The sequence below is a fragment of the Microvirga sp. genome (assembly GCF_014699075.1).
Classification (GTDB): Bacteria; Pseudomonadota; Alphaproteobacteria; order Rhizobiales; family Beijerinckiaceae; genus Microvirga.
Genome location: NZ_JACXAB010000032.1, coordinates 1 through 46735 on the forward strand (window position 1 = coordinate 1; position 46735 = coordinate 46735).

General features: G+C 65.2%; 43 protein-coding genes and 1 tRNA gene. 27 read left to right on the forward strand and 17 right to left on the reverse strand.

Features of this window, described 5'->3' with window-relative positions; translation table 11 throughout:
• Positions 1-13 precede the first annotated feature (13 nt).
• Entirely contained in the window at positions 14-1849 is a 1836-nt protein-coding gene (locus IC232_RS24160; RefSeq protein ID WP_190847513.1) for a calcium-binding protein, read from the forward strand.
• An 87-nt stretch (positions 1850-1936) separates the two neighbouring features.
• On the opposite strand, the gene IC232_RS24165 is transcribed toward IC232_RS24160, so the two are convergent.
• Positions 1937-4147, reverse strand: a complete 2211-nt coding sequence (locus IC232_RS24165; RefSeq protein ID WP_246812374.1) for a PAS domain-containing sensor histidine kinase — start codon at positions 4145-4147, stop codon at positions 1937-1939.
• Positions 4148-4455: 308 nt separating this feature from the next.
• Positions 4456-7107: an aminopeptidase N gene (gene pepN / locus IC232_RS24170; protein ID WP_190847515.1), complete on the reverse strand. Its 2652-nt coding sequence runs from the start codon at positions 7105-7107 to the stop codon at positions 4456-4458.
• Between the two features lie 193 nt (positions 7108-7300).
• Between pepN and IC232_RS24175 the strand changes: the two genes are divergently transcribed.
• The 8 genes from IC232_RS24175 to dusA all read left to right on the forward strand — a co-directional run bounded on the left by IC232_RS24175 (position 7301) and on the right by dusA (position 15671).
• Positions 7301-7741, forward strand: coding sequence for a VOC family protein (locus IC232_RS24175; protein ID WP_190847516.1), 441 nt, complete (start codon positions 7301-7303; stop codon positions 7739-7741).
• Between the two features lie 108 nt (positions 7742-7849).
• Entirely contained in the window at positions 7850-9331 is a 1482-nt protein-coding gene (gene xdhA / locus IC232_RS24180) for a xanthine dehydrogenase small subunit (RefSeq protein ID WP_190847517.1), read from the forward strand.
• 4 nt (positions 9332-9335) lie between these two features.
• Positions 9336-11861, forward strand: coding sequence for a xanthine dehydrogenase molybdopterin binding subunit (gene xdhB, locus IC232_RS24185; protein WP_246812375.1), 2526 nt, complete (start codon positions 9336-9338; stop codon positions 11859-11861).
• A complete protein-coding gene (gene xdhC, locus IC232_RS24190; protein WP_190847518.1) occupies positions 11858-12823 on the forward strand; it encodes a xanthine dehydrogenase accessory protein XdhC in 966 nt (321 codons plus the stop codon). Before xdhB ends, xdhC begins: the two co-directional genes overlap by 4 nt.
• Positions 12824-12828: 5 nt before the next feature.
• The gene (locus IC232_RS24195) at positions 12829-13314 is read left to right on the forward strand and encodes a nucleoside deaminase (protein WP_190847519.1); all 486 of its coding nucleotides are present in this window, start codon (positions 12829-12831) and stop codon (positions 13312-13314) included.
• Between the two features lie 55 nt (positions 13315-13369).
• The gene (locus IC232_RS24200; protein ID WP_190847520.1) at positions 13370-13969 is read left to right on the forward strand and encodes an urease accessory protein UreE; all 600 of its coding nucleotides are present in this window, start codon (positions 13370-13372) and stop codon (positions 13967-13969) included.
• Between the two features lie 29 nt (positions 13970-13998).
• The gene (gene ybaK / locus IC232_RS24205) at positions 13999-14469 is read left to right on the forward strand and encodes a Cys-tRNA(Pro) deacylase (RefSeq protein WP_190847521.1); all 471 of its coding nucleotides are present in this window, start codon (positions 13999-14001) and stop codon (positions 14467-14469) included.
• Between the two features lie 197 nt (positions 14470-14666).
• Positions 14667-15671, forward strand: a complete 1005-nt coding sequence (gene dusA / locus IC232_RS24210) for a tRNA dihydrouridine(20/20a) synthase DusA (protein ID WP_190847522.1) — start codon at positions 14667-14669, stop codon at positions 15669-15671.
• Between the two features lie 231 nt (positions 15672-15902).
• Here dusA and IC232_RS24215 read toward each other — a convergent pair whose 3' ends face one another.
• The 3 genes from IC232_RS24215 to cobS are packed head-to-tail and all read right to left on the reverse strand — an operon-like array spanning position 15903 to position 17729.
• A complete protein-coding gene (locus IC232_RS24215) occupies positions 15903-16607 on the reverse strand; it encodes a TIGR02281 family clan AA aspartic protease (protein WP_190847523.1) in 705 nt (234 codons plus the stop codon).
• The gene (locus IC232_RS24220; protein WP_312895229.1) at positions 16607-16900 is read right to left on the reverse strand and encodes a DUF1289 domain-containing protein; all 294 of its coding nucleotides are present in this window, start codon (positions 16898-16900) and stop codon (positions 16607-16609) included. The genes IC232_RS24215 and IC232_RS24220 overlap by 1 nt, the downstream gene beginning before the upstream one ends.
• Positions 16901-16928: 28 nt before the next feature.
• The gene (gene cobS / locus IC232_RS24225; protein WP_190847524.1) at positions 16929-17729 is read right to left on the reverse strand and encodes an adenosylcobinamide-GDP ribazoletransferase; all 801 of its coding nucleotides are present in this window, start codon (positions 17727-17729) and stop codon (positions 16929-16931) included.
• A 114-nt stretch (positions 17730-17843) separates the two neighbouring features.
• Between cobS and cobT the strand changes: the two genes are divergently transcribed.
• Positions 17844-18869 (forward strand): nicotinate-nucleotide--dimethylbenzimidazole phosphoribosyltransferase, encoded by a 1026-nt coding sequence (cobT, locus tag IC232_RS24230; protein WP_190847525.1) that lies wholly within the window; start codon positions 17844-17846, stop codon positions 18867-18869.
• Positions 18866-19378, forward strand: coding sequence for a thermonuclease family protein (locus IC232_RS32560; protein WP_190847526.1), 513 nt, complete (start codon positions 18866-18868; stop codon positions 19376-19378). Before cobT ends, IC232_RS32560 begins: the two co-directional genes overlap by 4 nt.
• A 2-nt stretch (positions 19379-19380) precedes the next feature.
• On the opposite strand, the gene IC232_RS24240 is transcribed toward IC232_RS32560, so the two are convergent.
• Complete coding sequence (locus tag IC232_RS24240; RefSeq protein ID WP_190847527.1) at positions 19381-19962, reverse strand: LysE family translocator; 582 nt, start codon at positions 19960-19962, stop codon at positions 19381-19383.
• Between the two features lie 92 nt (positions 19963-20054).
• Between IC232_RS24240 and IC232_RS24245 the strand changes: the two genes are divergently transcribed.
• The 5 genes from IC232_RS24245 (at position 20055) to IC232_RS24265 (ending at position 25147) form a co-directional block, all read left to right on the forward strand.
• Positions 20055-20678, forward strand: a complete 624-nt coding sequence (locus IC232_RS24245) for a uracil-DNA glycosylase family protein (RefSeq protein WP_190847528.1) — start codon at positions 20055-20057, stop codon at positions 20676-20678.
• 441 nt (positions 20679-21119) lie between these two features.
• The gene (locus IC232_RS24250) at positions 21120-21341 is read left to right on the forward strand and encodes a hypothetical protein (protein WP_190847529.1); all 222 of its coding nucleotides are present in this window, start codon (positions 21120-21122) and stop codon (positions 21339-21341) included.
• A gap of 99 nt (positions 21342-21440) precedes the next feature.
• Positions 21441-22232 carry an enoyl-CoA hydratase-related protein gene (locus IC232_RS24255; protein ID WP_190847530.1) on the forward strand — a complete coding sequence of 264 codons (792 nt, stop codon included), beginning with the start codon at positions 21441-21443 and terminating at the stop codon, positions 22230-22232.
• 10 nt (positions 22233-22242) lie between these two features.
• On the forward strand, positions 22243-22449 hold the full coding sequence (locus IC232_RS24260) for a hypothetical protein (protein ID WP_190847531.1): 207 nt from the start codon (positions 22243-22245) through the stop codon (positions 22447-22449).
• Between the two features lie 256 nt (positions 22450-22705).
• Positions 22706-25147 (forward strand): caspase domain-containing protein, encoded by a 2442-nt coding sequence (locus IC232_RS24265; protein WP_190847532.1) that lies wholly within the window; start codon positions 22706-22708, stop codon positions 25145-25147.
• A gap of 69 nt (positions 25148-25216) precedes the next feature.
• Here the strand turns inward: IC232_RS24265 and IC232_RS24270 are convergent, their stop codons facing one another.
• From IC232_RS24270 to moaA, 3 genes are all read right to left on the reverse strand, one after another.
• Positions 25217-26137: an NAD(P)-dependent oxidoreductase gene (locus IC232_RS24270; protein WP_281413425.1), complete on the reverse strand. Its 921-nt coding sequence runs from the start codon at positions 26135-26137 to the stop codon at positions 25217-25219.
• Positions 26138-26143: 6 nt separating this feature from the next.
• Positions 26144-26944 carry a transporter substrate-binding domain-containing protein gene (locus IC232_RS24275; protein ID WP_190847534.1) on the reverse strand — a complete coding sequence of 267 codons (801 nt, stop codon included), beginning with the start codon at positions 26942-26944 and terminating at the stop codon, positions 26144-26146.
• Positions 26945-27045: 101 nt separating this feature from the next.
• Positions 27046-28083, reverse strand: a complete 1038-nt coding sequence (gene moaA / locus IC232_RS24280; RefSeq protein WP_190847554.1) for a GTP 3',8-cyclase MoaA — start codon at positions 28081-28083, stop codon at positions 27046-27048.
• Positions 28084-28172: 89 nt separating this feature from the next.
• Here moaA and IC232_RS24285 point away from each other — a divergent pair, with 89 nt between their 5' ends.
• A complete protein-coding gene (locus IC232_RS24285) occupies positions 28173-28541 on the forward strand; it encodes a gamma-butyrobetaine hydroxylase-like domain-containing protein (RefSeq protein ID WP_190847535.1) in 369 nt (122 codons plus the stop codon).
• A 245-nt stretch (positions 28542-28786) separates the two neighbouring features.
• On the opposite strand, the gene IC232_RS24290 is transcribed toward IC232_RS24285, so the two are convergent.
• Positions 28787-29371, reverse strand: coding sequence for a L,D-transpeptidase (locus IC232_RS24290; RefSeq protein WP_190847536.1), 585 nt, complete (start codon positions 29369-29371; stop codon positions 28787-28789).
• 245 nt (positions 29372-29616) lie between these two features.
• Between IC232_RS24290 and IC232_RS24295 the strand changes: the two genes are divergently transcribed.
• Positions 29617-29691: transfer RNA gene (locus IC232_RS24295), tRNA-Val, on the forward strand.
• 135 nt (positions 29692-29826) lie between these two features.
• Here IC232_RS24295 and IC232_RS24300 read toward each other — a convergent pair.
• On the reverse strand, positions 29827-30528 hold the full coding sequence (locus IC232_RS24300) for an HAD family hydrolase (RefSeq protein ID WP_190847537.1): 702 nt from the start codon (positions 30526-30528) through the stop codon (positions 29827-29829).
• Between the two features lie 90 nt (positions 30529-30618).
• On the opposite strand from IC232_RS24300, the gene IC232_RS24305 reads away from it, so the two are divergent.
• From IC232_RS24305 to IC232_RS24315, 3 genes are all read left to right on the forward strand, one after another.
• Positions 30619-31074, forward strand: a complete 456-nt coding sequence (locus IC232_RS24305; RefSeq protein WP_190847538.1) for a hypothetical protein — start codon at positions 30619-30621, stop codon at positions 31072-31074.
• Positions 31075-31200: 126 nt separating this feature from the next.
• The gene (rpiA, locus tag IC232_RS24310) at positions 31201-31896 is read left to right on the forward strand and encodes a ribose-5-phosphate isomerase RpiA (RefSeq protein WP_190847539.1); all 696 of its coding nucleotides are present in this window, start codon (positions 31201-31203) and stop codon (positions 31894-31896) included.
• Positions 31897-31925: 29 nt separating this feature from the next.
• Complete coding sequence (locus tag IC232_RS24315) at positions 31926-32426, forward strand: DUF2059 domain-containing protein (RefSeq protein ID WP_190847540.1); 501 nt, start codon at positions 31926-31928, stop codon at positions 32424-32426.
• Between the two features lie 61 nt (positions 32427-32487).
• On the opposite strand, the gene IC232_RS24320 is transcribed toward IC232_RS24315, so the two are convergent.
• The 3 genes from IC232_RS24320 to IC232_RS24330 form a co-directional block, all read right to left on the reverse strand.
• Complete coding sequence (locus IC232_RS24320; RefSeq protein ID WP_190847541.1) at positions 32488-33987, reverse strand: tripartite tricarboxylate transporter permease; 1500 nt, start codon at positions 33985-33987, stop codon at positions 32488-32490.
• 7 nt (positions 33988-33994) lie between these two features.
• The gene (locus IC232_RS24325) at positions 33995-34468 is read right to left on the reverse strand and encodes a tripartite tricarboxylate transporter TctB family protein (protein WP_190847542.1); all 474 of its coding nucleotides are present in this window, start codon (positions 34466-34468) and stop codon (positions 33995-33997) included.
• Between the two features lie 70 nt (positions 34469-34538).
• Positions 34539-35510 carry a tripartite tricarboxylate transporter substrate-binding protein gene (locus tag IC232_RS24330; RefSeq protein ID WP_190847543.1) on the reverse strand — a complete coding sequence of 324 codons (972 nt, stop codon included), beginning with the start codon at positions 35508-35510 and terminating at the stop codon, positions 34539-34541.
• A gap of 227 nt (positions 35511-35737) precedes the next feature.
• Here IC232_RS24330 and gor point away from each other — a divergent pair, with 227 nt between their 5' ends.
• The 4 genes from gor to gltX all read left to right on the forward strand — a co-directional run bounded on the left by gor (position 35738) and on the right by gltX (position 42321).
• Positions 35738-37123 (forward strand): glutathione-disulfide reductase, encoded by a 1386-nt coding sequence (gor, locus tag IC232_RS24335; protein ID WP_190847544.1) that lies wholly within the window; start codon positions 35738-35740, stop codon positions 37121-37123.
• 129 nt (positions 37124-37252) lie between these two features.
• The gene (locus IC232_RS24340) at positions 37253-38638 is read left to right on the forward strand and encodes a class II 3-deoxy-7-phosphoheptulonate synthase (protein ID WP_190847545.1); all 1386 of its coding nucleotides are present in this window, start codon (positions 37253-37255) and stop codon (positions 38636-38638) included.
• A gap of 389 nt (positions 38639-39027) precedes the next feature.
• On the forward strand, positions 39028-40761 hold the full coding sequence (locus IC232_RS24345; RefSeq protein ID WP_190847546.1) for an NAD+ synthase: 1734 nt from the start codon (positions 39028-39030) through the stop codon (positions 40759-40761).
• Between the two features lie 219 nt (positions 40762-40980).
• Positions 40981-42321, forward strand: coding sequence for a glutamate--tRNA ligase (gene gltX / locus IC232_RS24350; protein ID WP_190847547.1), 1341 nt, complete (start codon positions 40981-40983; stop codon positions 42319-42321).
• 119 nt (positions 42322-42440) lie between these two features.
• On the opposite strand, the gene IC232_RS24355 is transcribed toward gltX, so the two are convergent.
• The 3 genes from IC232_RS24355 to IC232_RS24365 all read right to left on the reverse strand — a co-directional run bounded on the left by IC232_RS24355 (position 42441) and on the right by IC232_RS24365 (position 45467).
• Complete coding sequence (locus IC232_RS24355) at positions 42441-43202, reverse strand: ABC transporter permease (RefSeq protein ID WP_190847548.1); 762 nt, start codon at positions 43200-43202, stop codon at positions 42441-42443.
• Complete coding sequence (locus IC232_RS24360; RefSeq protein WP_210335488.1) at positions 43199-44170, reverse strand: ABC transporter ATP-binding protein; 972 nt, start codon at positions 44168-44170, stop codon at positions 43199-43201. The genes IC232_RS24355 and IC232_RS24360 overlap by 4 nt, the downstream gene beginning before the upstream one ends.
• 175 nt (positions 44171-44345) lie before the next feature.
• Positions 44346-45467: a DUF2865 domain-containing protein gene (locus IC232_RS24365; RefSeq protein WP_190847549.1), complete on the reverse strand. Its 1122-nt coding sequence runs from the start codon at positions 45465-45467 to the stop codon at positions 44346-44348.
• A 154-nt stretch (positions 45468-45621) separates the two neighbouring features.
• Here IC232_RS24365 and IC232_RS24370 point away from each other — a divergent pair, with 154 nt between their 5' ends.
• Positions 45622-46005, forward strand: a complete 384-nt coding sequence (locus tag IC232_RS24370; protein WP_190847550.1) for a VOC family protein — start codon at positions 45622-45624, stop codon at positions 46003-46005.
• Positions 46006-46067: 62 nt separating this feature from the next.
• Positions 46068-46574: a CreA family protein gene (locus tag IC232_RS24375; RefSeq protein ID WP_190847551.1), complete on the forward strand. Its 507-nt coding sequence runs from the start codon at positions 46068-46070 to the stop codon at positions 46572-46574.
• The last annotated feature ends 161 nt before the right edge of the window (positions 46575-46735 follow it).

The following is a 46735-nucleotide window of genomic DNA, read 5'->3' on the forward strand; positions in this document are numbered from 1 at the left end:
AGGGTCAAGATGAGTGAATCACGAAGCCACCACGCCGCATAGCCCCAACGACTCCGTCAGAACTGCCGTTGCTCTAGTCGGAAATGGAGGTCTGTCGGGTTTCGAGGGCGATGATACCCTCACTGGTGGCGACAGGGCCGACATCCTCATGGGCGGTCTCGGCGCTGATATCCTTGATGGCGGCGATGGTTTCGACCTCGCCAGCTATGCGCAATCTTCTGCCGGTGTCGTCGCGAACCTATCGAACGCAGCCGAGAACACTGGCGAGGCGGCGGGCGACAATTATACATTGATCGAGGGCTTTCAAGGCTCGGCCTATGCCGACGAACTCACCGGCAGCAATCTGAACAATGAGCTTAACGGCAACGGCGGCAACGACACCCTGAAGGGCCGCGGTGGTGCCGACTGGCTCTACGGCGGTGCCGGCTATGACTTTGCCAGCTATACGGATGCGACATACAGCGTGGTGGCGAACCTGTCCAATGCGCGAGAGAACGCCGGTGATGCAGCCGGCGACGTGTACATCAGCATCGAGGCGCTCTCCGGGTCCGCTCACAACGACACGCTCACGGGCAACTGGGACGGCAACAACCTCTATGGCCACAATGGCGACGACCGCCTCGTAGGCCTTGCCGGCCGCGACTACCTGGTGGGCGGCGCCGGCAACGACATGCTCATCGGCGGCACGGAGGCCGACTGGCTCGTGGGCGGAGCGGGCACGGACCTGGCCGGCTACACCACAGGGGTGACCGCCAGCCTGCTTGACGCGTCGCAGAACACCGGCGACGCCGCCGGTGACACCTACGAGAGCATCGAGGGCTTGGCCGGCTCGAACTTTGCCGACCATCTCACGGGCGATCACGGCAACAACACCATCTATGGCCACCTTGGCCACGACACGATCTTCGGCCACTTCGGCAACGACCGCCTCTATGCCGGCGACGACAACGACCGGCTCGACGGCGGCTCAGGAGCCGACACGCTCAATGGCGGCGAAGGCTTCGATTATGCCGAGTACCGCACGGCGGAGTCGGGTGTGGTGGCGGATCTGCTCTACGCGGGCCGGAATACGGGCGATGCCGCAGGTGATGTGTATGTGGCGATCGAAGGTCTTGCCGGCTCGTCCTTCAGCGACGATCGGAGCGGCAACGATCTCGGCAACGAGATCTACGGCTTGGGCGGCAACGACGCTCTGGAAGGCCGCGGTGGGGCCGACTGGCTGTATGGCGGCGAAGGCCATGACTTTGCCACCTACTACGGAGCCACGGCGGGTGTTGAGGCCAACCTGTCGGAGAGCTGGCGCAACCAGGGCGAGGCGGCAGGCGATATGTACTTCTCCATCGAGGGGCTGGCGGGCTCCGCCTATGCCGACGCGCTGGGTGGCAACGAGCACTACAACGAGCTGTTCGGCCATGGCGGCAACGATCAGCTCTGGGGCTTTGGCGGCGGCGACTGGCTGGTGGGCGGGGAGGGCCACGACCTGCTGATCGGCGGGGCCGGCTCCGACTGGCTGACTGGCGGCAACGGCACCGACATCTTCCGCTTTGACGGGGTGCTGGGCGCAGGCAACGTGGATGTGGTCAACGACTTCGGCGTGGGCGGGCCTGACCTGCTGCAGCTGACGCGCAACACATTTTCGGCCTTTGCCAACCAGGGGGAGGTGTTTGGCTTCCAGCTGGCGATCGGGGCTGCGGCGACGACGACGGCGCACCGTCTGGTGTACAACAGCGGCACCGGCGACCTGTTCTACGATGCGGACGGAGCCGGCGGTGCAGCCCAGGTGCAGTTTGCCACGCTCGGCAAGGGCCTGGCCCTCTCCGCCTCAAGCTTCGCCCTGCTCTGGCTCTGAACACAACATACAGCTCAAGTCATAGAAAAAGGCCGGTGTCTCACGACACCGGCCTTTTGCATTGAGAGCGTCGAAGGTGAAAGCGCCTCAGGCGGCTGCATCCGCCAGGGCGATATCCGCATGCGTGGCTTCCGTGAGCGGCAGGTGGACCAGCACGATGGTGCCGATGCCTTCCTGGCTCTTGATGCGCAAGGAGCCGCCGTGCAGCTCGGTGAGCGAGCGAGCGATGGCGAGGCCGAGGCCGGAGCCCTTGTAGCTCTTCGAGAACTCGGTCTCGACCTGCTCGAAGGGCTGGCCGAGCTTGTGCAGGGCATGCGCCGGGATGCCGATGCCGTTGTCTTCCACATAGATGTTGACCGCGTTGCCGGCCTGGCGCGTGCGCACCGTGATGCAGCCGCCTTCGCTCGTGAACTTCGTGGCGTTCTGGAGCAGGTTGACCAGGATCTGGTGCAGGGCGCGCTCGTCGGCGGGCACCACGATGTCGTCGGGGTTCACGTCGACGGTGACGGAGAGGTTCTTGGCCTTGGTCTGCTCGCCCACCAGCTTGAGGGCGCGCTGGATCGAGGCGTGAACCTCCATCGGCTGCTTGGTGAGAGACGTGCGGCCGGCCTCGATGCGCGACATGTCGAGGATGTCGTTGATCACCGACAGAAGATACTGGCCGCTTGAACGGATATCGGTGCAGTATTCCTCGTACTTGTCCGAGCCGAGCGAGCCGAAGATGCCGCTCTGCATCACCTCCGCAAAGCCGATGATGGCGTTGAGCGGCGTGCGCAGCTCGTGGCTCATGTTGGCCAGGAACTCGGACTTGGCGCGGTTGGCGCTCTCGGCCTGCGCCTTCTGGTCGAGGTAGCGTTCGGCGAGGTCCGCGAGCTGGTGCGTCTGCGCCTCGAGCTTCTGGCGCGACTGCTTGAGATCGAGAACGGTGGCGATAAGTTCCTTCTCGGACTCGACGAGGCGGTGCTCATGGCGCTTCAACGCAGTAATGTCCGTGCCCACCGACACATAGCCGCCGTCCTTGGTGCGACGCTCGTTGATCTGCAGCCAGCGGCCATCCTGAAGACGAGCCTCGAAGGTGCGTGCGCCCACATCCTGCTGCTCGCGGCGCAGGAACTGGTGCTGCACCTCCGGCGGACGGCCGAGCGCCATCACTTCCGCATAAGACTTGCCCTGCAGCTGCGCATCGGCCGGCAGCTCGTGCAGCTTCTGGAACTTGGAATTGCAGAGCACGAGGTTGTTGTTGGCGTCCCACAGCACGAAGGCCTCGGAGATCGCCTCGATGGCGTCGTGCAGGCGGGCATCGGCCTTGGCGGTCTTCTCTTCGAGGCCACGCTGCTCGGTCACGTCCACGGCGATACCGACGAGATGGCTCGCTGCATCGTCCGGATCGTTCATCAGCTCGGCGCGGGCGCGCAGCCACACCCAGTCGCCCGTGATGCTGCGGATGCGGAACTCGTAATCGAGGAGCGAGGTGCTGGCCGAAGCGAGCTGTTCGGCAAGCGTGAAGAGATCCTGATCCTCGGGGTGGATCATGGCGTTCACTTCGCCGAAGGAGAGGAACTCGTCCTGGCGCTCGTAGCCGAGCAACTCGTACATGGAGTCGGACCAGTAGATGCGGCCGCGGCCGATGTCCCAATCCCACAGGCCGCAGCGGCCGCGGTTGAGAGCGGAGTCGATCCGGTCGCGCACCTTCTCGCAGACCTCGTCGGCGGCGCGGGCGCGGTTCGCCTGCATTACATAAGCCACGCCGATGCCGAGCAGCACCAGGATCGTGGCGCCGAGCAGCGAGACGTGACCGATAGTGCGCGTCCACCAGCCCGACAGGATGTGGGGCATGGGCTGCACGAGCGCGATCTGTCCCGATGAGGCGGCGAGCGAGCGAACGGTCGCCATGCCCTCAACGCCGCTGGGGAGCCGGACCGTCATCACGCCGGCGCGGTCGGCAAACAGCATCAGCGGCTGCGCTTCGCCTAGTATATCGGTGAGCTTTGCGGGGGCATTCGTCATCGGCGGATAAACGGCCTGAATGGCGCCTGCCTGATCGACCAGCATGAGCGTGCGGTTCTGCGTCAGGGCGCTGGGTGGCATGTCCTTGGCCAGGTCCTCCAGCTGCGCTGCAGCCTGCGCACCATTGGCGGGCGCACGAACAGCGCCGAGCTTCGCCGCCGAGAGAGATGCGATGATGTCGATGTCGCTGATGGCGTCGAAGAGCGTGTCCTTGCGGCCATCGCGGATCTGCACCCACGCGCTGCCGGCAAGCGTGATCAGAAACAGGATCAGGACCGCCGGAACCGCCAAGCGGAGCAGGGGCTCATATCGCTCGAGCCGTCGATAGGTGGGGTTCGCGTCTGATCGCGTAACCCCTAGAATCGTACCCGCACGCGCGGGTACGCATGCGGTCACCGCCCCCGCCATGCGATGCTTCCTCCGGAACCATTTGCGTCCTGTTTCGGAGGACGTGCCGCATCTCTCCGAATCACTAACAATAGAATCTTGAGCGGGTGATTTGTCTAGTTAGTAGAACCCGAAGGTTAATAAAAAATTTCCTATGTCGCGTTCCCTTGGGGAAATCTGGGACAACCTCATAACCTCTTCATCCATATAGGTTATTTCGATTGGCTTTCCTCAAGGGACCGGCTCACGATATCCCCTACATCGCGGGAAAGATTGGGCTTTTGCGCGATGGAGCGCAGGGCCTCTTCCGCATGTTTCCGCCGGCCGTTTTCCATCATCCGCCAGGTGCTGAAAGCGGTGAGAAGCCGGGCGGCCAGTTGCGGGTTCAGCTCGTCCGCGCGCAGGACGATCGAGGCGAGGAGCCGGTAGCCAGCGCCGTCTGCTCTGTTGAACTGAACCTGGTTCAGCATGGCAAAGCTGCCGATCAGCGAGCGCACCCGATTGGGGTTGCTGATGGAAAAGGCGGGATGCTGCATTAGGTTCTTCACCCGCTCAAGGGTTTCATCCTCGGGGATCGCAGCCTGCAGCGTGAACCATTTATCGATGACGAGAGGCTCGTTGCGGTAGCGCTCCCCGAACCAGGCGATGGCGTCCTCGCGCACAGTTCCGGGAATGGTCGTGAGCACGCTGAGCGAGGCGAGACGGTCCGTCATGTTGGTTGCGGACTGAAGTTGTTCCGAGGCCAGCGCTTCACCGGCACCGGGATCGGCTGCGGCAAGAAGATCGAGGCAGGCATTACGCAGGCTCCTGCGTCCGGCGCTGGCCGCATCCGGGCTGTAGGGGCCTGAATCGGTGAAGGTCGCATAGATGCGCTGCAGGCGCTCGGCACCGGCCACTCCGATGCGCCGGCGCAGCTCAGCACGGGCGCGGTGGATCGCATCCGGGTTCACATCCTGGCCGATCTCCTGCGCGATGTCGGCCTCGCTCGGAAGGGTCATGACGAGAGCCGCAAAGGCCGGATCGTTTTCCGCATCCCTGTCGATGAAGGCGCAGAGGGCGGTCGAGAATGCGTCGGTCTCCTCGACTGCAACCTGACCGTCGACGGAGAGGGAGGCCAGCAGCCGCATGGCAACGGTCTGTGCCGCCTGCCAGCGGTTGAACGCGTCCGTGTCGTGCTTCAGGAGAACGAGCAGTTCCTCGTTGGGCAGATCGAGCGAGACCTTCACCGGAGCCGAGAAGCCCCGGAAAAGGGACGGAACCGGCAGGGACGTCACGCCCGTGAAGGTAATGCTGTCGGCTGCCTTGTCGAGCAGGAACACGCCCCGGTCGTCCACCCGGTCGCAGGTGGCAGCCAGGGGCGATCCGTCATGCGAGACGAGACCGAGCGTGACCGGAATGGCCATGGGTTGCTTTGTCGCCTGCCCCGGTGTCGGGGGCGTGCTCTGGGTGAAATCGACACGATAGGTCTGCGCCGCCTCGTCGTAGTGGCTCTTGACCGTCACGCGAGGCGTTCCGGACTGCTTGTACCAGCGGGCGAAATGCGACAGGTCGCGGCCTGTGACCTCCGCGAAGCTGTTGAGAAAATCCTCGACCGTCGCGGCCGTGCCGTCGCAGCGCTCGAAATAGAGATCCATGCCGCGCCGGAAATCCTCCTCGCCGATGATCGTCTTGAGCATGCGGACGATCTCCGCGCCCTTCTCGTAGACCGTGGCGGTGTAGAAGTTGTTGATCTCGCGATACTGGTTCGGGCGCACCGGATGGGAGAGGGGGCTCGAATCCTCCAGGAACTGCCGGGCTCGCAGGGTCTTCACCTCGGCGATGCGATGCACCGGGCGGGAGCGCTCATCGGAAGAGAACTCCTGATCGCGGAAGACCGTCAGGCCCTCCTTGAGGCAGAGCTGGAACCAGTCGCGGCAGGTGACGCGGTTGCCGGACCAGTTGTGGAAATACTCGTGCGCGATGATCGCCTCGATATGAGCATAATCCATGTCAGTGGCGGTCTCATGGGATGCCAGCACGAATTTATCGTTGAAGATGTTGAGGCCCTTGTTCTCCATGGCTCCCATATTGAAATCCGACACGGCCACGATGTTGAACACGTCGAGGTCGTATTCCCGGCCGAAGGCCTGCTCGTCCCAGCGCATGGAGCGCTCAAGCGCATCCAGGGCATAATCGGCACGGTTCTCCTTGCCGGGCTCCACATAGATCGCAAGCTCCACCTCGCGCCCACTCATGGTGGTGAAGCTCTTGGCGACCCGGCCAAGCCGGCCTCCGACCAGAGCGAAGAGATAGGACGGCTTGGGATGCGGATCGTGCCAGACGGCGTAGAGCCGGCCGGTGTCGTCGATCGATCCGCTCTCGACGGGGTTGCCGTTGCCGAGGAGAACGGGAGCTTCCTCGCGGTCGGCCTCGATGCGCGTGGTATAAACGGAGAGAACGTCGGGCCGGTCGAGGAAATAGGTGATGCGCCGGAAGCCTTCCGCCTCGCATTGCGTGCAGTAGTTGCCGCTGGAGCGGTAGAGGCCCATGAGCTTGGTGTTCGCCGTCGGGTTGATCTCGGTCTCGATGGTCAGGGTGAACGCCTGCCGCGGCGCCTGCGCGATGGTGAGCGAATGCGGCGAGGCCTCGAACTCGTCGTCCGATAGGACGCGTCCGTCCAGTGCCACGGATCTCAGGTTCAACTCGTCGCCGTCGAGGACCAGGGGCGCATCGGAGCGCCCGGCCGGATTGGGCCTCATGACGAGCGTCGCGGTCACCCTGGTCTCCGTCGGGTGCAGCTTCACGTCGAGATCAACATGGTCGATCAGGAAGTCGCTGGGCCTGTAATCCTCAAGGCGAATGACGGAGGCTGTCTCGGTGCGCATCGGGTACCCGTATGAAACGAAGTTGCGTTGGTTCTAGGGCCTTGGGGAGGGACCGCCAGTCTGCTTGGCGCAGCAACGCTTAAAAGTCACGGGATCTTGGCCAAATCCAAGGCTTTTTCCGCGCAACAAAATGGTACCCCTTGATCTCCGGACGAAATACGCCATCACGTGAACTCCGCTCACGGAGACGATCATGGAATACCTGCACACGATGGTTCGCGTCTCGAACCTCGAACAATCCCTCGATTTCTTCTGCAACAAGTTCGGCCTGGTCGAAGTCCGCCGGATCGAAAACGAGAAGGGCCGCTTCACCCTCGTATTCCTGGCGGCGCCCGGCGACGTGGATAAGGCCCAGGACACCAGGGCGCCGCTGCTCGAGCTGACCTACAACTGGGACGAGCACGACTATGCCGGCGGTCGGAACTTCGGCCATCTCGCCTACCGGGTCGACGATATCTATGAAACCTGCCAGAGGCTGATGGATGCGGGCGTGACCATCAACCGTCCGCCCCGCGACGGCTACATGGCCTTCGTGAAGACCCCCGACAACATCTCCATCGAGCTGCTCCAGCGCGGCGAACCCAAGCCCTCGCAGGAGCCCTGGGCCTCCATGGCCAATACGGGCACCTGGTAACCTTAGCGCTCGGCTGCCCCCTCAACGGCCCCTTGGCGAAAAGGTCTTGCTCCGCCATTCTACCCGGCCCACCATAATAAAGCCGGGTCGAACCGGCGGAGGAACATCGTGGTACGAGACACAATCCGCTTCTGGCGACAGGGACGAGCAGTCGAGGTTTCGGGCTTCCATCCGCGCACCACGCTTCTGGACTATTTAAGGCTTCAGGAGCGTCGCGTGGGCACCAAGGAGGGTTGCGCGGAGGGCGATTGCGGCGCCTGCACCGTGGCTCTGGGCCGGCTGCGCGGCGGGCGGGTGCATTACGAGCCGGTCAATGCCTGCATCCTGCTCCTCGGCCAGATCGACGGAGCCGAGCTCATCACGGTCGAAGATCTCGCGGCTGGCGGCGAACTGCATCCTGTGCAGACTGCCATGGTGGACGCACACGGCTCCCAATGCGGCTTCTGCACCCCTGGCATCGTGATGAGCCTCTTTACGCTCTATCACGCGGGCGAGCGGCCCCTGAGCCGCGAGGCCGTCAACGATGCGCTTGCCGGCAATCTCTGCCGCTGCACGGGCTACCGGCCCATCGTCGATGCAGCCCTGCAGGCCTGCGGCGAAGCGCCCAACGATTCATTCGCCGCGAACATCGAGCAGAACGTGCAGGGTCCGACGGCGCTCTCTGATGGGCAGGATGTCTTCATCGGTGACGAGACACGCTTCTTTGCGGCGCCTGCCAGTGAAGATTCCCTTGCGGCACTTTACGCGCGGCACCCCGACGCCACCCTGGTGGCCGGCTGCACGGATGTGGGGCTGTGGATCACGAAGGGCATGGCCGAGATCGAGAAGGTGATCTGGCTCGGGCGCGTGACAGGCCTCGATAACATCGAGGAGACCTCAGATGTGCTTGGCATCGGCGCGACTGTCACCCATGCCGAGGCTCACCCGTCGCTTGCCCGCATCGATCCCGATCTTGGCGAGCTCATGCGCCGCTTCGGATCCTGGCAGGTGCGCGCTTCCGGCACCGTGGGCGGCAACATCGCCAACGGCTCGCCCATCGGCGATCTCGCGCCCGCGCTGATCGCATTGGGCTCCGTGCTCGAGCTGCGCCACGGCGATGCCACGCGCACCATGCCGCTTGAAAATTTCTTCATCGCCTATCGCAAGCAGGACCGCGTGCCCGGCGAGTTCGTGCGCCGCATCACGGTGCCGAAGTTGCGAGCCGATGAAGCCTTCCGCGCCTACAAGGTCTCCAAGCGTTTCGATGAGGACATCTCGTCCGCGATGGGCGCCTTCAAGTTCACGCTCGATGGGCGACGCATTTCTGAGGCTCGCGTGGCCTTCGGTGGTATGGCGGCGACTCCGAAGCGGGCGTTCGAGACGGAGCAGGCACTTGTTGGTCTCTCGCTTGATGAGCCCTCGACTTGGGGCGAGGCCATGGCGGCGATTGCGCGTGATTACCAGCCTCTCGACGATCATAGATCCTCAGCTGCGTATCGCGCCACGGTGGCGCGCAACCTCGTGTTCAAGGCCTTGAGCGAGACCGCATCGGGCGAGACCCGCGCCACGCGCATCATCGGCCAGCGCGACGCGCTCCAGGCGGCGGAGTAGGGCGATGAACGAGCAGCCAAAACTCGGCGCCCATTCCACCTCCCCCTTGAGGGGGGAGGTTGCGCCGGAGGCGCAGGAGGGGGTGGGAAACTCCACATCTGCGAATGTCACGCTGTCACCCCACCCCGGATCGCTGACGCGCTCCGACCCTCCCCCACCCAAGTCAGAAGCATCTGACTTGGGCAGGCAAGAACGGATCTCGGGAACACCCGAGATCCGGGGGGAGGATATCGAAGTCCTGCGCCACGTTCGCAAACCCCTGCCGCACGATTCCGGTCCGAAGCACGTTCAGGGCGTCGCGCAGTACATCGACGACATCCGCGAGCCCGAAGGCACGCTGCATGTGGCCATCGGCCAGTCGCCGAAAGCGCGCGGGCGGCTGATCTCCCTTGATGTCTCCGCCGTACGCGCTGTGCCCGGAGTCGTGGCGGTGCTCACAGCTGCCGACATACCCGGCAAGAATGACGTGTCGCCCGCCTTCGGCGACGATCCGCTCTTCGTCAACACCGAGATCGGTTTCTTAGGCCAGGCACTCTTTGCCGTCGTGGCCACGAGCCGTGACACCGCGCGCCGCGCGGTCAAAAAAGCCGTGATGGAGATCGAAGCCGAGACGCCGAGCGTCACGGTCGAGGATGCACTGGAGCGCCAGGAGACAGTACTGCCGGACTACGCATACGGCCGCGGCGATCCGGCTGCCGTCATCGCTCAGGCGCCGAAGAGGCTGGAAGGTCAGTTCCGCGTCGGCGGGCAGGAGCATTTCTATCTCGAAGGCCAGGTCGCCATGGCGATCCCGGGCGAGGACGGCGACATTCACGTCTATTCCTCGACCCAGCATCCTACGGAAGTGCAGCACGTGGTTGCCCGCGTGCTCGACATTCCCGATGCCTACGTCATCTGCGAGACGCGCCGCATGGGCGGCGGCTTCGGCGGCAAGGAAAGCCAGGCGACGCAATGGGCCGTCACCGCAGCACTCGCAGCGCGTGTGACCGGGCGCCCGTGCAAGCTGCGCCTCGACCGGGACGATGACTTCATCCTCACGGGCAAGCGCCACGACTTCCGCTGCGACTGGAAGGTCGGCGTCGACGAGAAGGGGCGCATCCAGGGCTATGCGGTCGATCTCTTGGCCCGCTGCGGTTATTCGGCGGATCTCTCCGCCGGCGTGGTGGATCGCGCCATGTTCCACGCGGACAATGCCTATTGGATGCCGGCCGTCCATATCGCCTCGAAGCGGCTCAAGACCAACACCGTGTCCAACACGGCCTTCCGTGGCTTCGGCGGTCCACAGGGCATGCTCGCCATCGAGCACGTGATGGACCAGATCGCCTGGGCGACGGGTCGCGATCCGCTCGACGTACGCTATGCCAACTTCTACCGGCCGGGCGAGAACGTCACGCCCTACGGCATGGAGGTGGAGGAGACCGACACACTGGTCAATCTCGTGCGCACGTTGGAAGAGACCTCGAACTACCGCGCGCGCCGCGAGGAAATCGCGGCCTTCAATGCCGCCTCGCCGATCATGAAGCGCGGGCTGGCGCTCACGCCGGTGAAGTTCGGCATCAGCTTCACGCTCACGCACATGAATCAGGCCGGCGCGCTGGTGCATGTGTATCAGGACGGCTCCGTGCATCTGAACCACGGCGGCACCGAGATGGGGCAGGGGCTCTACATCAAGGTGGCGCAGGTGGTGGCGGAGGAATTCGGCATCGCCATGGAGCGTGTGCGCATCACCGCGACCACGACCGCGAAGGTGCCCAACACCTCGCCGACGGCCGCCTCATCCGGTTCCGATCTCAACGGCATGGCCGCAAAGGTCGCAGCGGGCGCGATCAAGAAGCGCATGATCGCTTATGCGTCCGAGGCCTACGGGGTGCCGGAGGAGCAGATCGAATTCCGCGACGACCGGGTGTTCATCGGCAATGAGAGCGTGCCATTCGACGAGATGGCGAAGAAATGCATCGCAGCCCGCGTGCAGCTTTCCGAGGCGGGGCATTACAAGACGCCGAAGATCACCTGGGACCGCGCCAAGGGAACGGGCCGGCCGTTCTTCTACTTCGCCTATGGGGCTGCCTGCTCCGAGGTGATCATCGACACGCTCACGGGCGAGAACCGCCTCCTGCGCACGGACATTCTCCATGATGTCGGCCGTTCCTTAAATCCGGCTATCGACATCGGCCAGATCGAGGGCGGCTTCGTACAGGGCATGGGCTGGCTCACCACCGAGGAACTGGTGTTTGCCAAGGATGGGCGACTGCTCACGCACGCACCCTCCACCTACAAGATCCCGGTGGCGTCCGACGTGCCTGCCGCCTTCAACGTGGCGCTCTATCCCAACACCAACCGGGAGGAGACGATCTATCGGTCGAAGGCCGTGGGCGAGCCGCCTGTGATGCTGGCCAACAGCGTCTTCTGCGCGCTTGCCGATGCCATCCACGCGCTTGATGCATCGAAGCCCGTGCCGCTCCATGCGCCTGCCACGCCGGAGGCGATCCTGCGTGCCTGCGAGGCGCTGCGGGGGAGGCCCATGGGGTGAGGGTCTGGCGTCAGCTCAGCGATTTCGTGGCGCGGCACGGCAGCGCCGCCCTTATCTCCGTCCATGACGTGAAAGGCTCCGCACCCCGCGAAGTCGGCGCGCGCATGGTGGTGCGGCCCGATGGCGCCTTCCACGGCACCATCGGCGGCGGGCAGCTCGAATTCCGCATGCTCGACATCGCCCGCGAGATGCTCGGGGCTGGCCGCCGTCCGGCGCGGATCGTCGATCAGGCGCTCGGTCCCGATCTCGGCCAGTGCTGCGGCGGGCGGGTGAAGATCCTGATCGAGACATTCGACAGCCGGGACATGGAAGACCTCGCGCCCCTCGTCGAAGCGGAGGCGGGCGGCGGATTATTCGAGCTTGAATGCCGCCTAGAGGATGACCGCGTGCGACGCGAGTTCTCCTCCGCCGTCGGCGACGACCGCTGGAGCGGCTGGCGTGAAACCCATGGGGAGGTACGCACGCCCGTTCTCCTGTTCGGCGCCGGGCATGTGGGCCGAGCGCTCGTGCTGTCGCTGGCGCCCCTGCCGTTTGCCGTGCGCTGGCTCGACGACCGGGACGATGCTTTTCCGCCCCATCTCCCGCCGAACGCGAAGGCCATCCGCATGTGGGACCCGGAGGCGGAGATCACTGAAGCCAGTCCTCATTCGCTCATCCTGGTCATGACCCACGACCACCCCCTCGACATGGCGATCACGGCGGCAGCCCTGCGGCGGGATTTTCCCTATGTGGGTCTCATCGGCAGCGCCACGAAGCGGGCGCGCTTCGAGAAGCGGTTCCGGGAGATCGGGCTGCCTGAGGAGACGATCCGCTCCCTCGTATGCCCCATCGGGCTGCCCGGGATCGAGGATAAGGACCCAGCCATCATCGCGGCTTCCGTGACCGCGCAGCTGCTGCAGGTTCGGGAGCACGGGGGTGTCGCCCAAAAATTCTCGCCTCCCGCAGCCTCCAACGATACATAAGCATCATGAGCACCAACCGACTCGACGATCAGCGCCATCTGGCGCGCGCCATCGAACTGTCCCGCGAGCACATGGAGGAGGGGGCCGGCGGCCCCTTCGGCGCCGTGATCGTGCGCGACGGCCGGGTTTTGGCCGAGGGCTGGAACCAGGTCACCTCCGCCAAGGACCCCACGGCCCACGCGGAGGTCACGGCGATCCGGCTTGCCTGCCAGGCTGTCGGCGACCATTCCCTGGAGGGCGCCACCCTCTATACCAGCTGCGAGCCGTGCCCCATGTGCCTCGCCTCCGCCTATTGGGCCAGGGTGGGCCGGATCGTCTATGCCAATACCCGGCAGGATGCGGCCGAGATCGGCTTTGACGACAGCCTGATCTATGACGAGATCCCCAAGCCCGTGTCGGAGCGCCTGATCCCCATGGACCACCAGCCGAGCCTGGAGGCCAAGGCGGTGTTCGATGCCTGGGCGGACAAGCCGGACAAGATCGCCTATTAATATCTGGCCGCGCTTCCTATTTGAGCTTCACCCGATCACAGACCGAGACGAACCCATGCCCCGCGTCACCACCATCGTCCGCAAGCCCGCCGTGAAGGCCGACCGTGTCGTCGCCACGATTTCCCTCGATCATGAGGCCCGCAGTCGCCGGCAGGGAACGCTGAGGGCCGAGGGCGGAACCGACATCGTGCTCGATCTCGACATGGAAACCACCATCAATGACGGCGATGCCCTGCGCCTCGAAGACGGGCAACTCGTGCAGGTGAAGGCGGCGGCTGAGTCGCTGCTGGAGGTGAGGGCCGAGAACCCGTTGCGCCTCATGCGCCTTGCCTGGCATCTGGGCAGCAACCACGGCCTCGTCGAGGTGACGGGGGACGCCATCTACATCGAGAACAACCCGGCACTGGCGGAACTGGCCCGCGGCCAGGGTTGCACCGTGACCCCGGTGGAGCGCCCGTTCAAGCCGGAGCGCAGCACCCACGTGTGCGATCACAACCATGGGCATCACCATCATCATGGCCACGCGCACGGCCATGATCACGGGCACTCTCACGGTCACGACCATGATCATGCACACGAGCACAAGCATGATCACGAGCACGGCCCCGGCTGCGGATGCGGCCACGATCATCACGGCCACAAGCACGATCACTGATCGAGTCTGAGCCCCAATCTCTCACGACCATGTCCAAGACCACCCGCGCGACGCTGGCCCTGCAGCAGGCCGGCGTGTCCTTCACGGTACATTCCTACGATTACGATCCGAACGCGGAGCGCATCGGCCTGCAGGCTGCGGAGGCGCTGAGCGCCGATCCGTCGAGCGTGCTGAAAACCCTGATGGTGCTGGTGGACAACAAACCGGCCTGCGTGATCCTGCCCTCCGACCAGGAGGTGAACCTGAAGAAGCTGGCTTCGGCGCTCGGCGGCAAGGCAGCCCAGATGATGAAGCCGGCGGACGCGGAGCGCATGACCGGCTACCACGTGGGCGGCATCAGCCCCTTCGGCCAGAAGAAGCGCGTCGCGACCGTGCTGGAGCAATCGGCCTTCGAGCACCGCCAAGTGTTCATCAACGGTGGCCAACGTGGCCTACAGGTGAAGCTCGATCCGCGTGCTGCGGCTGAGGTGTTGGGCGCGAAGGTCGCGGGGGTGGTCTGAAGTCTTCCACCGCGTCATGGCCGGGCTTGTCCCGGCCATCCACGTCTTGGGAGCCGCAATGGAGCAAAGACGTGGATCCCCGGAACAAGTCCGGGGATGACGTTGGAAGGATACCGCCACACTCCTATTTGCCTTGAGCCGGTCATCCCCATATGAGAGGGCCGATCCCAGATTGCTGCCCGACAGTTTTGCTGAACATGACCCAGAAGTTTTTCACCGTGGCCCCCATGATGGACTGGACCGACCGGCATTGCCGGGCGTTTCATCGTATCCTGTCGCGCCGGGCGCGGCTTTATACGGAGATGGTCACCACGGGGGCGGTCATTCACGGGCCGCGGGAGCGGCTTCTCGGGTTCAGCGACGTGGAGCATCCGGTGGCCGTGCAGCTTGGCGGGTCCGATCCGAAGGATCTGGCGGAGGCCGCTCGGATCTGCGCCGAGTTCGGCTATGACGAGATCAACCTGAATGTGGGCTGCCCCTCCGACCGGGTGCAGAACGGCCGCTTCGGCGCCTGCCTGATGCAGGAGCCGAAGCTCGTGGGCGAATGCGTGGCGGCCATGAAGGCAGCCGTGCGCCTGCCGGTGACGGTGAAGTGCCGGATCGGCGTCGACGATCAGGACACGGAAGAAGCCCTGAACCGCCTCACCGACTGCGTGGTGGCGGCCGGCTGCGACGAGCTGACGGTCCATGCCCGCAAGGCCTGGCTGCAGGGGCTTTCCCCGAAGGAAAACCGGGACATCCCACCTCTCGACTACCCCAGGGTCTATCGCCTGAAGCAGGCGCGTCCCGATCTGCCGATCGCCATCAATGGCGGCATCAAGACTTTTGCCGAGGTGCATGAGCACCTGAAGCATGTGGACGGCGTGATGCTCGGCCGCGTGGCCTATCACGAGCCCGAAATCCTGCTCGCTGTGGACCCCGAGCTTTACGGCGGGGCGGCCCCGGTGGCCGATGGCTTCGAAGCAGTCGAAGCCTATGAGCCCTATGTGGCCGAGCAACTCGCGAAGGGCGAGCGCCTGCACACCATCACCCGGCACATGCTCGGCCTCTTCACCGGCCGCCCCGGCGCGCGCGCCTATCGCCGTCACTTGGCGACGGAGGCGGTGAAGCCGGGCGCGAACCTGCAGACGCTACGGGATGCGGTGGCGCATGTGTCGCGGGAGACGGCGGCCCTGGAGGCTCGGCTCAGCGCGGCGGAGTAGAAAGGCGTCATCCCGGACGGCGTTAGCCGATCCGGGATCGCGTGAGGAGTGTGGCTCCGCTTTACCTCTCACGGTGGGAGAGGTCGGACCGCAGGACCGGGTGAGGGGGCGCCGCCTTCTCCGGATAGGCCTGTAACCCCTCACCCCAACCCTCTCCCTCAGGGAGAGGGAGACCAGCGCCTCATTCTGCGCACGATCCCGGATCGGCTCTGCCGTCCGGGACGACGAGTTTTAGCCGGCGCTTTCCTTGGCCCGCAAAATCAGCCTGTTTCCCCGCACCTCGTACGACCCAAGCCGCTCGAGGAAGCTCATGCCCAGCAGATTGGCGTGGAGCACGCCCGTACGGGCGATGAGCGCGCGGACATTGCGCTCCGTAATCGACCCGACGGTCAGGCTCTCGATGACCACAGGCGCGGCCAGGGCTGCGCCGTTGGCGGTCGAGACGGGCACGGAGTAGTTCAGCGTCTCCGGCTTGAAGCCCAGGGCTGCGGCGTTCTCGGCCCGCAGGACCACGGTGCTGGCGCCCGTGTCGAAGATGAAGCGGGTCTCGCGGCCGTTCACCTCGCCCTGCACCAGGAAGCTTCCATCCATCCGCCGCGCGGCCACCACTTCGCCTTCAGCTGTGGTGACGGTGCGCCCGACAGCGATGTCGCCGATAGCCCGGTCGAGCACGGTCTGCAATTCCTCACGGGACGCGTAAGTCACGAGCAGGGCGATGAGGATGCCGCCGCTCACGGCAATGGACTGCACCCCATAGGTCCAGTGCCGCGCAAAGCCTTCCACGATGGAGGCCGCCATGAGGAGAGAGAGGCCGGCAAGGCTCAGAAGGCCCGCTGCCTCCATGGCCGAGAACTCGCCGATGGGATCCTCGGCGAAGAGCCCCACCACAAGGGCGCCGATCAGGAGAAGAAGTCCCGCTCCGCGAATGCCGGGCATCACTCCGCCTTGTCCGATTCCGGCGCGAAGGATGATTCAAGGGCGAAGGCCTGCCGCATGCGCTCCGGCAGCCCCGCCATGATCTGCTGACGCTCCTCTTCCGGCATGCGGTACCAGCGGGTGATCTCCTCGCGCGTGCGGCCGCAGCCTTCGCAGAGGCCCGTCTCTGAATCGAGGGTGCAGACGCGGATGCAGGGGCTGGAAACACGGGTCATCTGAGAGCGCTTTTCGGCGAAGTGGGTCCGGTCCGCCGCCAGAAAGCGCGGCCATGCAAAAACGAGAAGCGATTCCACGTCAGTGGAAGCACTTCTCTTCATGTTGTTACGAGGGAAGAACGGTCAAGAGGCCGATCAGCGCGGCGATCTCCGCCACCTGCTGCGCGGCGCCAGCGATGTCGCCCGTCTGACCACCGAGATGGCGCTCCGCGAAGCGGGTGAGGGCGAGGCCAGCGAGGCCGGAGAGCATCAGCATCAGGAGAATGCCGGCAGCCGGCAGGCCACCGAGCGCGCCCAGCACAACAGTCAGCGCAGCGCCAATCCCGGCCACCCGCCAGAAGGTGCTCCGCGCCGGCTGGCCGACCGACTGGGACATCCCATCCCGACGAGCCGGGGCCAGGAACACGAGAGGCATCAGGCCCGCCGTGCGGGACAGGGAGGCCGTGATGAGGATCGCCGCCACGACGGCTCCGCCGTCGACGCGCGAGGCCAGGGCCGCCAGGGCGCCGATCCGGAGCGAGAGCGAGAGGAACAGGGCCGAGGCGCCGAAGGCGCCGATCCGGCTGTCGCGCATGATCTCCAGACGCTTTTCGCGGGTGGTGCCCCCGATGCTGTCGGCGGTGTCGGCAAGGCCGTCCTCGTGCAGGGCGCCGGTGGTCAGCACCATGGCGGCGACCGACAGGGTCGCGGCAAGCCAGGGGCCGAGATCGATGAGCAGGGCAAGCCCCAGCACGGCGGCCGGCAGGAGGCCGAGCACGAGGCCCGCCACGGGAATCATGCGCAGTAGGCGCGGAAAGCTCGGCGGCGCATGGGCGTCCTGCTCCCAGGGCAGAGCTGGCACCGGAAGGCGGGAATAGAAGCGAACGCAATGGGCTAGGTCGATGGCAGCCGTCTGCCACGCGCTCATGGGTGCCGCCTCACCCGGTCCAATTTGCTCCGACATGCTTCACCCCGCGTGTATGGGCCGTTATAGGTCACGCCTCTTCGCGTTCTGCAATGCCCTTGCGGGCTGGAGCCCTCCATGTCTGATGCCGTGTCCTCACCTTTCGACGATATCCGCCGCCTGATCACGACCATGCCGGGTCCGGACGAGGCCGCCGTCGAGGCCGTGCGGATGCGCGACGGGCAGCTCACCAAGCCCGCCGGCAGCCTCGGCCGCCTGGAATGGATCGCCGAGTGGCTCGCCGCCTGGCAGGCCAAGCCCACGCCGAGCGTCGACCGTCCCCTCGTCTGCGTGTTCGCGGCAAGCCACGGGGTAACCGCCAAGGGGGTGTCGGCATTCCCCTCCGACGTGAACCGCCAGATGCTGGAGAACTTCGCGGCAGGCGGCGCGGCCATCAACCAGATCTGCGCCGCCTATGGCTTGGGCTTCAAGGTGTTCGATCTCGCCATCGACATGCCCACCGGCGACATCACCGAGGCCGATGCCATGGACGAGAAATCCTGCGTCGCCACCATGGCGTTCGGCATGGAGGCGATTGCCGGCGGCACGGACCTTCTCGCCATCGGCGAGATGGGCATCGGCAACACCACCGTCGCGGCAACGATCTACACGGCGCTGTACGGCGGGCCGGCCGAGCACTGGGTCGGGCGCGGCACGGGCGTGGATGACGAGGGCCTGAAGCGCAAGGTCGCGGCCGTCGAGGCGGCGATTGCCTATCATGGCGACAACCTGAAGGATCCGCTTGAGGTGCTGCGCCGCGTCGGCGGACGCGAAATCGCCGCGATGGCGGGGGCCATTCTCGCCGCGCGGCTGCAGCGGATCCCGGTGGTGCTCGACGGCTACGTGGCCACCGCTGCCGCGGCCATCCTCCACGCCATCCATCCCTCGACCATCGATCACTGCATCGCCGGCCACCTCAGCGCCGAAGGCGCGCATCAGGACGTGCTCGCCCGCCTCGGCAAGATCCCGCTTCTGGCGCTGGGCATGCGCCTCGGCGAAGGATCCGGTGCGGCTTTGGCGGCCGGCCTCGTGAAGGCCGCCGCTGCGGTCCATCGCGACATGGCCACCTTCGGGCAGGCGGGAGTCTCCGAGCGCCTGTCGTGAAGTTTCCACGCCGCCGCTCCGGGCGGAGCGGCATCACCTCGCTTGTCGTGGCGCTGGCCCTCGCCGGCGGGGCTGCGGTCGTGCTGGAACCGAGCGGGCGCTCGTTGGAGGGCCGGGCTCAGGTGACTGACGGCGACACGATCCGCATCGGCGAGGCGCGCATTCGCCTGAAGGGAATCGACGCGCCCGAGATGGAGCAGCGCTGCTCCAAGGCCGGCCGCTCCTATGCCTGCGGCGAGACGGCCAGAAGGGCTCTGATCGATCTTGTGTCCGGTGAGAATGTCCGCTGCCGCGCCGCCGGCCGCGACCGCTATCAGCGCATCCTTGCCCGCTGCACCGTCGACGGCGATGACATCGGCACGCAGATGGTGGCGAGCGGCTGGGCGGTCTCCTATGGGCGCGACTACGACGCCGAGGAAGCCCGCGCTCAGGATCGCGGCGTGGGGCTCTGGGAGGGCGAGTTCGAGCGGCCGCAGGACTGGCGCAGAGACAAGGCCTCGCGCGGCTGATCTCAGCCGAGGGCTGCCGCTCCGAGCGAGGCTGAGAAGGTGAGAAGGACCAGGGCCGCGCCCCTCTGGACCGTCTGCGGCCGGATGAAGAACCCCGGCTGCGACAGGGCCGATCCGAAGCCGATCCAGGCGAGCGCGATGGGCACGATCACGGCCGCGAAGACGCCGATGGCCTGGAGGAAAGCAGCCGACGTCGCGAAGGCCGTCTCGGGAAAGATCACGGCCGCGAACAGAAGCGCCTTCGGGTTGAGCAGCGTCGCCGTGAAGACCCGGCGCGTGCCGAAGCCCGATCCGCTCATCGCCCCTCCCGCCTTCGACCAAAGGCCCCAGGCGACGGCGATCAGATAAGCCGCGCAGGCGAGCCGAAGGGCCGGCTTCAGCCAGGGCAGGGCGGCGGAGGCCGGCTCCAGGAACAGGCCCCAACCAGCGATGGCGAGCGCATAGCCGCACAGTTCTGCCGGAACCAGCGGCAACGAGCGCCGGAAACCCGCCTGCGCGCCCGAACTGGCCAGAAGCGTGTTGGTCGGGCCCGGCGTCGCCAGGATGGCGGCCACGGCCGGCACGAAGGTGAGAAGGTCGATCATGCAATGCTTTTAGGCGGCGCCAATCAGGCCTGCCTTGATCCGCCTCAAAAGGTCGCTTCGATATAGAGCCTCAGAATTCCCATCTGTGAGAGATGAGTTCTTCTGCCAATTTCGACCATCTCGCCGCGCAGTTGCGGGCCTGCCGCATCTGCCGCGATGCGCCGCGCTACGGCACGGCCTTGCCGCACGAGCCGCGCCCGATCATCCAGGGCAGCGCCACCGCGCGCCTGTGCATCGCCAGTCAGGCCCCCGGCACCCGGGCGCATGCCAGCGGCATCCCATTCGCCGACCGTTCAGGAACCCGGCTGCGCGATTGGCTCGGCATGGACGAGGAGACGTTCTATGACGCCTCCAGGGTCGCCATCGTGCCGATGGGATCCTGCTTTCCGGGGCAGGATGCGAAGGGCGGCGATCTCGGGCCGCGCCGGGAATGCGCCGAGGCCTGGCGCCAGCCCCTGTTTCAGGCTCTGCCCAACCTCGATCTCGTTCTGCTGATCGGCCAATATGCCCAGGCCTGGCACCTCGGCGAGAACTTCAAAGACGGCCTCACCGAAACGGTGAGGCGCTGGCGCGGCATCCTCAGCCATCCGCAAAAGCCCCGGATCCTGCCCCTGCCGCATCCCTCTTGGCGCAACAACGGCTGGCTCAAGAAGAATCTCTGGTTCGAGGCCGAATTGCTGCCGACGCTGCAGAGAGAAGTTCGTGAACTTCTTTGAATGAGCAGATAATAAATTTAAAGATAAAGCCTGTGATATACATCGGCATGGTAGGGAAGATTACTAGTATTCAGGACAATATTTGGAACGATCAGTCTTGCGAGGTGTTCACTTGATATAGATCAGGTAATTCCATGACATTCATTCCATATCACCAGAACGGCCATGTTTTTGCTGGGTCCCCAAGCGGCTCTACGGTTCGCGCCTATGAGTGCGTGCCCAGTGAGGATGAACTCAGCCAGATTGCATCGTCCATCGGGGCCTTTCGAGATGCGGAGATGTCCGGCCCGCTCGACTTTCCCTATGGGAATGACCCTGCAGACCTCAACCTTGTTCCCTGGATGAACCTGCCACGAAGGGCGAAGCACCGGAACGAACAGCCTCGCCTCTTCAGCCACTGAAAGCCTCGTCGCCTGCCGCCATGTCCCGAAGGAGTTTACCTTGTCCGATTATCTTTATGCCTGTGGCCAGCACGTGACGTTCACGGGCAAGCGCCTCATGAGTCCCTCATGGACCGGAGACTTCGTCGTCACCAAGTTGCTGCCGTCCGGCGGCGAAGAGCCCCGCTACGAGATCAGGAGAGCCGGCGAAACCCACAGCCGCGCAGCCCTGGAGAGCGACCTGACGGCCCGGTCCGAGACGCTTCAGTCATCCGTTTTCTAGATCACTCCACAACCTGAACCGGGTTAAGCCCTGAAAGTGGTGTCCACTTTCGGGTGCGATGCTCTATGTTCGAGCCCGACGATAAGGAGCCCGGACAGCATGAGCCCGACGACCCTGCGCTGCACCGTCGACGGAACCGTCGCGACGATCACCCTCGCGCGACCCGACAAGATGAACGCGTTCAACGCTACCATGCACGCCGAGCTGCGCGACGCGCTCGATCAATGCGAGCGGGACGAGACCGTGCGCGTGGTGGTACTGACCGGGGAGGGGCGAGCCTTCTCGTCGGGTCAAGACCTGACGGTCGATCTCACGCGCGACGCCGAGGGACGCCTCGACCTCGGACCGGCCCTGGAGCGGGACTACAACCCGCTGATCCTCAGGCTTTCAAACTATCCGAAGCCCGTCATCGCGGCTCTCAACGGCCCGGCCGTCGGGGCTTCCATGAACATCGCGCTCGCCTGCGACATCGTCGTGGCGGCCCGCTCCGCGTACCTGCAGGAGGCCTTCGCCAAGATCGGCCTGATCCCCGATGCCGGCGGCACCTGGATCCTGCCGCGGCTGATCGGTCCCAAGCTCGCGCTCGCCCTCATGCTCAGCGCCGAATCCGTTCCCGCCGAGGAGGCGCAGCGCATGGGCCTCGTCTACAAGGTATTCGAGGATTCCTCCTTCGCGGTCGATGTGGCGGCTTTCGCATCCAAGCTCGCAGCCGGTCCGGGGCTCTCCTACCAACTGACCAAGCAGGCGGTGGCGCAGAGCCTCTCGAACGATCTGGAGGCCCAACTCAAGCTCGAGGCGAAGCTGCAGGCCGAGGCGGGGTCGAGCGACGACTTCATGGAGGGTGTCGCGGCCTTCCGTGAGAAGCGCGCCCCGCGTTTCCAGGGACGCTGAGGGAACAGCCATGCGCCCCACCTACTGGATTCTCGGCCTCGCCACGTTGAGCATCGTGATCGGCCTGTTCATATCGCGGGATCCCGAGCGCGCCGAGCGGCTCTCGCAGATGTACCGCGACGCGGCCCTCACCGGCGAGGCCCGGCAGATGGCGATCATGGGCCTTGCGGTCGCGATCGGCGCCTTCGTGGTTTATCTCACCATGACGCGACGGTGAGTTTGCACTTCCTTCCCCTTTAAATTTTTCCTCTGGCCTCATCCTGAGGAGGATTGCGTGAGCAATCCGTCTCGAAGGAGCTTCCAGAGTGCACTGGAGCCTCCTTCGAGACGCAGCCTGGTGGCTGCTCCTCAGGATGAGGATAGGAGGTTAGACGTAAACTGATCGTCCCGGTTTGTTCACGGTGCATTCAACTGGCTTGGCCTTATTCTCCTCCCATGATCCCGCAGAAGTGGGTCGAAGAGGGGCTTGAACCGTGTTTTCCCTGAAACGTGCCGTCGTTTTTGCCGCTGTTGCCTTGGCGGCCGCCATCGGTCAGGCCTCCGGCGCCTATGCCCAGGATCGTCTCGCCCTCGTGGTTGGGCAGGGCGCTTATGAGGGACGTAACCTTGCCACCGCCGCGAACGATGCAGGCCTGATCGCCCAGACCCTCACCAGCGCCGGATTCGAGGTCGTCCAGGGTCGCGATCTCAACACCAACGACCTGCGCAGCCTCGTGCGGGACTTCCTCGACAAGGTCGAGGGGCTGGAGCCTGGCTCCACGGTCATGGTCTATCTTGCCGGGCACGCAGTCCAGCTCGAAGGCGACAATTATCTGCTGCCGGTCGACGCCCGCATCCAGCGTGACGCGGACATCGCCATCGACGGCTTCCGCCTCTCCGACCTCGTCCGCTCCCTGGAGCAGAGCCCGGCCCGGACGAGGGTGGTGGTGGCCGACATGGCGCGGGACTACGCGCTCGGCTCCACGGGCGAGCCCATCGCCAAGGGGCTGGCCCTGATCGAGCCTCCCTCAGGCTTCCTGATGGCCTTCTCCTCGGCGCCCAACATCGTCGCCACGGATGGAGCCGGTCCTTATGGCCCCTATGCCACGGCCCTGGCCGAGATGATCCGCCAGCCGGGCCTACCCCTGGACGGGGTATTCGCCCGCACACGCCTGCGGGTGCACGAGACCACGAACGGCCTGCAGATCCCCTGGCATTCCGCCAACCTCGGCGATTCCTCCTTCGTGTTCTTCGAGCAGGCTGAGGCCACTGCCGCGCCGCTGGTGCGCGAGGTGCGCCGCATCGAGGAGGTGCCCGCCGAGGAGGCCTATGCCATCGCGGTCGAGCGCGACACGATCCAGGATTATCAGGCCTTCCTGCGCCGCTACCCCGATCATCGCCTCTCCCGCCGCGTAACGGCGCTGCTCTCCGCCCGCCGCGAGGCTGCCATCTGGCGCCGGACCGTCACGCGCAACACGCGCGAGGCCTATTGGACCTATCTTCGTGCTTACCCCAACGGCCCGCACGCGCCGGATTGCCGGCGCAGGCTTGCCCGCCTGTCCGCGCCCTATGCTCCGCCGGCCGTCTTCGAGGAGGTGATCTACGAGGATCTGCCTCCGCCCCTTCCGGGACTGGAGCGGATCGAGGTCGTCGAGGTGGTGACCATCATCCGCGAGGTGCCCGCGCCGCGCCTGCCGGCCTATCTCCTGCCGAGATGGGACGAGGACGACGAGGACTTCATCACCATCATCCGCGAGCCGCCGCCGCCGCCGATCATGGCCGGCATCCTGCCGATCCCGTCTGCGTTCCCCGTGCCTTACCGGGCGCGTCCGCCCCGCTACTTCTACCAGCCGATCGCTCCGAGAACCCCAAGGGGGCCGGTCGCCATTCCCGTGCGGGCTCCGTACATTTTCGATCGCCTCGATGAGCCTCTCCCAGGGCCGCGCCGCAACCTGCGCGATGAACGGCCCCGCGTGCCGCGGCAGCCCGGTCTTGCTGCGCCCCTCGAGCCGATCCCGGTTTCGGTCAGTCCGAGAGCCCCGCGCGAGGGCAGGGATGTTCGTCCCGGCGAGCCGCCGCGCATGCGGCCGGACCGCATTCCCTCGCGTCGCATTCCGCTGATCGGCGACGGGCAGGAGCGTCCGCGCCCGATCAGGCCGGATGCCGACGAGGCCGCGGGGCGCCTCGACAGGCAGAGGGATCAGCGCCCCAACAGGCGTGATCGCGACTGGGAAGACATCCGGCCCGAGGCTCCTGTCCGCGGCGCCGCGCGCCCGCGGCTCGATGCGGATGAGATCCTGCCGCGCCAGCCGCGGCCGGACCGGCCGCGGATCGAGATCGAGCGCGAGCGCCCGGATCGGGACAGGGCTGCCCGTGAGCCCGAGCGCCGGGACCCGCGCAACCGGCCCGAGAGGGCCGCACCGGAGAGGATCGAGCGGGCGCCCATGGTCGGGCTGCCTCAGATCGAGGAGTGCCGCCCCCGTCGTGACGAAGATGAAGCGGCGCCCCGTCGGCGCTTTGAGCGGCCAGCATCCCTGGAGAGGCCGGACCGGGAGGAGAGGCCTGCCCGCGCGCAACGGCCTGCTCTGCGCGATGAACCGCGCCCGGATCGCCCGTTCCGTGACGTCGCGCCTCGGGACATCGAGCGGGCTGAACGGCGTGCCCGCCCGCTCTTCGAGGAGCGTCCCGCACCCCGCCGGGTCGAGCGACCGGAAGCACCCGCCTTCCAGCCGAGGCCGATGCCCCGCATGGAGGCTCCCATGCGAGCGGAGCGGGCTGTCCGCGAGCCGCCGAGAGGCTTCGACCAGCCCCGTCCGGGACGGGACATGGACAGGCCGTCCCGTGACCGGCCCTCCTTCGAGGCGCCACGGCGCCAAGGAGGCGACAATCGGGCCCAACGCTGCCTGCCTGGACGACCCTGTCCGCAGGAGCGCTGACCCAAGACAGCAAAACGCCGGACCTTTGGGGCTCCGGCGTTTTGCTTTGATGGGCAATCAGTCGGCTGCTTACTTATCGAGCCGGGCGATCAGGCTCGACGTGTCCCAGCGATTGCCGCCCATCTTCTGGACCTCCGCGTAGAACTGGTCGACGATAGCCGTGACCGGCAAGCTGGCGCCGTTCTTGCGCGCCTCGCCTAGCACGATGAACAGGTCCTTGCGCATCCAATCGACGGCGAAGCCGAAGTCGAACTTGCCTTGGTTCATGGTCTTGCCGCGGTTCTCCATCTGCCAGGAGCCGGCGGCGCCCTTCGAGATCACCTCCAGCACCGCCTCGATGTCGAGGCCGGCCTTCTTGCCGAAATGGATGCCCTCGGCCAAACCCTGCACGAGGCCCGCGATGCAGATCTGATTGATCATCTTGGTGAGCTGGCCGGAGCCGGTGGGGCCCAGCAACCGGCAGGCGCGGGCAAAGCTCATGATCACCGGCTCGGCCGTCCCGTAAGGCTCCGCGTCGCCGCCGCACATCACGGTGAGAACGCCGTTCTCCGCGCCGGCCTGTCCGCCCGAGACCGGAGCGTCGATGAAGGCGAAGCCCTTCTCCTGGGCGGCGGCGTAGAGCTCGCGCGCCACCTCGGTCGAGGCGGTGGTGTGATCGACGAAGATGGTGCCCCGGCCCATGCCGTGGAAGGCGCCGTCGGCCCCGAGCGTCACCTGGCGCAGGTCGTCGTCGTTGCCCACGCAAGCGAAGACGATCTCCTGGCCCTCGGCCGCCTCGCGGGGAGTCTTGGCGGCGCGCCCGCCGTTCTCGGACACCCACTTGTCCGCCTTTGCGCTCGTGCGGTTGTAGACCGTCACCTCATGACCCTTGTCCTTGAGGTGACGCGCCATGGGATAGCCCATCACGCCAAGTCCGAGGAATGCAACCTTCGCCATCGTCCGCTCCCTAAAATCCTTCTCGGTTCTAGGAAGTGAGGGCGCTTGGGTCAAACGGCACTACTTGATGTCGAAGGAAAAATATTTGGCCCGGATCCCGTCATAGGTGCCGTTGGCCTGCACCTCGGCGATGGCGCGGTTGAACCGCTCGCGCAAAGCCTCGTCCTCCTTGCGCAGGCCGATGCCGTAGGATTGGTGCCGGTAAGCCGGCTCCTTGGGGGTATCGCCGAGGACGTGACAGCAGCTCCCCTCGCGGGATTCGAGAAAGCGGGTGAGCAGGCGCTTATCGCCGAAGACCGCGTCGAGACGCCCGACCAGGAGGTCGAGATTGGCCTCGTCGGCCTTCGCATACACCTCGATATGCGAGTCCTTGTAGAACTCTCTCAGATAGGTCTCATGGTCGCTGCGGTCCGTGGTGCCGATGGTCCTGCCGGCAAGGGCCACAGGCGAAACCTCGCCGGGCGCCGTCTCCTTCGATCCGATGAAGATGGCCGGGACGCGATAATAGGGATCGGAGAAGGCGATGCGCTTCCTGCGCCGCTCCGTGATCTCCACCGACGACATGATGGCATCGTAGTCCCGGTCCAGCAGGCCGCGCACGAGGCCGTCCCACTCGCGTTGGACGAGTTCGCATTGGGCCTTCATGACCTGGCACAGGCTCTTGAGCAGATCAACCTCGAAGCCCTGCAGCTCGTTGTTGGGATCGATGAAGTTGAAGGGCGGGTAGGCGCCCTCGATGGCGACGCGGATCACCGGCTGCGGTGCGGGCGCTTGTGCCTGCGACAGGCAGGGACCCATGCCCAGCCCGAGCAGCAGCCCGGCAGCAATCGCCAGTCTTCGTCCAAACCCCAATGCGCTCACGGCAGCCCAGCCCAGATGATCCGGCTCGATATCACTTGAAAATACTGAACAGTCAAATGACAGGCTGTCTCAGTACTTAACGGCGGCAGTAGAAAAGCAGCCTAACCGCCCGTCACGCTCATGTGGCGGCTGAGCGCCGGGCGGGAGTGGCGCCGGTCGATGATGAAGTCGTGCCCCTTGGGCTTGCGGGCGATCGCATCGACGATGGCGCGGTCGAGGAGTTCGTTGCTCTCGGAGGCGCGCACCGGCGCCCGGAGGTCGGCCGCATCCTCCTGGCCGAGGCACATAAAGAGCTGGCCGGTGCAGGTCACCCGCACCCGGTTGCAGCTCTCGCAGAAATTGTGCGTCATCGGCGTGATGAAGCCGAGCCGCCCGCCGGTTTCCTTCACCCGCACATACCGGGCCGGACCGCCGGTGCGGTCGTCCAGGTCCTGCAGGGTGTAGCGGGCTGCGAGGCGGGCGCGGATCATGGAGAGGGGGAGAAACTGGTCGATGCGCTGCCCGTCGATCTCGCCCAGCGGCATCACCTCGATGAGGGTCAGGTCCATGCCGCGGCCGTGGGCCCATTCGAGCAGGGCTTCTAGCTCGTCCTCGTTGACGCCTTTGAGCGCGACGGCGTTGATCTTGACCTTCAAGCCCGCTCCTTGAGCGGCATCGAGCCCGTGCATCACCTTGGCGAGATCGCCCCAGCGGGTGATGGCGCGGAACTTGTCCGGGTCGAGAGTGTCGAGGGAGACGTTGATGCGCCTGACCCCGCAGGCGGCGAGATCCTTCGCGTGCCGGGCGAGCTGCGAGCCGTTGGTGGTGACCGTCAGCTCGTCGAGAGCGCCTGAATCCAGATGCCGTGAGAGGGAGCCGAACAGGGTCATGATGTCCCGGCGCACCAGGGGCTCGCCGCCGGTGATCCGCAGCTTGCGCACGCCCTTGGCCACGAAGGCCGAGCAGATGCGGTCGAGCTCCTCCAGGGTCAGCAGGTCGCGCTTGGGCAGGAAGGCCATGTCCTCGGACATGCAGTAGACGCAGCGGAAGTCGCAGCGATCCGTTACCGAGACGCGCAGATACGTGATGGCCCGCCCGAAGGGGTCCATCAGGGAATGACCGCTCTCGGAAGTCTCAAGCTGAGCCGGAATGGCTCTCATGGTGGAAACGCTCTCGCTCACAGGAATCTTGCTTCAATCCGCATCATCAAGCACGTAGCGTCAATTGCAACCGGGAAAAGGGTGAGATCATGGCATCCGAGCGCTGGCCGACGGAGCTTCGGCTCGCCAGAGACAAACGCAGCCTGCAGGTCGCCTTCGACGACGGCACGGCTTTCAGCCTGCCGGCCGAGTACCTGAGGGTGACCAGCCCCTCGGCCGAGGTGCAGGGGCACAGCCCTGCCGAGCGCCGGACCGTGCCGGGCAAGCGCGAGGTGACGATCATCGGCGTCGAGCCGGTGGGCAATTATGCCGTGAAGTTGGTCTTCGACGACCTGCACGATACCGGGATCTATGGCTGGGATTATCTCTACCGGCTCGGGGCGGAGCAGGGGGAGAAGTGGCAGGCCTATCTCGACGACCTGGCCGCCAAGGGATTGTCGCGGGATCGGGTGCGGTGAAAATCTAAATCGCACTGTCATTCCGGGGCGGCCATGGGCCGAGCCTGGAATCCATAAACACGACGTATCTATATAGAGCGGTTAGCGTTGTGTCTTATCCTGCACCGTCAGCGGTTATGGATTTCCACGCTTCGCGCGGCCCTTTGGGTCGGGCTCCGCTGCGCGGCCCCGGAATGACAGTGGAGGGCTTCGGAAACGACAATGGCCGGGACTTGCCCGGCCATTCTGCTTTTCATCGTGGCTTTTTAGCGAAGAACCACCACCCGCGAGCCGACCCTGGCACGGCTGTAGAGGTCGGTGACATCCTCGTTGGTCATGCGGATACAGCCGGAGGAAACGGCCTCGCCGATGGTCTCAGGCTCGTTGGAGCCATGGATCCGGTAGATGGTGCTGCCGATATAGAGCGCGCGGGCGCCGAGGGGGTTGTCGGGTCCGCCCTTCATGTAGCGGGGCAGGTCGGGACGGCGCTTGAGCATGGCCGCCGGCGGGCGCCAATCCGGCCATTCGCGCTTCATGGTGACGGAGTGGGTGCCTGCCCAGGTAAAGCCCGGACGGCCGACGCCGACGCCGTACTGGACGGCTTGGCCATTGCCGAGCACGTACCACAGGCGGCGTTCGCTGGTGGAGACGACGATCGTGCCCGGTGCATAGCGGCCGTTGAAGGTCACGATCTGCCGTGGGACCGCGGACGCCTGCGCCCGGTACGTCTCCTCGGCGCTGTAGAGCGGCTGGCGGGTGAGAGGATCGATGGCCGTAAATGCCGCAGCCGGCGTCGCAAGCGCGACGAAGGCGCAAGCAAGCCCGGCGAGAGCAGCGCGAGTGCGTCCCATAATTGCCTCGGTTTGAACACGTTGATGGCGGGTCTGTGATTGCACAACGCAACAGCCCCGCTTGGGATCCATGCAGTACCAGGATTTTGCTACACAATCCTAGTGCCGATCAGCCACATTCTCGCCGCGTCGTAACCGGGTGGTTAAAGTCAGGCTGCCACGATCCATGCAACAAAATACTTGCCGGCTTGGCAGCTTCTTTGGCTTGACGCCGGGGGTTCTGCGCCTTTAGAAGGCCCTTGTCAGGGCGCGTAGCTCAGCGGGAGAGCATTCGCTTCACACGCGAAGGGTCACAGGTTCAATCCCTGTCGCGCCCACCATTTTCTTCCTGACAGCAAGCTTCACGATATCGTGTGCCTCGAAGCGCACGGGCGATGGCTCGTGCGTAAGCGCAAGCCATGGATTGAGCATTAAATCGATCCCAAAAGTGCAAATCCACTTTCGGGTCCAATGCTCTAGGCCGCCAGCGGCCTCATGAGGCGCTGGACGGCGGGGAACAGCTCATCGAAATGCTTGATGACGAGATCCGGCTCCAGCCTCTGGATCGGCACGTCCGTGTAGCCGAAGGGAACGGCCACGACCGGAATGCCGGCGTTCTTCGCCGTCACGATATCCGTGCGCGAGTCGCCGATCATCACCGCGCGGCTCGGGTGGCCGCCCGCCCGCTCGATGGTGAGCGTCAGATGGCGAGGGTCCGGCTTGAAGTAGCGGAAGGTGTCGCGGCCGCAATTGGCTGCGAAACGATGGCCGACCCCGAGCTCCTGCAGGAGCTTCACCGAATGCTCCTCGACCTTGTTGGTGCAGACCGCCAGGATGAACCCCGCCTCCTCCAGCCGGTCGAGGGCCTCGATCACGCCGGGGTAGAGCCGGGTGCGGACGCAGATGTTCTCCCCGTAATGAACCATGAACTGCCGGAACAACTCGTCGAGATAATCCGGCGTCAGCTCCTTGCCGGCCGCCTCGAAGCCCCGCTGGATCAGGGCGCGGGCGCCCGCGCCGATCATGTCGCGCGCCTTCCGGACGGGCAGGGGCGCCAATCCTTCGCGGTCAAGGATCACGTTCAGGGTTCCGACGAGGTCGCCGGCCGTGTCTGCCAGGGTTCCATCGAGGTCGAAGACGGCGATGGGCGAGACATTGTGCGGGGTATCAATGGCCATGAAGGTCGGCTACCTGCTGCGGGCAAGGGAATCAAGCATCGGGATGATAAGGTCCTAAGGTTGATTCGTTCTTACCGAATGGAGTGTTGAATGCGGTCCTTTGGTCCCGCGGCGTTGATTTTTTCAGCCTTGGCGCTGGGGGGCTTTTCCGGCCACGCCCTGGCTGCGTCCTATGATTTCGTTCCCGCTCCCCAGACCGACCTGAACCGTATTTATAGGATCGATCGGATCACTGGCGAGGTCAGCTCCTGCCAATATGGTCTCCAGGAAGGCACAATTGGAGTGACCCTGTGCTTCAGCGCAGGCGAAGGCGCCGGTCCTCAGGCTCCGGGCGAATATGGGCTCGTCGCCTCGCGCCACGAGCGGGAAGGGGGCGTGTTCCGGGTCAACTACCGAACCGGGCAGATGAGCATCTGCTACGTGTTCGACGAGCGGGTGGTGTGCACGCCGCAGACGACACCATCAGCAGCGACCTCCTCGGCGGCCGCTCCCGTGGCTACGCCCAGCGTGAGTCCGGGCTCGGGGGCATCACCGCAGCGCCCATAGGACCCTTCGCGGAGTCACCAGGGGCTGCTCATCCGTGAAACGTTCTTTCTTCCAGGCGCTCGGGCATGCTAGAGGCGGGTCATACGGCCCTCCGGCCGGGCGCCTCCTTAATGTCAGAGGATCTCCGTGAGCGACACTCTCAAGCGCGCAGCAGCCGAACGGGCGGCCCAGATCGTCACCGACGGGATGAGGCTGGGGCTCGGCACCGGCTCGACCGCAGTGCATTTCGTCGCGGCCATCGGTGAGCGCGTCCGGGGCGGGCTGAGGGTCGTGGGTGTGCCCACCTCCGAGGCAACTCGCGATCAGGCTCTGCGTGAGGGCATTCCCTTGACCACCCTCGACGAAACCCCGGATCTCGATCTGACGGTCGACGGGGCCGACGAGATCGACAACGACCTGCGCCTCATCAAGGGCGGCGGCGGCGCGCTGCTGCGGGAAAAGATCGTCGCTTCCGCGAGCCAGCGCATGATCGTCATCGCCGACGGGTCGAAGCTCGTGACGAAGCTCGGGCGCTTCCCGCTCCCCATCGAGGTGATGCCCTTCGGCCTCACGGCCACGGAACGGGCCATTGCCCGGCTGCTGGATTCCCTGTCCATGACCGGCGAGCTGCGCCTCCGGCATGCCGCCGACGGCGCGCCCTACGTGACGGATGGCGGCCATTTCATTCTCGATGCGCATCTCGAGCGCATCGACAAGCCGAACGTGCTTGCCTCGACGCTGAACAACATCCCCGGCGTCGTGGAGCACGGTCTTTTCCTGGGCCTGGCCACCGGCGCGATCCTCGCCACCGCTGACGGGCTCGTCGAACTCGGTCAGCTCTGACCAGAACCATGACGATTGGAGCCACTTCTATGATCCGTAACGCCTCCCGACTGGCCGCGACCTCCGTCGCGCTGTTCATGCTCGCCAGCCCGGTTTTTGCCCAGGCCCAGCCGAGCCCCAGCCACATGGCTCTCGCGCGCGACGTCGCGATCAGCTCCGGTATGGCCCGTTCGTTCGACGCCATGGTCGAGCCGTTCCTCGATCAGCTGCAGCAGATGAACGTGACTCGGCCCGAGATCAAGAACGACCTCGATCAGGTCGTGGCCCAGATGCGGCCCGAACTCGACAAAGAAAAGCAGAAGATGGTCGACAACGCGGCGCGGGCCTTCGCCAGCCGGATGACCGAGGCCGAGCTGAAGACGATCTCCGACTTCTACAAGTCTCCGGCGGGCAAGAAGTACGTGGAGACCCAGCCGGGGATCCTCGACGACGTCGTGCGGGATCTCGCAACCTGGACGCAGCAGACCGCGCAGTTCGTGATGAACCGCGCCCGCGAGGAAATGGGCAAGCGCGGGCACCAGCTGCAGTAAGCGCGTTCAGAACCGCATAGAATGTAAAAGGCCCGGAGAGTTCCGGGCCTTTTCTGTTGGATCAATCCTCCACCGCCTTGAACCGTCCCAAACCTTTAAGGAAGAAGGGCAGGACGAGGGCGAGCAGGGCGATGGTCAGCAGCGTTGCCGAGATCGGGCTCTGCAGAAGCGTCATGGGATCGCCCAGGCTGATCGACAGCGCGCGCCGCAGCTGGCTTTCCGCCAGGGGGCCCAGAATGAGGCCCACAATGACCGGCGCGATCGGGAAGTCGAAGCGCCGCATCAGGAAGCCGAGCACGCCGAACACTGTCAGCATCATGAGTTCCACCGGCGAGGGATTGGCCGCGATGGTTCCCATGGTGGCGAAGACCAGGATGCCGGCATAGAGCCAGGGCTGCGGAATCGTGAGCAGCTTCACCCAGAGGCCCACCAGGGGAAGGTTGAGCACCAGCAGCATCACATTGGCGATGAACAGGCTGGCGATCAGACCCCAGACGAGGTCCGCGTTCTGGGCAAACAACAGGGGACCGGGATTGATGTTGTACTGCTGGAAGCCGGCGAGCAGCATGGCGGCTGTGGCTGACGTCGGAAGGCCGAGCGTCAGCAGCGGCACCAGGGTGCCTGCGGCTGAGGCATTGTTCGCAGCCTCCGGGCCCGCCACGCCTTCAATAGCGCCTTTGCCGAAATCCTCCGGATGCTTGGTCAGGCGCCGTTCCGTCGCGTAGGACAGGAAGGTGGGGATCTCCGCGCCGCCTGCCGGGAGGGCTCCGATGGGGAAGCCGAACATCGTTCCGCGCAGCCAGGGCTTCCAGGAGCGCTTCCAGTCCTCTTTGGTCATCCAGAGGGAGCCGCGAACGGCTTCGAGCTTTTCCTCCTGGATATGGCGGCGGGAGGCGACATAGAGCGCCTCGCCCACAGCGAAGAGGCCGACCGCCAGCGTGGTGACCTCGATGTTGTCGTAGAGCTCCGGCACGCCGAAGCTCAGGCGCGACTGGCCGGAGAGCAGGTCGATGCCCACCAGTCCGAGCATCAGGCCGATGAACAGGCTGGTGAGCCCCCGCACGGGGGAATCGCCGAAGGTGGCCGAGACGGTGACGAAGGCCACCACCATCAGGGCGAAATAGTCCTCCGGCCCGAAGCTCACGGCAATGTCGACGAGGTAGGGCGCCAGGAGCGTGAGGCCCAGCGTCGCGATGGTGCCCGCCACGAAGGAGCCGATGGCAGCGGTGGCGAGCGCGGGACCGCCGCGGCCGGCCTTGGCCATCAGGTTGCCCTCCAGCGCCGTCGCCATGGAGGCGCTCTCGCCCGGCGTGTTGATCAGGATTGCGGTGGTCGAGCCGCCATACATGCCGCCGTAATAGATGCCGGCGAACATGATGATGGAGCCCGCAGGATCGAGCTTGAACGTGATCGGCAGGAGCAGCGCCACGGTGAGGGCAGGGCCGATGCCGGGCAGCACGCCGACGGCGGTGCCGAGGAGAACGCCGATGAGGGCGAACATCAGGTTCGCCGGCTGGATGGCGACGGCAAGGCCGCCGGCGAGGGAGGTGAAGGCTTCCATGGCGGCCTCAGAACAGGCGTTCGAGCGGCCCTGCCGGCAGGGACAGGGTCAGGAGCTTGGCGAAGAGCACGTAGACGATGAGGGCGATCACTGCGCCGATGATGAAATCGGTGACAAAAGCCCGGCGCCCGAAGGCTGTCGAGGTGGCGGCGAACAGGAGGGCCGTGCCGATCATGAAGCCGCCCCCGAACCGGATCAGCACGATCAGGCATGCCAGTGCCCCGAGGATCAGGATGATCGGCTTCCAGTCCAGGCTGTCACGGACGGGAAGGTCGCCGCGCAGGGCCCCGATGGCATTGCCGATGGCCAGCAGGATCAAGCAGCCCGAGACGATGATGGGCATGACCTTCGGGCCGAGGTCGTAAGGAGACAGGATCTGGAGCTTGGTCATGTCCCACCAGACGATTCCAGCCAGGACGAGAAGAATAAGGGCGATGACGAGGCCTGCTACGTCGATGCGCCGCTGGGAGGAGGAGGCCATGGCAATTCCTGCAAAAAAGAAGCGCCGCGCTTCAAGAACGCGGCGCTCCGAAATCATTCTAGGCTTGAGCTTACGACTTCACCAGACCCACGGCGGTGAGCACTTCCTTGGTGCGGGCCTGCTCCTCGGCCAGGATCTTGGTGAAGGCATCGCCGGACACGTAGGCGTCCTCCCAGCCCTTGCCCTTCAGGATCTCCTGCCACTCCTTCGACTTCGCCATCTTGTCCATGGCGTCCGTCAGAGCCTTCTTCTGGTCGGCGGAGATGCCGGGAGCGGCCACGACCGCGCGCCAGTTGGCGATCTCGAGGTCGATGCCCTGCTCCTTGATGGAGGGCACGTCCACATTCGCCGTCTTCTTCGCCGAGGTCAGGCCGATGAGGCGCAGCTTGCCGGCCTTCACTTGGCTCTCGAACTCGCCGTAGCCGGAGATGCCGGCCGTCACCTTGCCGCCGAGGATGGCCGCCAGGGCCTCGCCACCGCCGGAGAAGGGGATGTAGTTGATCTTGGTCGGGTCGGCGCCCGCGGCCTTGGCGAAGAGCGCCGCGGCGATGTGGTCGACGCCGCCGGCCGAACCGCCGGCCCAGGTGACCTTGGCCGGATCGGCCTTGATGGCCGCGGCGAGATCCTTGGCGTTCTTGATCGGTGAGTCCGCCGGCACCACGATGGCCTCGTACTCCGTGGTCAGGCGGGCGATCGGCGTGGTCTGATCGAGGGTGACCGGCGACTTGTTGGTGAGCAGCGCGCCCACCATCACGTAGCCCATGACCATGAGCTGATTGCCGTCGCCCTTGGAGTTGTTCACGAGTTGGGCGATGCCGATGGAGCCGCCGGCGCCCGGAACGTTGGTGACCTGCGCGCTCTTGGCGACACCGGACTGGGTCAGGGCCTGCTGCATGGAGCGTGCGGTCTGGTCCCAGCCGCCGCCCGGCGCTGCGGGAGCCATGATCTTGAGCTCCATCTGGGCTGCTGCCGATGTCACGAAGCCGGCCACGGCTGCAGCCGCGAGTGCGCCGCGCCAAAGGCCTTTGCGAAACTGGGTCATGTGGTTTCCTCCATTGACGCTGACGTTTGGTGAGAGCGTCCTGCGCAGACCCTAAAGAGGGAACAGGGGAGCGGCAAGCGCTTGCTTCTTTATCGCTGTTGAACCTTGGCGTAAGAACACCAGCGCAAGGGGGCAGCCATGTGCCCGGAGCAGGGCTGTCGGGCGGTGCCGCCCAGCAACATTCCCTATATGATTTGTTGAACCGGAATTTGAGCGGAGACCGCACCATGACCTCATTCGATGTTGATCTCTTCGTCATCGGAGGCGGGTCGGGCGGCGTGCGCGCGGCCCGGATCGCAGCCGGCTATGGCGCGAAGGTCATGCTGGCGGAGGAGTACCGGGTCGGCGGAACCTGCGTCATCCGCGGCTGCGTGCCCAAGAAGCTGATGGTCTATGCCAGCCGCTTCGCCGAGGAATTCCATGAGGCGCAGGGCTTCGGCTGGAGCGTGGGCGAGACCCGCTTCGACTGGGCGACCCTGATCCGCAACAAGGACCGGGAGATCGATCGGCTGGAGGGCATCTACCGGACCAACCTGGACAAGGCCGGGGTCGAGATCGTCGACAGCCGCGCCGTGATCGAGGACGCGCATACAGTCCATGTGCTCAAGACCGGCGCACGCATTTGTGCCCGCTATATCCTCGTAGCAGTGGGCGCCCATCCGACCCTGGAGCCGGTCATCCCCGGCGGCGAGCTCGGCATTACCTCCAACGAAGTCTTCCATCTCGAGGAACAGCCGAAGCGTATCCTGGTGGTCGGCGGCGGCTACATCGCCGTCGAGTTCGCCGGCGTTTTCGCCGGGCTCGGCAGCGAGGTCACGCTCCTGCACCGGGGCGACAAGCTCCTGCGCGGCTTCGACGACGATGTTCGGGTGGCCTTGGGCGAGGCCTATGCCCAGCGTTGCATCAACCTGGCCCTGGGCCGGACCCTCTCGAGCCTCGAAAAGACCGCCGGGGGCATCGCCGCCACTCTGTCGGACGGTTCGACCCTCATGGTCGATCAGGTTCTCGTCGCCACCGGACGGCGCCCCAACACCAAGGGGCTCGGCCTGGAAACAGCAGGGATCACGGTCGACGAGGTCGGGGCCATCCCGGTGGATGCCTATTCGCAGACGCTGATCCCCTCGATCTATGCGGTGGGCGACGTCACCAACCGGGCGAACCTCACCCCCATCGCCATCCGCGAGGGCCACGCCTTTGCCGATACGGTGTTCGGCAACAAGCCCACGATGGTCGACCACGACCTGATCCCGACCGCCGTCTTCTCCACACCCGAGATCGGTGTGATCGGCTGCGGCGAGGCGGCCGCGCGGGCGATCTACGGCGAGATCGACGTCTACAAGACCGCCTTCCGGCCCATGAAGGCGACGCTCTCGGGTGGCAAGGACCGAGTGTTCATGAAGCTGATCGTCGACAAGGCCACCGACAAGGTTGTGGGCGTCCACATCATGGGACACGACGCGGGCGAGATGATCCAACTCGCCGGCATCGCCGTCACCATGGGCGCCACCAAGGCCGATTTCGACCGCACTGTCGCGGTTCACCCGACGGCGGCGGAGGAACTGGTGACCATGCGAACGCCTGTGGTGGTGAAGAAGCCTGAGGCGGTGGGATGACAGAATCGTCGCACCGAGGCAGGGTGCCTCCGCACTCGCCTTTTTATTTATGTCGTGTATAGGTGCCGTTTCATGCCGCTTGTTGCGGCGCACGATGAGCATTGAAGAAAGGACACGGGGGTAAGTGTCATGACCGAGCGGTGGACGCCCGATAGCTGGAGAAACAAGCCGATCCAACAGGTTCCGGCCTATCCGGACCTTGAGGCGCTTGAGGGCGTCGAGCAGCAGCTTGCCGGTTTTCCCCCGCTCGTGTTTGCCGGCGAGGCCCGCAAGCTGAAGAAGACCTTGGCCAAGGTTGCCAAGGGCGAGGCCTTCCTGCTCCAGGGCGGCGACTGCGCCGAGAGCTTCGCCGAGCATTCGGCGGACAACATCCGCGATTTCTTCCGCCTGTTCCTCCAGATGGCCGTGGTGCTCACCTATGCGGGCGGCTCGCCCGTGGTGAAGGTGGGCCGCGTGGCCGGCCAGTTCGCCAAGCCGCGCTCGGCTCCGACCGAGACGATCGACGGGGTCGAGCTGCCGAGCTATCGCGGCGACATCATCAGCGACATCGCCTTCACGCCTGAAGCGCGCATGCCCGATCCGCGCCGCCAGCTCATGGCCTATCGCCAGTCGGCCGCGACCCTCAACCTGATCCGCGCCTTCGCGACCGGCGGCTACGCCAATCTCGAAAACGCCCATCGCTGGATGCTCGGCTTCGTGAAGGATTCGCCGCAATCCTCGCGCTACAGCGAGCTGGCCGAGCGCATCACCGAGAGCATCAACTTCATGCGGGCCATCGGGATCGATCCCGAGACCCATCCCGAGATGCGCTCGACGGATTTCTATACCAGCCACGAGGCGCTGCTGCTCGGCTACGAGGAGGCCATGACCCGGGTCGATTCCACGACCGGCGACTGGTACGCCACCTCCGGCCACATGCTCTGGATCGGCGACCGCACCCGCCAGCCGGATCACGCCCACATCGAATACATGCGCGGCATCCAGAATCCGATCGGCCTCAAATGCGGCCCGTCGCTCTCGGCCGATGGGCTGCTCAAACTCATCGACACCCTCAATCCGAAGGACGAAGCCGGACGCCTCACCCTGATCTGCCGCTTCGGCGCAGGCAAGGTGGCCGATCATCTGCCGGGCCTGATCCGCGCAGTCGAGCGCGAGGGACGCACGGTGGTGTGGTCCTGCGATCCGATGCACGGCAACACCATCAAGGCGGGCTCGGGCTACAAGACCCGGCCGTTCGAGCAGGTGATGAGCGAGGTGCAGGACTTCTTCGCCATCCACCAGGCCGAAGGCACGCATGCTGGCGGCATCCACCTGGAGATGACCGGCAAGAACGTGACGGAATGCACCGGCGGCGCCCGCGCTCTTACCGATGCGGATCTCTCCGACCGCTACCACACCTATTGCGACCCGCGCCTCAACGCCGAGCAGGCACTGGAAATCGCGTTCCTGACGTCGGAGCTCGTCAAGCGGGAGCGCCAGTCAAGGGAACGACCGACCGCCCTGGCGGCGGAATAACCAGCTGGATGATCTAAGAAAAAGGGGCGCCCGAGGCGCCCCTTTTTCTTTTACGCATACGCTACTCTACAAGTACTTGAGCTTAGCTCAGCCAGCCCATGAAGAAGAGAATAAGGATGATCGGCAGAGGAATGCCGATGAGCCAAAGCAAGCCACCTTTCAACATGTCAGTCTCCCGTGTAATTCGTGTTGGAACAACGAACTGGACAATAACGGGTTCCCACAAAGCTTGAGCTTTGCAGAGGTTCTTGAATCGGGAGGTCGCATCCTCGCAGAGGCTCATGCAAAGGAGCGGGACCAGCCCTGCTCACTGAGCGTTCAAGAGTTCATGGGAAAGCTCTACCCTCGCATTGCTGCGCACCCGGCTGCGCGCTAAATCTGCAGGTGCCATGGCTCAGAACATTCTCAAGATTGCGCTTGCGCAGCTCAACCCCATCGTCGGCGATGTGGCCGGCAACGAAGAGATGGCGCGCCAAGCCCGCGCCGAGGCGGCCCGGATGGGGGCCGACATCGTGATGTTCGCCGAGCAGTTCCTCGCGGGCTATCCCGCCGAGGACCTCGTGCTGAAGCCCGCCTTCCAGGACACCTGCCGTGCGGCTCTGGAACGGCTCGCCCGCGAGACTGCGGATGGCGGGCCCGGCATGCTCATCGGCCTGCCGTGGCGGGAGGAGGGGCTCCTCTACAATGCTTATGCGCTCCTCGACGGCGGCACGGTCTCCGTCCGCTTCAAGGTCGACCTGCCCAATTACGGCGTCTTCGACGAGAAGCGCAACTTCGAGGCCGGGCCCCTGCCGGGGCCGGTGAATTTCCGCGGCATCCGTCTCGGCCTTCCCATCTGCGAGGACATCTGGACCGGTGACGTGGTCGAGTGCCTCGCCGAGACCGGGGCCGAGATGCTGCTCGTGCCCAACGGCTCGCCCTATTGGCGCGGCAAGACGGAGGAGCGGTTCAACATCGCGGCTGCCCGCGTGACCGAGAGCGGCCTGCCGCTGGTCTATCTCAACCAGGTCGGCGGCCAGGACGAGCTCGTTTTTGACGGCGCCTCCTTCGTGCTCAACGCGGATTGCTCGCTCGCCTGCCAGTTGCCGGCCAACGAGGAGACCATCGCGCTCACCACCTGGGAGAAGGGCGAGGAGGGCTGGGTCTGCCGGGACGCTCCGGTGGTGACCGTGGAGGAGGGCGAGGAAGCCGATTACGCCGCCTGCGTGCTCGGCCTGCGTGACTACGTGGAGAAGAACCGCTTCCCCGGCGTGGTGCTGGGGCTGTCCGGCGGCATCGATTCCGCCATCTGCGCCGCCATGGCGGTGGATGCGCTTGGGCCGGAGCGGGTGCATTGCGTGATGCTGCCCTACCGCTACACGTCGGGCGAATCCCTCAAGGACGCCGAGGACTGCGCCAAGGCGCTCGGCGTGCGCTACGACATCCTGCCGATCGCCGAGCCCGTGGAGGGCTTTGAAGCCGCATTGCAGCCGTTGTTCGAAGGGCGGGAGCGGGACATCACGGAGGAAAACCTCCAGAGCCGCGCCCGCGGCACAATCCTGATGGCGATCTCGAACAAGTTCGGATCCATGGTGCTGACCACCGGCAACAAGTCGGAGATGTCGGTAGGCTACGCCACCATCTACGGCGACATGAACGGCGGGTTCAACCCGATCAAGGATCTCTACAAGATGGAGGTCTTTTCACTGTCGGCCCTGCGCAACCGCCGGAAGCCGAAGGGCGCGCTCGGCCCGGACGGCGTCGTCATCCCCGAAAACATCCTCACCAAGGCGCCCACGGCGGAGCTGCGCGAGAACCAAAAGGACCAGGATTCGCTGCCCCCATATGAAGACCTCGACGAGATCCTGCGCGGGCTCGTGGAGGAGGAGTTGCGCGTCTCCGAGATCGTGGCCAAGGGCTATGACCTGGAGGTGGTCAAGAAGGTGGAGCGCCTGCTCTACATCGCCGAGTACAAGCGCCGGCAGGCGGCGCCCGGCGTGAAGGTGACGCGCCGGAACTTCGGCCGCGACCGCCGCTACCCCATCGTCAACCGCTACCGCGACCAGGGACTGGCGGCGCACCAGAAGGACGAAGCCCTGGAACGCGCCATGGGCAAGCCGCGCACTGGGTCAATGGACGTGTAGGGCGCTTTCCCTCCCCCTTGCGGGGAGGGATGAAGGGTGGGGGTTGGGAAGTCAGAATGGTGTGCTTCTTTCAGAGCGCATGAAGGCTGCTACAGCACCTAACTGGTTCGACCCCTTACCTTGTCGCACCACCCCCACCCCTAACCCCTCCCCGCAAGGGGGAGGGGAATTGGAAGTCACCCCTTGCGCGCCTTCGCTCCCTTCGCCATAGCATTTTGCATGTCCAAGCCCATCGTCCGCTTCGCCCCGTCCCCGACCGGGCACATCCATATCGGCAACACCCGCGTCGCCCTGCTCAATGCGCTCTATGCGCGGCGCGAGGGCGGCACCTTCATCCTGCGCTTCGACGACACGGATGTGGCGCGGTCGAAGCAGGAATATGCGGATTCCATCGAGACCGATCTGCACTGGCTCGGCATCCCGCCCGACATGGTCGTGCGCCAGTCGGAGCGGTTCGCGCTCTATGATGCGGCCGCCGAGCAGCTGAAGGCGGCCGGGCGGCTGTACCCCTGCTTTGAGACCCAGGAGGAGCTGGAGTTCCGCCGCAAGCGCCAGCTCGCCCGCGGCCTGCCGCCGATCTACGACCGGGCGGCCCTGAAGCTCACGGACGACGACCGAGCCAAGCTGGAAAGCGAGGGCCGCAAGCCCCACTGGCGCTTCCGCCTGGAGCCGACGAACGTCGCCTGGGACGATCTCGTGCGCGGTCCTTGCCACGTGGATTGCAGCTCGCTGTCCGACCCGGTGCTGGTGCGCGAGGACGGCACCTATCTCTACACCCTGCCATCGGTGGTGGACGACATCGACCTCAAGATCACGCACGTGATCCGCGGCGAGGACCACGTGACCAACACGGCGGTGCAGATCCAGATCTTCGAGGCTCTGGGCGCCGGCTCACCCACCTTCGCCCACCACAGCCTGCTGATCACCGCGAGCGGCGAGGGGCTGTCGAAGCGCCTCGGCCATCTGTCCGTGAAGGGCCTGCGTGATGCAGGTCTCGAGCCGCAGGCGGTCGCTTCGCTGGCGGTGCTGGTTGGCTCGGCCGAGGCCGTGCGGCCCATTGCCGATCTCAACGAGCTCGCCAAGCTGATCGATTTCTCCCACATCTCCCGCGCGCCGGCGAAGTTCGACGAGAGCGAGCTGGAGCATCTGAATGCCCGCCTTATCCACGAGATGCCCTATGGGGTTGCCCGCGAGCGGCTGGCGCAGCTCGGTGCGGATGAGGGCGAGGCGTTCTGGAATGCGGTGCGCGGCAACCTGACGAAGGTTCGGGATGCGGCGGAATGGTCCAAGGTCGTGCGCGGACCCGTAACGCCGGTTATCGAGGACAAGGCCTTCATTGAGGCGGCCACTGCCGTTCTGCCGGAGGCTCCTTGGGATGCCGCCACCTGGAAGACCTGGACGGAAGCGGTGAAAGCCGCCACGGGCATGAAGGGTAAGGCGTTGTTCATGCCGCTTCGCCTCGCGTTGACCGGGCTCGACCATGGCCCCGAACTGGCATTGCTCCTGCCTCTGATCGGGCCGGAGCGGGCGAGGGCGCGGCTGGCCGGGCAGGCGGCTTAAAGGTCGCGCAGCTATCCCTTCATCGTCATACCCGCACTTGTTGCGGGCATCCACGTTTTTACGCGGCCAAAGACGTGGATGGTCGGGACGAGCCCGGCCATGATGGCGGGGGAAGCACTTTACGCCTTGATCCTGTAGCCCGTCCTGAAGATCCATCCGATGGCGGCGAGGCAGATCAGCATGAAGACCAGGGTCATGCCCAGGCTGATGCCCACCCCCACGTCGGCGACGCCGTAGAAGCTCCAGCGGAAGCCGCTCACCAGATAGACCACCGGGTTGAACAGGGCGATGGTCTGCCAGAAGGGCGGCAGCATGTTGATCGAGTAGAAGCTGCCGCCGAGAAACGCGAGCGGCGTCACGATCATGAGGGGCACGATCTGCAGCTTCTGGAAGCTGTCGGCCCAGATGCCGATGATGAAGCCGAACAGGCTGAAGGTAACGGAGGTCAGCACCAGGAAGGCGATCATCCACAAGGGGTGCTCAATGGAGAAATCCACGAAGAGCCGGGCCGTGATCAGGATGATGGTGCCGATGATGATCGACTTGGTGGCGGCCGCCCCCACATAGCCGATCACGGTCTCCACCGCTGAGATCGGCGCCGAGAGAACCTCATAGATGGTCCCGGTGAATTTCGGCATGTAGATGCCGAAAGAGGCGTTCGAGATGCTCTCGGTGAGGATCGAGAGCATGATCAGCCCCGGCACGATGAAGGCCCCGTAGCTCACGCCCTCGATGCTGGCCATGCGTGAGCCAATGGCCGAGCCGAACACGATGAAGTAGAGCGAGGTCGACAGCACGGGCGAGGCGATGCTCTGCATGATCGTGCGCCAGGTGCGCGCCATCTCGAAGAGATAGATGGCCTTGATGCCGTAGAAGTTCATGCGCGCCCCCGTACCAGGCTGACGAAAATCTCCTCCAGCGAAGACTCGGAGGTCTGCAAATCCTTGAAGTCGATGCCGTGCTCGTTCAGCCGGCGCAGGAGGCCCGCGATGCCCGTCTCCTGGCTTTGCGTGTCGAACGTGTAGACCAGATCGGCGCCGTCGGCGGAGAGCTGCAGGTTGTCCGCTTGCAGCCCGGGCGGCAGACTCGAAAGCGGGGTCTGCAGGTGCAGGGTGAGCTGCTTCTTGCCCAGTTTCTGCATCAGCACATGCTTGTCCTCGACCAGGACGATCTCGCCCTTGTTGATCACCCCGATCCGGTCGGCCATTTCCTCGGCCTCCTCGATATAGTGGGTGGTCAGGATGATGGTGACGCCGTTCTCCCTTAAGCCCCGGACCATCTCCCACATGTCCCGCCGCAGTTCCACATCGACGCCGGCGGTGGGCTCATCGAGGAACAGGATCGTGGGCTCGTGCGACAGCGCCTTGGCGATCATCACCCGGCGTTTCATGCCGCCCGAGAGCGTCATGATCTTGCTGTCGCGCTTCTCCCAGAGGGAGAGGTCCTTGAGGATCTTCTCGAGATAGGCCGGGTTCGGCGGCTTGCCGAAGAGGCCCCGGCTGAACGTCACCGTCGCCCACACGCTCTCGAAGGCATCGGTGGTGAGCTCCTGCGGCACGAGCCCGATCTTCGTACGGGCCGGCCGGAAATCCCGGATGATGTCATGGCCATCCGCGACAACGGTTCCGGTGCTCGGATTGACGATGCCGCAGATGATGCTGATCAGCGTCGTCTTGCCGGCGCCGTTGGGACCTAGGAGCGCGAAGATCTCGCCCTTCCGGATCTCCAGGTCGACCTTTTTCAGGGCCTGGAAGCCCGAGGCATAGGTCTTGGTCAGACCCGAGACGGTGATGATCGGGTCAGACGCGCCCGCAGGACGGGGCATCTCAAGGGAATCGAGCGGTTTCATGCCGGGGTGATAGCATGGCCGGACGCGAGGCGGAATGGATGCGCTTGACCGCCGCTGTCATCCCCGGCGGCCGAAGGCCGGGAAGGGAATCTACGATGGAGCGTAGCGCCATGGATTCCCTTTCCCTCCGCTGCGCTCCGGCCGGGAATGACAGGCTGTGCTTGGTTCAGAACGATCAGTTCTGAACGTTCGGCACCGGGATCACGTCAGGGGCGATCACGCGCACGGTCTTCTTCTGGCCATTGCTGGCGGCGACCTCGCGCTTTGCGCCTTCACCCTGGCGGACCACGGTGCTGTTCTCGATCGATTGCGGGCCGATGCCGGCCGATTCCTTGCTTGCGGTCGGCGCGGCGGCGGCGATCTCGGCGGCCTCCTTGGCCTCTTCCTCGGCCTTCTTGTCGGCGGCCTTGCGGGCGGCCTGCACCTTGGGTCGCGACAGCTCCTCGGCCTTCTCGGCGGTGACGATCAGGTCGCCCTTGCGCTGCTCGAGCATGCTCTCGGCCTTGCGCAGCACCACCGCCCAGCTCTCGTTGGGCTTTTTGCAGGCGCAGCTCTCGTCGAAGCTCTTGCGGAACTTGAAGGCGTTCGCCAGCGACGTATAGGGCTGGTTCGAGGAGAGCGAGGCCGCCCGGTTGAGGCCGTTGTCGCCGCCCGGATAGGCGAAGGCCGTGGTCTCCGTGCCGGGGCAGAGGGCCTGGCACATCTCGTTGGCGCTCTGGCCGCCGCCCGGCGGGGTCGTAAGCGGGAAGAAGGACCCGTCGCAGGTCTTCACGCAGATCAGGCGCCCACCGCCGAGAGAGCGCGGCTCGTCATCGGCGATGATCGGCTGGCCCTCGGGCATGACCTGCTGCTGCTGTTGCTGGCGCGGGGCGCCGAACAGCGATTCGAAGAAGCCGCGGGGCTCCGTGGAGCACGTCTGCTGGACCGCAGCCTGGAGCTGCCGGCGCCGGGCTTCGATATCCCCCTGTTCGGCTCCCTGAGCAGCCAGGCGGGCATAGCCGCCCTCGAGCTGGCGGATCTGCGCGGCGATGGAGCCGCATTCCGCAGGGGCAGGGCCTGCCAGGAAGCCGAGAGGGCCGCGCTCGCAGCCGATATTGCGGTAATAGGTGACGAGCCGGTTGATCTCCGCCCGCTGGGCGCGCATCTGGCCGGTCGGCGCGCTGCCGCCGCTGCGCTCCAGGGACGCCAGTTCGGCCTGGAAGCGCTGGCACTGCGCGGACTGGGGGAGCGCCGCCTGTCCGGCAGCCAGAAAGGCCGTCACGGCGATGAGGGAGCGCAGAAATGATGTCTTTGTCATGAAGCTGATCGCAGAACCGGTCCGTTGGGCATCATATGCCGGGTTGGCTCGTCATGTGACGCCCGAATTTGACCCTATTGTGTTTAACGCCTTGCCCGCTCCAAGAGAAGCTGTCTAGCTTTCCCTGAAGAGCGACCCTGAGACGAGATCCAGCATGTACTCCCATATGACCATTGGGGCAAATGACCTTGCCCGGGCGCGGGCCTTCTACGATGCCGTCTTCGCGCCGCTCGGGCACGAGGTGCGTTACGCGGACGACATGCTCGTCGGGTGGGAAGCGCCCGGTGGCCCGCCGCAGTTCCTGTTGGCGCGGCCTTTCAACGGCGAGGCGCCGAGCGTCGGCAACGGGGCCATGATCGCAATGCAGGCGCCCAAGCGCAGCGTGGTCGATGCGTGCCATGCCGCAGCCCTGGAGCAGGGCGGGGCGGATGAAGGCAGCCCGGGCCTGCGCCCGCACTACCATCCGAACTACTACGAGGCCTATTTTCGCGATCTCGACGGCAACAAGATCTGCGTGATTTGCCATCAGGCCGAATAGCCTCTCGTCAAAGCTCTCAACCATCCCCACATGACAGCGTAACGGTGGGAGATGAACCGACGATGCTTGCCCGAATCGCCCTAGGCCTGACCCTTGTTTTGGCTGCCGCCACCGGCGCCGCGGCTCAGGAACCCGACCTGATCTTCAAGAAGTCCACGGTCTGGCGGGCGCTCACCCCGGACGACAAGCTCGCCGTCTATGGGCTCGACGATCCCGTCGTCGAGGGCGTGGCCTGCCACTACACGACCCCGGAGCGCGGCGGCATCGCCGGCACCTTCGGCGTGGCCGAGGAGGTGTCGGACATCTCGCTCGCCTGCCGGCAGGTCGGGCCCGTGAAGTTCAAGCAGAAATTCGGCCAGGGCGACGTGGTGTTCAGCGAGCGGCGCTCCCTCATTTTCAAGAAGATGCAGATCGTGCGCGGCTGCGACGTGAAGCGCAACACTCTGGTCTACATGGTCTACTCGGATCGGGTCATCGAGGGCTCGCCCAAGAACTCCACCTCGACCGTGCCTCTGATGCCCTGGGGCACCGAAGTGCCGCCGAAATGCGGGGAATGGATAAATCAGTAGCGGTCAGCGACGGCTTGTTTTCAGTAAACTTATCCTCTCACCTCATCCTGAGGAGGCCGCAGAGCGGCCGTCTCGAAGGAACTTCTAGAGCAACGGCAGTTCTGACGGAGTCGTTGGGGCTATGCGGCGTGGTGGCTTCGTGATTCACTCATCTTGACCCT

Bases quoted from the DNA above. Each gene is read 5' to 3' on its own strand.
- IC232_RS24300 (WP_190847537.1), bottom strand. From the start codon at position 30,528: ATGGCCATTGATACCCCGCACAATGTCTCGCCCATCGCCGTCTTCGAC.
- IC232_RS24325 (WP_190847542.1), bottom strand. From the start codon at position 34,468: ATGGCCTCCTCCTCCCAGCGGCGCATCGACGTAGCAGGCCTCGTCATC.
- IC232_RS24255 (WP_190847530.1), top strand. From the start codon at position 21,441: ATGAGCCCGACGACCCTGCGCTGCACCGTCGACGGAACCGTCGCGACG.
- IC232_RS24215 (WP_190847523.1), bottom strand. From the start codon at position 16,607: ATGCCCGGCATTCGCGGAGCGGGACTTCTTCTCCTGATCGGCGCCCTT.
- IC232_RS24345 (WP_190847546.1), top strand. From the start codon at position 39,028: ATGGCTCAGAACATTCTCAAGATTGCGCTTGCGCAGCTCAACCCCATC.
- IC232_RS24340 (WP_190847545.1), top strand. From the start codon at position 37,253: ATGACCGAGCGGTGGACGCCCGATAGCTGGAGAAACAAGCCGATCCAA.
- IC232_RS24315 (WP_190847540.1), top strand. From the start codon at position 31,926: ATGATCCGTAACGCCTCCCGACTGGCCGCGACCTCCGTCGCGCTGTTC.
- IC232_RS24200 (WP_190847520.1), top strand. From the start codon at position 13,370: ATGCCCCGCGTCACCACCATCGTCCGCAAGCCCGCCGTGAAGGCCGAC.
- IC232_RS24195 (WP_190847519.1), top strand. From the start codon at position 12,829: ATGAGCACCAACCGACTCGACGATCAGCGCCATCTGGCGCGCGCCATC.
- IC232_RS24365 (WP_190847549.1), bottom strand. From the start codon at position 45,467: ATGACAAAGACATCATTTCTGCGCTCCCTCATCGCCGTGACGGCCTTT.
- IC232_RS24245 (WP_190847528.1), top strand. From the start codon at position 20,055: ATGAGTTCTTCTGCCAATTTCGACCATCTCGCCGCGCAGTTGCGGGCC.
- gltX (WP_190847547.1), top strand. From the start codon at position 40,981: ATGTCCAAGCCCATCGTCCGCTTCGCCCCGTCCCCGACCGGGCACATC.
- IC232_RS24290 (WP_190847536.1), bottom strand. From the start codon at position 29,371: ATGGGACGCACTCGCGCTGCTCTCGCCGGGCTTGCTTGCGCCTTCGTC.
- IC232_RS24330 (WP_190847543.1), bottom strand. From the start codon at position 35,510: ATGACCCAGTTTCGCAAAGGCCTTTGGCGCGGCGCACTCGCGGCTGCA.
- IC232_RS24355 (WP_190847548.1), bottom strand. From the start codon at position 43,202: ATGAACTTCTACGGCATCAAGGCCATCTATCTCTTCGAGATGGCGCGC.
- IC232_RS24260 (WP_190847531.1), top strand. From the start codon at position 22,243: ATGCGCCCCACCTACTGGATTCTCGGCCTCGCCACGTTGAGCATCGTG.
- moaA (WP_190847554.1), bottom strand. From the start codon at position 28,083: ATGAGAGCCATTCCGGCTCAGCTTGAGACTTCCGAGAGCGGTCATTCC.
- IC232_RS24305 (WP_190847538.1), top strand. From the start codon at position 30,619: ATGCGGTCCTTTGGTCCCGCGGCGTTGATTTTTTCAGCCTTGGCGCTG.
- IC232_RS24320 (WP_190847541.1), bottom strand. From the start codon at position 33,987: ATGGAAGCCTTCACCTCCCTCGCCGGCGGCCTTGCCGTCGCCATCCAG.
- IC232_RS24375 (WP_190847551.1), top strand. From the start codon at position 46,068: ATGCTTGCCCGAATCGCCCTAGGCCTGACCCTTGTTTTGGCTGCCGCC.
- ybaK (WP_190847521.1), top strand. From the start codon at position 13,999: ATGTCCAAGACCACCCGCGCGACGCTGGCCCTGCAGCAGGCCGGCGTG.
- IC232_RS24285 (WP_190847535.1), top strand. From the start codon at position 28,173: ATGGCATCCGAGCGCTGGCCGACGGAGCTTCGGCTCGCCAGAGACAAA.
- cobS (WP_190847524.1), bottom strand. From the start codon at position 17,729: ATGAGCGCGTGGCAGACGGCTGCCATCGACCTAGCCCATTGCGTTCGC.
- pepN (WP_190847515.1), bottom strand. From the start codon at position 7,107: ATGCGCACCGAGACAGCCTCCGTCATTCGCCTTGAGGATTACAGGCCC.
- dusA (WP_190847522.1), top strand. From the start codon at position 14,667: ATGACCCAGAAGTTTTTCACCGTGGCCCCCATGATGGACTGGACCGAC.
- IC232_RS24370 (WP_190847550.1), top strand. From the start codon at position 45,622: ATGTACTCCCATATGACCATTGGGGCAAATGACCTTGCCCGGGCGCGG.
- IC232_RS24360 (WP_210335488.1), bottom strand. From the start codon at position 44,170: ATGAAACCGCTCGATTCCCTTGAGATGCCCCGTCCTGCGGGCGCGTCT.
- cobT (WP_190847525.1), top strand. From the start codon at position 17,844: ATGTCTGATGCCGTGTCCTCACCTTTCGACGATATCCGCCGCCTGATC.
- xdhB (WP_246812375.1), top strand. From the start codon at position 9,336: ATGAACGAGCAGCCAAAACTCGGCGCCCATTCCACCTCCCCCTTGAGG.
- gor (WP_190847544.1), top strand. From the start codon at position 35,738: ATGACCTCATTCGATGTTGATCTCTTCGTCATCGGAGGCGGGTCGGGC.
- IC232_RS24175 (WP_190847516.1), top strand. From the start codon at position 7,301: ATGGAATACCTGCACACGATGGTTCGCGTCTCGAACCTCGAACAATCC.
- IC232_RS24240 (WP_190847527.1), bottom strand. From the start codon at position 19,962: ATGATCGACCTTCTCACCTTCGTGCCGGCCGTGGCCGCCATCCTGGCG.